This is a genomic window from Enterococcus sp. 3H8_DIV0648, assembly GCF_002140655.1.
Classification (GTDB): domain Bacteria; phylum Bacillota; class Bacilli; order Lactobacillales; family Enterococcaceae; genus Enterococcus_A; species Enterococcus_A hulanensis.
Window position 1 is genome coordinate 729863 of record NZ_NGLG01000001.1, and the last position, 46295, is coordinate 776157.

Annotated in this window: 52 protein-coding genes and 4 riboswitches; of the genes, 44 read left to right on the forward strand and 8 right to left on the reverse strand. The window is 40.8% G+C overall.

Annotation, left to right across the window (positions count from 1 at the left end):
- On the reverse strand, positions 1-686 hold a 686-nt coding region (locus tag A5875_RS03350), incomplete at its 3' end, for a DUF1003 domain-containing protein (RefSeq protein WP_088932289.1).
- Positions 687-1081: 395 nt separating this feature from the next.
- Between A5875_RS03350 and A5875_RS03355 the strand changes: the two genes are divergently transcribed.
- The 9 genes from A5875_RS03355 (at position 1082) to grdD (ending at position 9672) form a co-directional block, all read left to right on the forward strand.
- On the forward strand, positions 1082-1465 hold the full coding sequence (locus A5875_RS03355) for a hypothetical protein (RefSeq protein ID WP_088932290.1): 384 nt from the start codon (positions 1082-1084) through the stop codon (positions 1463-1465).
- Between the two features lie 329 nt (positions 1466-1794).
- Positions 1795-1900, forward strand: a riboswitch (glycine riboswitch).
- Positions 1901-1903: 3 nt separating this feature from the next.
- Positions 1904-1973, forward strand: a riboswitch (glycine riboswitch).
- 110 nt (positions 1974-2083) lie between these two features.
- Entirely contained in the window at positions 2084-2461 is a 378-nt protein-coding gene (locus A5875_RS03360) for a GrdX family protein (protein WP_088932291.1), read from the forward strand.
- 40 nt (positions 2462-2501) lie between these two features.
- Entirely contained in the window at positions 2502-3788 is a 1287-nt protein-coding gene (locus A5875_RS03365) for a glycine/sarcosine/betaine reductase component B subunit (protein ID WP_088932292.1), read from the forward strand.
- A 23-nt stretch (positions 3789-3811) separates the two neighbouring features.
- A complete protein-coding gene (grdA, locus tag A5875_RS03370) occupies positions 3812-4285 on the forward strand; it encodes a glycine/sarcosine/betaine reductase complex selenoprotein A (protein WP_088932293.1) in 474 nt (157 codons plus the stop codon).
- Between the two features lie 18 nt (positions 4286-4303).
- On the forward strand, positions 4304-5605 hold the full coding sequence (gene grdB / locus A5875_RS03375) for a glycine reductase complex selenoprotein B (RefSeq protein ID WP_088932294.1): 1302 nt from the start codon (positions 4304-4306) through the stop codon (positions 5603-5605).
- Positions 5606-5666: 61 nt separating this feature from the next.
- The gene (locus A5875_RS03380) at positions 5667-6635 is read left to right on the forward strand and encodes an NAD(P)/FAD-dependent oxidoreductase (protein ID WP_088932295.1); all 969 of its coding nucleotides are present in this window, start codon (positions 5667-5669) and stop codon (positions 6633-6635) included.
- Positions 6632-6955 carry a thioredoxin TrxA gene (gene trxA / locus A5875_RS03385; RefSeq protein WP_088932296.1) on the forward strand — a complete coding sequence of 108 codons (324 nt, stop codon included), beginning with the start codon at positions 6632-6634 and terminating at the stop codon, positions 6953-6955. The genes A5875_RS03380 and trxA overlap by 4 nt, the downstream gene beginning before the upstream one ends.
- A gap of 12 nt (positions 6956-6967) precedes the next feature.
- Entirely contained in the window at positions 6968-8503 is a 1536-nt protein-coding gene (gene grdC / locus A5875_RS03390; protein ID WP_088932297.1) for a glycine/sarcosine/betaine reductase complex component C subunit beta, read from the forward strand.
- A gap of 11 nt (positions 8504-8514) precedes the next feature.
- Positions 8515-9672, forward strand: coding sequence for a glycine/sarcosine/betaine reductase complex component C subunit alpha (gene grdD, locus A5875_RS03395; RefSeq protein WP_088932298.1), 1158 nt, complete (start codon positions 8515-8517; stop codon positions 9670-9672).
- Positions 9673-9717: 45 nt separating this feature from the next.
- Here the strand turns inward: grdD and A5875_RS03400 are convergent, their stop codons facing one another.
- From A5875_RS03400 to A5875_RS03410, 3 genes are all read right to left on the reverse strand, one after another.
- Positions 9718-10164, reverse strand: coding sequence for a hypothetical protein (locus A5875_RS03400; RefSeq protein ID WP_088932299.1), 447 nt, complete (start codon positions 10162-10164; stop codon positions 9718-9720).
- 117 nt (positions 10165-10281) lie between these two features.
- Positions 10282-10914, reverse strand: a complete 633-nt coding sequence (locus tag A5875_RS03405) for an HAD family hydrolase (protein WP_088932300.1) — start codon at positions 10912-10914, stop codon at positions 10282-10284.
- A gap of 1 nt (position 10915) precedes the next feature.
- On the reverse strand, positions 10916-11683 hold the full coding sequence (locus A5875_RS03410; protein ID WP_088932301.1) for a DeoR/GlpR family DNA-binding transcription regulator: 768 nt from the start codon (positions 11681-11683) through the stop codon (positions 10916-10918).
- A gap of 161 nt (positions 11684-11844) precedes the next feature.
- Between A5875_RS03410 and A5875_RS03415 the strand changes: the two genes are divergently transcribed.
- The 4 genes from A5875_RS03415 (at position 11845) to A5875_RS03430 (ending at position 15780) form a co-directional block, all read left to right on the forward strand.
- A complete protein-coding gene (locus A5875_RS03415; protein WP_088932302.1) occupies positions 11845-14115 on the forward strand; it encodes an ATP-binding cassette domain-containing protein in 2271 nt (756 codons plus the stop codon).
- 224 nt (positions 14116-14339) lie between these two features.
- Positions 14340-14615, forward strand: coding sequence for a hypothetical protein (locus tag A5875_RS03420; protein WP_171004912.1), 276 nt, complete (start codon positions 14340-14342; stop codon positions 14613-14615).
- The gene (locus tag A5875_RS03425) at positions 14596-14814 is read left to right on the forward strand and encodes a hypothetical protein (RefSeq protein WP_088932304.1); all 219 of its coding nucleotides are present in this window, start codon (positions 14596-14598) and stop codon (positions 14812-14814) included. The genes A5875_RS03420 and A5875_RS03425 overlap by 20 nt, the downstream gene beginning before the upstream one ends.
- 99 nt (positions 14815-14913) lie before the next feature.
- On the forward strand, positions 14914-15780 hold the full coding sequence (locus tag A5875_RS03430; RefSeq protein WP_088932305.1) for an arginase family protein: 867 nt from the start codon (positions 14914-14916) through the stop codon (positions 15778-15780).
- A gap of 30 nt (positions 15781-15810) precedes the next feature.
- Here A5875_RS03430 and A5875_RS03435 read toward each other — a convergent pair whose 3' ends face one another.
- Together A5875_RS03435 and A5875_RS03440 are read right to left on the reverse strand one after the other, a co-directional pair.
- Positions 15811-16251: a VOC family protein gene (locus tag A5875_RS03435; RefSeq protein ID WP_088932306.1), complete on the reverse strand. Its 441-nt coding sequence runs from the start codon at positions 16249-16251 to the stop codon at positions 15811-15813.
- Positions 16252-16273: 22 nt separating this feature from the next.
- On the reverse strand, positions 16274-17002 hold the full coding sequence (locus A5875_RS03440; RefSeq protein WP_088932307.1) for a DUF2087 domain-containing protein: 729 nt from the start codon (positions 17000-17002) through the stop codon (positions 16274-16276).
- Between the two features lie 144 nt (positions 17003-17146).
- On the opposite strand from A5875_RS03440, the gene A5875_RS03445 reads away from it, so the two are divergent.
- From A5875_RS03445 to A5875_RS03465, 5 genes are all read left to right on the forward strand, one after another.
- The gene (locus tag A5875_RS03445) at positions 17147-18055 is read left to right on the forward strand and encodes a DUF2268 domain-containing protein (RefSeq protein WP_088932308.1); all 909 of its coding nucleotides are present in this window, start codon (positions 17147-17149) and stop codon (positions 18053-18055) included.
- Positions 18056-18117: 62 nt separating this feature from the next.
- A riboswitch (TPP riboswitch) is annotated at positions 18118-18209 on the forward strand.
- 176 nt (positions 18210-18385) lie between these two features.
- A complete protein-coding gene (gene tenA / locus A5875_RS03450) occupies positions 18386-19042 on the forward strand; it encodes a thiaminase II (RefSeq protein ID WP_088932309.1) in 657 nt (218 codons plus the stop codon).
- 116 nt (positions 19043-19158) lie between these two features.
- A complete protein-coding gene (gene ilvB / locus A5875_RS03455; protein ID WP_088932310.1) occupies positions 19159-20838 on the forward strand; it encodes a biosynthetic-type acetolactate synthase large subunit in 1680 nt (559 codons plus the stop codon).
- Complete coding sequence (gene ilvN, locus A5875_RS03460) at positions 20831-21328, forward strand: acetolactate synthase small subunit (protein WP_088932311.1); 498 nt, start codon at positions 20831-20833, stop codon at positions 21326-21328. The genes ilvB and ilvN overlap by 8 nt, the downstream gene beginning before the upstream one ends.
- A gap of 11 nt (positions 21329-21339) precedes the next feature.
- Positions 21340-21912, forward strand: a complete 573-nt coding sequence (locus A5875_RS03465; protein WP_088932312.1) for a TetR/AcrR family transcriptional regulator — start codon at positions 21340-21342, stop codon at positions 21910-21912.
- 54 nt (positions 21913-21966) lie between these two features.
- On the opposite strand, the gene A5875_RS03470 is transcribed toward A5875_RS03465, so the two are convergent.
- Positions 21967-22419 (reverse strand): precorrin-2 dehydrogenase/sirohydrochlorin ferrochelatase family protein, encoded by a 453-nt coding sequence (locus A5875_RS03470; protein ID WP_088932313.1) that lies wholly within the window; start codon positions 22417-22419, stop codon positions 21967-21969.
- Between the two features lie 30 nt (positions 22420-22449).
- Entirely contained in the window at positions 22450-23961 is a 1512-nt protein-coding gene (locus tag A5875_RS03475) for an amino acid permease (RefSeq protein WP_088932314.1), read from the reverse strand.
- 481 nt (positions 23962-24442) lie between these two features.
- A riboswitch (cobalamin riboswitch) is annotated at positions 24443-24612 on the forward strand.
- 115 nt (positions 24613-24727) lie between these two features.
- On the opposite strand from A5875_RS03475, the gene A5875_RS03480 reads away from it, so the two are divergent.
- From A5875_RS03480 to cobU, 26 genes are read left to right on the forward strand one after another with little or no spacing between them, the layout of a single operon-like run.
- Positions 24728-25228, forward strand: a complete 501-nt coding sequence (locus A5875_RS03480; RefSeq protein WP_088932315.1) for an ECF transporter S component — start codon at positions 24728-24730, stop codon at positions 25226-25228.
- 21 nt (positions 25229-25249) lie between these two features.
- Complete coding sequence (gene cobD, locus A5875_RS03485) at positions 25250-26320, forward strand: threonine-phosphate decarboxylase CobD (protein ID WP_088932316.1); 1071 nt, start codon at positions 25250-25252, stop codon at positions 26318-26320.
- Positions 26311-27300, forward strand: coding sequence for a GHMP family kinase ATP-binding protein (locus tag A5875_RS03490; protein WP_088932317.1), 990 nt, complete (start codon positions 26311-26313; stop codon positions 27298-27300). The genes cobD and A5875_RS03490 overlap by 10 nt, the downstream gene beginning before the upstream one ends.
- Complete coding sequence (locus tag A5875_RS03495) at positions 27191-28546, forward strand: cobyrinate a,c-diamide synthase (protein ID WP_088932318.1); 1356 nt, start codon at positions 27191-27193, stop codon at positions 28544-28546. The genes A5875_RS03490 and A5875_RS03495 overlap by 110 nt, the downstream gene beginning before the upstream one ends.
- On the forward strand, positions 28543-29499 hold the full coding sequence (cbiB, locus tag A5875_RS03500; RefSeq protein ID WP_088932319.1) for an adenosylcobinamide-phosphate synthase CbiB: 957 nt from the start codon (positions 28543-28545) through the stop codon (positions 29497-29499). The genes A5875_RS03495 and cbiB overlap by 4 nt, the downstream gene beginning before the upstream one ends.
- A 14-nt stretch (positions 29500-29513) precedes the next feature.
- Positions 29514-30164 carry a cobalt-precorrin-8 methylmutase gene (locus A5875_RS03505; RefSeq protein WP_088932320.1) on the forward strand — a complete coding sequence of 217 codons (651 nt, stop codon included), beginning with the start codon at positions 29514-29516 and terminating at the stop codon, positions 30162-30164.
- Positions 30164-31285 (forward strand): cobalt-precorrin-5B (C(1))-methyltransferase CbiD, encoded by a 1122-nt coding sequence (cbiD, locus tag A5875_RS03510; RefSeq protein ID WP_088932321.1) that lies wholly within the window; start codon positions 30164-30166, stop codon positions 31283-31285. Before A5875_RS03505 ends, cbiD begins: the two co-directional genes overlap by 1 nt.
- Entirely contained in the window at positions 31282-31893 is a 612-nt protein-coding gene (gene cbiE / locus A5875_RS03515; RefSeq protein WP_088932322.1) for a precorrin-6y C5,15-methyltransferase (decarboxylating) subunit CbiE, read from the forward strand. Before cbiD ends, cbiE begins: the two co-directional genes overlap by 4 nt.
- 25 nt (positions 31894-31918) lie before the next feature.
- Positions 31919-32437 (forward strand): decarboxylating cobalt-precorrin-6B (C(15))-methyltransferase, encoded by a 519-nt coding sequence (locus A5875_RS03520; protein WP_422851535.1) that lies wholly within the window; start codon positions 31919-31921, stop codon positions 32435-32437.
- Between the two features lie 4 nt (positions 32438-32441).
- Positions 32442-33209 (forward strand): cobalt-precorrin-4 methyltransferase, encoded by a 768-nt coding sequence (locus A5875_RS03525; RefSeq protein WP_088932324.1) that lies wholly within the window; start codon positions 32442-32444, stop codon positions 33207-33209.
- A complete protein-coding gene (locus tag A5875_RS03530; protein WP_088932325.1) occupies positions 33202-34260 on the forward strand; it encodes a cobalt-precorrin 5A hydrolase in 1059 nt (352 codons plus the stop codon). Before A5875_RS03525 ends, A5875_RS03530 begins: the two co-directional genes overlap by 8 nt.
- Positions 34239-34964 (forward strand): precorrin-3B C(17)-methyltransferase, encoded by a 726-nt coding sequence (cobJ, locus tag A5875_RS03535; protein ID WP_088932326.1) that lies wholly within the window; start codon positions 34239-34241, stop codon positions 34962-34964. Before A5875_RS03530 ends, cobJ begins: the two co-directional genes overlap by 22 nt.
- On the forward strand, positions 34961-35704 hold the full coding sequence (gene cobK / locus A5875_RS03540) for a precorrin-6A reductase (protein ID WP_088932327.1): 744 nt from the start codon (positions 34961-34963) through the stop codon (positions 35702-35704). The genes cobJ and cobK overlap by 4 nt, the downstream gene beginning before the upstream one ends.
- Position 35705: 1 nt before the next feature.
- Positions 35706-37136: a uroporphyrinogen-III C-methyltransferase gene (cobA, locus tag A5875_RS03545; protein ID WP_088932328.1), complete on the forward strand. Its 1431-nt coding sequence runs from the start codon at positions 35706-35708 to the stop codon at positions 37134-37136.
- Positions 37133-37915, forward strand: coding sequence for a sirohydrochlorin cobaltochelatase (locus A5875_RS03550; RefSeq protein ID WP_088932329.1), 783 nt, complete (start codon positions 37133-37135; stop codon positions 37913-37915). Before cobA ends, A5875_RS03550 begins: the two co-directional genes overlap by 4 nt.
- A complete protein-coding gene (locus A5875_RS03555) occupies positions 37908-38636 on the forward strand; it encodes a cobalt-factor II C(20)-methyltransferase (RefSeq protein WP_088932330.1) in 729 nt (242 codons plus the stop codon). Before A5875_RS03550 ends, A5875_RS03555 begins: the two co-directional genes overlap by 8 nt.
- Positions 38626-39375, forward strand: a complete 750-nt coding sequence (locus A5875_RS03560) for an energy-coupling factor ABC transporter permease (protein WP_088932331.1) — start codon at positions 38626-38628, stop codon at positions 39373-39375. The genes A5875_RS03555 and A5875_RS03560 overlap by 11 nt, the downstream gene beginning before the upstream one ends.
- Positions 39362-39661: an energy-coupling factor ABC transporter substrate-binding protein gene (locus A5875_RS03565; protein ID WP_088932332.1), complete on the forward strand. Its 300-nt coding sequence runs from the start codon at positions 39362-39364 to the stop codon at positions 39659-39661. The genes A5875_RS03560 and A5875_RS03565 overlap by 14 nt, the downstream gene beginning before the upstream one ends.
- Positions 39648-40325, forward strand: coding sequence for a cobalt ECF transporter T component CbiQ (gene cbiQ, locus A5875_RS03570; RefSeq protein ID WP_088932333.1), 678 nt, complete (start codon positions 39648-39650; stop codon positions 40323-40325). Before A5875_RS03565 ends, cbiQ begins: the two co-directional genes overlap by 14 nt.
- A 25-nt stretch (positions 40326-40350) precedes the next feature.
- Complete coding sequence (locus A5875_RS03575; protein WP_088932334.1) at positions 40351-41154, forward strand: ATP-binding cassette domain-containing protein; 804 nt, start codon at positions 40351-40353, stop codon at positions 41152-41154.
- A gap of 20 nt (positions 41155-41174) precedes the next feature.
- Positions 41175-42662 (forward strand): cobyric acid synthase, encoded by a 1488-nt coding sequence (locus A5875_RS03580; RefSeq protein ID WP_396080959.1) that lies wholly within the window; start codon positions 41175-41177, stop codon positions 42660-42662.
- Complete coding sequence (locus A5875_RS03585) at positions 42659-43228, forward strand: cob(I)yrinic acid a,c-diamide adenosyltransferase (RefSeq protein ID WP_088932336.1); 570 nt, start codon at positions 42659-42661, stop codon at positions 43226-43228. The genes A5875_RS03580 and A5875_RS03585 overlap by 4 nt, the downstream gene beginning before the upstream one ends.
- Positions 43229-43261: 33 nt before the next feature.
- Entirely contained in the window at positions 43262-44206 is a 945-nt protein-coding gene (hemC, locus tag A5875_RS03590) for a hydroxymethylbilane synthase (RefSeq protein ID WP_088932337.1), read from the forward strand.
- 10 nt (positions 44207-44216) lie between these two features.
- Entirely contained in the window at positions 44217-44909 is a 693-nt protein-coding gene (locus tag A5875_RS03595) for a uroporphyrinogen-III synthase (protein WP_088932338.1), read from the forward strand.
- A gap of 13 nt (positions 44910-44922) precedes the next feature.
- Positions 44923-45654 (forward strand): hypothetical protein, encoded by a 732-nt coding sequence (locus tag A5875_RS03600; protein ID WP_242551170.1) that lies wholly within the window; start codon positions 44923-44925, stop codon positions 45652-45654.
- 6 nt (positions 45655-45660) lie between these two features.
- A complete protein-coding gene (cobU, locus tag A5875_RS03605; RefSeq protein WP_088932340.1) occupies positions 45661-46248 on the forward strand; it encodes a bifunctional adenosylcobinamide kinase/adenosylcobinamide-phosphate guanylyltransferase in 588 nt (195 codons plus the stop codon).
- Positions 46249-46295: the final 47 nt, after the last annotated feature.

Genomic DNA, 46295 nt, shown 5'->3' on the forward strand with positions numbered 1-46295 from the left:
TTCTTTTCATTTTCTAAAAAATTTTGATTCTGTTTTATCAGTTCTTGTAAAAGTTCGATCTGCAATTGCTGTAATTCAGTTAGATGCTGCCATTTTGATTCCATCAAATAATCAATTTTTTCATGAAGTAAATGGATTTCGACCTCCGATTTAACGTTCACTTCGTAGTCGTTATCCGCCTCAACTCGGTCACGTTCAGTTTGGCGATTTTGACTCATTAAGATGATGGGTGCTTGGATCGCGGCCAAACATGACAAGGCTAGATTCAATAGAATATAAGGGAATTTATCGAATGGTTCAAAAAATAACGGTAAAGTGTTCAAGGTTATCCAAGCAACTAAGATAAAAATAAAAGCAATAATAAAAGTCCAGCTCCCGCCAAATTTAGCGATGCCGTCTGCAATCCTTTGACCAAATGTTTCCTTGGTCTTTAAAGCATCATTAACATTTTTAATGTGAACCTGCTGCGTACGAATTTTATGCTTTAATTCATGATCAAACTGCTTAGAAGTAGAAACTTCATTTTTTAATAGTTGATTGATGTATTGAAAGCGAAAATTCAAAAGGCTTATATGGGAAATAGTAGATGCTGCTGTTAAGTCTGTGTCCACTTTCAAGATAAACATTTGAAGCTCTTTATCTAGCTCAGAGATTTTGAAAACTTGATTTGATTGCTCATTTGTCATGAGAATCACCTGCTTTTTTTACAAATAATAGCACGTTGCCAGAACAATCGTTTAAAAAATGCTTATGAAAATAGCAGCTTAAAGTTGAGCATGCAGAAGTGGAAGTTTAAATGCTCTTTCCGCTTGATAAAAACAACGGTTGAGACTGGGTTAATTCCATATAAATCAATATTTCGAGAGCATTAAAATAGCTTATTATTGGCAAATTTTTTTATTTTTTAATCATCAACATCGAAAAATAAAAATAAATTTTTATTTCGTTCAATTATTGTTGAGTTTTCAGGATTGTTCATTTGTGAATTCCACATTTTGTAAAAAATCGTGTTTGACAACCATTATTCTTTGGGATTATAGTCATGGCGTGATCACCGGACAAAATCAAAGGAGGGAAATTCATGACGAATTCACCATTTACTGCAAATCAGATATTCACCTTAAAAAGAAAGACACTAGAAAAAAGAATGATGACGTATTACGAAGAAACTGGGGATGAAGAATCGATTATTAAATATTTGATAGCGCTTCAAGTGCGTGATGAATTAGGAATTGCCGATTTTTCCTTTTTCCATCAAGATCTTGTTCGCCATATCTTCTTTAATACTAAATCAACTCGGGCTTTGCGCCGCTACTATAAATATTTTGAGGAGTATTTTACCGAAAAAGAATGGCGGTCGCTAACAAGCCGTTTATTTTCAGCGCTTACTTTTGTCTCAAAGAAAATAAAAACATTATACACTCAGTTTATCAAAGAACCTTTGGCACTATTAGGCGGATCATGATGAAAGGATCAGCTAATGATCACTGCGTTGTTTGAACATTCGAAGGGATTATTTATGGTGTAATCCTCTGAAAAATGAGAAGACAATAAGTTTTGTAATTCCCTTGCTTTTAACTATTGTTATTCAAAAAAAATCTTTTTTTTGACGAATTTATTTATTTAGTCGTCGAGTGCTATCAAACTAGGAATGGCAAGAAATTTAAATAGTGACTCTTTTTCTTTATGTGATAGAAGACTGTGATTTATTTTTTTATCGCTAAAAAAAATTTCTTGTAATTCATTCGTGAAATTGTTAACATCTAATTGTAGAAAGCGTTTACATAAATATTCAAGAAGATTGCGGGAGAGTGCAGAAGCTACTGCCACCGAAGGTATAAGTTGTAAAATTTGCTGATTTTGCAGTGAACATCTCAGGTAAATGGACCGCAATTGGATGAAACTCTGGAGAGCAGAAATGCGCCGAAGGAGCAACCCCTGAAAGGGGGGAATCTCTCAGGCTAGGAACAGGGGACAACGGCACAGTGTGTCGTTGTCCCCTTTTTTATGGCTGCTAATGCTTTCTAGGAGTAAAGTGAAAAATCATCATGTGAAAACAAGCACAATGAAGGCTGGTGAATAGATGTTTATTATAACGAATAATCCAATGGTAAAAGAAAAGTTAGGCGAGGTTAGTTATGTGGAAGGTTCATACGGAGACGTATTGGCTGAAGTGAAGCGACAGATAATCGAAAAACACGTCTGCTTACTGTCGCATCCACTAAGCGGCAGTATCAAACCAAACGAAACCTATTATAAAACGATTTTTGCAGCAGAGACCACTTCTCAATACATTGATATTGAGAGTTTAGAATATATCGAATCAGCGATAGCCGTCTATGAAAAGTTTATCAAAAATAAGCAGCGCCCTAATTGGTCCTTAGCGGTACTCAAAGATTTTGCTTTTGTAGACTTTTATATCGCGCAAAGTACGTTGGACAGAATGGGGGTGGCACGATAAAGTTCAGCGTCTTGCAACTAATCAGAACTGAGGTGAATAAATGAAACTCGAAATTGGAAACATCGAAATCAAAGAAGTTGTTTTAGGTGAAGAAGAGAAAATCGATAATGGAACGCTGTATCTCGATTCGGCAAAAATCAAAGAGTTGGTTTTAACAGATGATCGTTTAGCTGACTGCAAGATCGAAATCGCTAAACCAGGTGACAGTGTTCGCATCACACCAGTTAAAGATGTGATCGAACCAAGATGCAAGGTTGATTCAACAACAGGTATTTTCCCAGGTGTTATCAACAAAGTAGATGTTGTGGGAAGCGGACGTACTCATGTATTAAAAGGCTGCGGTGTGATGACCGTGGGGAAAATCGTTGGCTTTCAAGAAGGTATTGTGGACATGCAAGGACCTGGCTCTGAACTGACGCCGTTCTCACAATTAATCGAAATTTGTTTAGTCTTGAAACCGCAAGAAGAGTTAGATCCTCATTTATATGAAGAAGCGGCTCGTTTTGCAGGACTGAAAACAGCTGATTATATCGGCAAGCTGGGTGAAATGATCGAACCAGATACCATTGAAACATTTGAGACTTTGCCGCTGCTAGAACAGATTCAGCAATATCCAGATCTGCCGAAAATTGGGTATGTTTATATGCTGCAAACACAAGGATTGCTTCATGATACTTATGTTTACGGCACAGATGCGAAGCACATCGTACCAACCATCCTCTATCCAACAGAAGTAATGGATGGCGCGATCATCAGCGGAAACTGTGTTTCTGCTTGTGACAAGAACACGACGTATCATCACTTAAATAATCCGGTGATAGCTGATTTGTACAAGCAGCATGGTAAAGAGATTAACTTTTTAGGTGTAATCGTAACAAATGAAACAGTCTATCTAAAGGATAAACATCGTTCCAGCGATTTTGTCGCGAAATTGAGCGAATATCTCGGGTTAGACGGGGTGATTATTTCTCAAGAAGGCTTTGGGAATCCTGATACGGACTTGATTATGAACTGTAAAAAAGTCGAAGAAAAAGGAATCAAAACAGTAATTGTTACAGATGAATATGCTGGAAGAGATGGTGCTAGCCAGTCATTAGCAGATGCAGATAAATTAGCAACTGCAGTTGTCACTGGCGGAAACGCAAATGAAACGATTCAATTACCAAAAATGGATCGCTTGATTGGGCAATTAGATTATGTCGATGTGATCGCAGGCGGCTTTGACGGCAGTCTGAAAGACGATGGCACGATTGAAGTTGAAATCCAGGCAATTACCGGGGCAACAAATGAACTAGGTTTTAACAAAATGTCTGCAAAAGGCGTTTAAAACATAATAGGGAGGAAATACTAATGACTTTAGATTTAAAAAATAAAAAAGTCTTAGTGATCGGCGACCGTGACGGTATCCCAGGACAAGCTATCGAAGCTTGTATTGAAGGTACCGGCGCTGACGTAATATTCTCATCAACAGAATGTTTCGTCTGAACGGCCGCTGGGGCAATGGACTTAGAGAATCAACGTAGAGTAAAAGAAGCAGCAGAAAACTTCGGAGCAGAGAACGTCGTCGTTCTAATCGGTGCTGCCGAAGGAGAAGCAGCTGGTTTAGCTGCTGAAACTGTAACTAACGGAGACCCTACGTATGCCGGTCCATTGACCAATGAACAGCTAGGTTTAGCTGTATATCACGCTGTAGAGCCAGAATTTAAAGAAGTTGTCGACTCAGATGTTTTTGAAGAGCAGATCGGCATGATGGAAATGGTTTTAGATGTTGATGACATCATTGAAGAAGTGTCCGAAATGAGGAATCAATACGCCAAATACTAACCAGTAAAGGAGCGTCTTATGACTAAGTTTAAAGTTGTTCACTACATTAACCAGTTTTACGCTGGTATAGGTGGTGAAGAAAAGGCGGATATCCAACCATTCTCGAAAGCCGAAGTAGTAGGACCAGGTCTTGCTTTTATGAATTCATTTGGTGATGAAGCAGAAATCGTCGGTACCGTTGTGTGCGGCGACAGTTTCTTTAACGAGAATTTGGATAGTGCCAAAAAAGATGTATTAGATCGAATCAAACAATTTGAACCAGATATTGTTGTTGCGGGTCCGGCTTTTAACGCCGGCAGATACGGCATTGCTTGCGGCGAAGTTGCTCAAGCGGTCATGACTGAACTGGGCATCCCTGCTGTGACGGGGATGTATGAAGAAAACCCTGGAGTTGAAATGTACAAAAAGGGTGCTTATATCGTACCGACTAGAAATAGTGCGGCGGGTATGAGAAAAGCAGTACCTGTACTTGCAAGTCTTGCGTTGAAATTGTTGAAGAAGGAACAAGTTTCACCGGAAACGGATAATTACTTTGTTCGTTATCGAAAGAATTTTCAGGATGAAAAACGCGGCTCTGCTAGAGCGGTGGATATGCTGGTACGTAAGTTGAATGAACAAGAATTTACGACCGAATATCCGATGCCTGAATTTGATAACGTCGCGCCAGCCACCGCGATAAGTGATTTATCGAAAGCGAAGATCGCGCTTGTAACTTCCGGTGGGATTGTTCCTAAAGGCAACCCAGATCGAATCGAATCGAGTAGTGCTTCGAAGTATGGAACATATTCTATTGAAAACGTTGATACTTTGACCGCTGACTCATACGAAACGGCTCATGGTGGGTATGACCCTGTGTATGCAAACCAAGATCCTAACCGAGTATTGCCATTAGATATAGTTAGAAAAATGGAAAAAGAAGGCGTGATCGGCAGCCTGCATAATTACTTCTACACGACAGTAGGGAACGGGACTGCCGTTGCCAATGCCAAGAAATATGCGGCTGAGATCGCACAAAAATTATTAGCAGATGGTGTCGATGCTGTTATTTTGACATCCACCTGAGGAACCTGTACTCGTTGCGGTGCAACGATGGTAAAAGAAATTGAAAAAACAGGTCTGCCTGTGGTTCATATTTGTACAGTGGTTCCAATCTCACAAACAGTAGGTGCAAACCGAATCGTTCCAGCTGTCGCGATTCCTCATCCATTAGGAAATCCAAGCCTAAGCTTGAAGGAAGAGCAAAAGCTTCGTCGCGGGATCGTTGAAAAAGCGTTAGTGGCATTAACAACACCTGTAGATGAACAAACGGTATTTGAATAATTGTTGACTGCCTGAGTGATATTCACTCAGGCGGTTAATTGAGATGAAAGGAGCTAACTAAATGTACGATGTAATCATTATCGGCGGCGGACCAGCCGGATTAACAGCAGCTTTGTATAATGCAAGAGCGCGCTTAAATGTTCTGCTTTTAGAAAAAACAAAATTAGGCGGTCAAATTGTTTCGACTCATGAAATTGCGAATTTCCCTGGATCAATCAAATCAACGGATGAAGAAACTTCAGGCCCAGAGTTGATCAGGCGAATGGCAGACCAGGCGAAGCAATTTGGTGCCGAGATTCAACTGCGCAAAGAAGTGACTGACTTGGATCTTGAAGGCAGTATCAAGAAAATTACTTGTAACGACGGCAGTGTGTACGAAGCACATGCAGTCATTTGTGCTAATGGCGCTTTTCCCAGAGAAATCGGTTGTACGGGCGAGCGTGAATTAGCCGGAAAAGGTGTTTCTTATTGTGCAACTTGCGATGGGGCCTTTTTCGAAGATATGGAAGTATTTGTGATCGGCGGCGGGAATTCAGCGGTGGAAGAAGCGATGTTCATTACGACATTTGCTCGTAAAGTGACGATCGTTCAAAATTTAAGTGATCTGACTGCGGACGCGATCGCTGTTGAGCAAGCCAAAGCCAATGAAAAGATAGAATATATTTTTGACTCAGTTGTGGAAAATATCGAAGGCGATGGTATGGTGGAAGCCATGACGATCCGCAATACGAAAACCGACGAGTTAACCCGATTTGAAGCAGATGAAGACGATGGACTATTCGGTATCTTTGTCTTTATCGGCAATGTGCCAAGCACGAAGCTTTATGAAGGAAAGATCCCATTAAACGAATACGGCTATATGATTACTGATGAAGCGATGTGTACGCAAATCCCAGGTGTTTTTGCCGCCGGAGATATGCGTCCGAAAGTTCTGCGCCAAGTTGTGACCGCTACTGGTGATGGTGCAACCGCGGCATTTTCAGCTCAAAAATATGTAGAAAAAATCAAAAGGGAGGCACCCGTAACATGATTGAATTAACTGTTGATAATTTTGCTGCAGAAGTATTGGAACAAGACACGCCAGTATTAGTAGACTGGTGGGGCGAGACTTGTGAAAACTGCTTGGCTTTGATGCCTGATGTAGAAGAGTTGCACGCCAAATACGGGGAAAAACTCCGTTTCACAAAATTTAATACCTCACAGAAAAAAGTTCGTCGTTTTTGTATCCAGCATAAAATCCTAGGTCTTCCGGTCATTTCAATTTACCAAAATGGTGAAAAAATTGACGAAGTAGCTAAAGATGATTGTACCAAAGAGGCGATCGAAGAAATGATCCAGAAATATATTTAAGGCGGGATGTTTATGAAATATTCAACTTTACGAGGGGCAAGTTATGTCTTGGTCCATACGCCTGATATGATCGAACATAATGGAACAACTCAAACAATGGAAAAGATTACGACACCAGATAGTCCTTACTTAGCGAATCTTTATGACAATATTCGCAGTTACGATGAAGTGGTCAACTATGCACCGAATCAAACGTTTATCGGGAACTTAAGTTATCAAGAGCTGAAGGAAATTCCTCAACCATGGGTCAATCAAACATTTGAGGGCAAACGTGAAGGCAAGTTCGGCGAAATTATGCCGGAGCTAGAGTTTTATGGTTTGCTGCAGATCGCTGATGTGTTCGAATTGGTTCACTTGGAAGAAGGCTTTGCAGCAACTGTGCGTGAAGCATTAAGCAATCATCCTTTGTTTAAAGACGACGTGGAGAAAATCAAAGAGGGCAAACCGCTTGATTGGATCGAAAAGGATATTGCGGAAAATCATGCAGAGGCTTTGTATTATGAGCACCAATTGGTTGGTTGTGTAAGTCCGGCTCATCAAATTGATGTGAATTTGAATGCTCATGTGATGCTGGAAAATTTGGTGGTGAAAGCTAGCGGTGTATTGGCTCTGCGCCAATTGATCGACAAGCATCAGCTTGATCCCAAAGAAATTGACTATGTAATCGAATGCAGTGAAGAAGCCTGCGGCGACATGAATCAGCGTGGCGGCGGGAACTTCGCCAAATCGATCGCTGAATTATGCGGATGTGAGCATGCGACAGGGTCGGATATTCGGAGTTTCTGTGCCGGACCGACACATGCCTTGATCACAGCAGCCTCTTTAGTAGCAGCAGGGACCCATAAAAATGTCGTCCTTGTGGCTGGCGGTGCGACGGCTAAATTAGGAATGAACGGCAAGTCACACGTAGGCAAGGGCTTCCCGATTTTAGAAGATGTTTTAGGTGGTTTTGCGGCCTTAATCAGTGAAAATGACGGGGTTCACCCAGTGTTACGTCATGATCTTACTGGTAAACATGAGGTTGGCAGCGGTTCGAGTCCTCAGGCGGTTACTTCGGCTTTGATTGCTAGTATTTTAGAAAAAGCTCAATTAACGATTAAGGATGTCGACGTGTATTCGGTTGAAATGCAAAATCCGGATATTACGAAGCCGGCAGGAGCGGGCGACGTGCCATTAGCTAATCTGAAAATGATTGGAGCTATTGGCGTGCTGCGTAAAGATATTGAAAAGAAAGATATGAAATCCTTTGTCGATGAAAAGGCTCTAGTAGGCTGGGCACCAACACAGGGCCACATTCCAAGCGGAATTCCTTATTTAGGTTTCGCGGCAGAAGATTTAGTTACAGGTGATAAAAAGCGTGCCATGATCGTTGGGAAAGGTTCCTTATTCTTGGGACGGATGACCAATTTGTTTGATGGTGTGTCAATTTTGATTGAGCGAAACAGTGGAAAAGTGTCTGAAGAAAATCAGCAAGATCTAGAAGAAATGGTGAAACGTGAAGTTACGCAAGCCTTGAGAAGCTTTGCTGCCAATCTTTCAGTAGAATAGAGGTGAGTGCAATGTCTGATCAAGTGAAACAAACAGTCAAAAAAGTTTTCGAGGATTTAGCAACTAGTTTGGAAACTGGACGAATGGAAGCGAAAATCAAGATCGGGTTGACCATTGATGGCAGCGAGTTAGGTCTTGATGTAATGAAACAGGCGGCGTTTGCTATTAAGCAAAAGAATCTTTTTGATTTAGTTTTGATCGGCAGCGACGTTGAGTGGGCAGCAGAATTTGAACATTATTCGACCACCGATTGTCAAAAAGAAGCGGCTGAATTAATGGAAGAACTGTTGGACAGCGGTGAAATCCAAGGCTGTGTGACGCTGCATTATAATTTTCCAATCGGCGTTTCTACTGTCGGTAAGGTCATCACTCCCGCATTGGGACGTGAACTTTATATCGCGACCACGACTGGGACGACTAGCGGAGCTCGCAATGAAGCGATGATATTGAATGCAATCAATGGACTCGTAGCAGCGAAAGCTTGCGGGATCAAACAGCCGACAATCGGTATTCTAAATGTCGAGGGTGCTAAAACAGTCGAGCGTTCATTAATTGCACTGCAAGAAAACGGCTATGAGCTTGCTTTTGGTGAAAGTCAACGTGAAGATGGCGGGAAAGTTCTGCGCGGTAATGATTTATTGCTAGGCAGTGTTGACGTCGTAGTCTGTGATAGTCTGACCGGCAACATTTTAATGAAGTTATTTTCTGCTTATTCAAGCGGCGGAAATTACGAGACCTTGGGTGCAGGCTATGGTCCGGGGATCGGTCGTCATTATGATCGCAATATCTGTATCATTTCGCGGGCCAGCGGTGCACCGGTAATCGCGAATGCGCTGGAATACGCGTATGAATTAGCAAAAGGCAAGCTGGGAAAAGTCAGTCAGACCGAATACCAAAAAGCCGATCAAGCAGGTTTGAAACAAATTTGCAGTGAGCTGACAGCGGCACCCGCAGCACAAACGAAGGAAATCGAACCGCCAGCCAAGGAGATCGTGACCAGTGAGATTGCTGGGATCGAGATCATGGAATTAGAAGATGCGGTGAAGGTTTTATGGGAAGCCGATATTTACGCGGAAAGCGGAATGGGCTGTACTGGACCGATCGTTCTCGTCAATGAGAAGAATTTGCCAGCGGCTCAGGATGAATTAAAAAAAGCGAATTATTTATAAAAGTAAAACCAGCTCACTTATTAAAAGGGCTGGTTTTTTTGTGTATCAAAATAGAAAATTACTAGTTGTAATCGAAATATGCGTGAGGGCAAACAGCAAGGTGAATGATAAAGCCAATGTATTCCGTAATTTCCAAGCAATTAGCAGGAAAAAGAGCGATGGAAAGACGGCCATCCCGGTCAGCATTACTCCGTTAGCGATGCCATTAAAATAATATCCCCAGAGGACAAAATAACTAAGCAGTGAAATCACAGAACTGATCGCCAACATTTGATTTTTACGCATAGGTATTTTATTTACAATGATGCAAAGCGAAGCCATCATGCCGAAACGGCCAATGTTTTCAAACAGGTTCCAGAGCCAGAAGGACGCTTCGTTGTGGTTCAGTGCATCAATCGGCGGTGTAACAAATAGAAATAATAGATTTGGAACCATCACTAGACAAACGGCTAATAATCCAAGGGGCGAAAAACCAATTCGATAATTCTTCATAGCTTACCTTTCAATCGAAATATGACGTACTTTTAGTATAAAAGTAAGCAGCCAAAAGGTCATCCAGCTAAAGTACTAGTTTTTTGTTGGAAACTTTGTGCGTTACGAAGCGCTGAATCAACGCTCGATATATTTCAAGAGGTCGTTTGGTTCGGCCAAAGTAATATCGGCTTGGGCAAACTCCGTATTTTCCTTCGCCCCCCATTTAGCTAGGGCGAAGTCGATCCCTGCTGCATGAGCGCTTTGCATGTCATAGATCGAGTCGCCGATGTAAATCGCTTGAGCTTTTTTCGCGCCGGATAGTTCTAAAGCTAAATTGATAGGATCAGGATTGGGTTTGTGTTTTTCGGTATGCGATGCAGTTACGACGGTCGTAAAATAATCACTTAACCCATATGGCTCAAACTCTGTTTTCATTGATTGATTTGTTTTGGAGGTGACCACACCTAAGGGAATCGCCATTTTCTTAAGTTCCGAAAGCAGTTCGCGAATGCCGGGAAATATTTCTGCGTAATCTAAAAAGCGCTCGACGTTCTTAACCCAGCATTCATGAAGAAAAGCAATCTCAGATTCAGAGGAACTAAATTTTTCAAGCGCCTTTTTACCAGGAATGCCGAGAATAAAATCCAAATCATGGGTGGGTACCGTCAGATTTTTTTGTTCCTTCAAGGTTGCCTGCAGGGATTTCACCATGACCTCCTCGGTGTCCATCAAGGTACCATCGATATCAAATAAGAGCGTAGTAGTCATTTTATTTCTCCTTCGTATTTATAATCGTCACACTTGCTTCTTTTAATATTTCTTCCAACTGTGCAGGGAGCTTTTGGTTGCAAATCAATGTGTCGATCTCCTCAAAAGGAAGTACACGATAATTGTGGGGTAAATTGATTTTCGTTTCATCAACCAACAGGATCAACTGTTTTGTTTGTCCGCGCAGTTTCTTCTTAAATTCGATCTCTTCTTCAAAGGCATAATAGACCCCCGCGGAATCGATTCCCGCCGCACTGATAAAGGCCAGATCAAAAAGGTAATGATCCAATTCAGCTAACGGCTTTGTTCCAGTCACATTACGACTTTCTCGATCAATATTGCCACCTAATATTCGTACTTTGCTGCGGGAATTTCTCAAGAGCTGATCGGCGATGTCTAATGAATTAGTTACAGCAAGCAGGTGATCATTAGAATCAAGATGTCTTGGGATAAAACTCACTGTCGTCGAAACATCCAGATAGATTAACTGGGCGTTTTTGAGTAAATGACTGGCCGCTTTCGCAAGTCGATTTTTTTCATCGTTCAAGTCAGCTGCACGATCTAAGTAATCATCTAAACGATTAAACGAATGGGGCAGACTAATCCCGCCATACGTACGATCAACTGCATTTTTCTCAGTCAGTTTTACAATATCTCTTCGGGCGGTATCTCGTGATGCACCGGTAATCGTCATAATATCCTTTAAACTCAAAGATTGCTTTGTTTCCAGCTCAGCTAAAATACGGTTCATTCGTTCCTGCTGATTCACATGATCACTCCTAACTGAATAAGTGTTTATAAGCTGTTTATAATTATAGCTTAAATTAACTTAACTGACGAGTGGAGCTTCAAAAGACTTGGAATTTTTAAAACCTACTTGACTCTCCAGTTGCGGCAGACTTTAGACTGGATGGGTAAGGGGGGAATCAGATGAAACCATTAAGATTAATCGGTCTCACACAAAACAATTTGCAGGATCTTTCATTGGTGATTCAAAAGAACCAGCTGATTGTATTTACAGGCGTGTCAGGTTCAGGAAAGTCCAGTTTGGTCTTTGACACGATCGCTGCAGAAGCGCAGCGGCAAATGAATGCGAATTATTCCGCATTCGTACGGAATCGGATGCCCAAGTTCCTCAAACCGAAAGCGGAGCGGATCGAAAATTTGAATCCAGCGATCGTGATTGACCAAACTCCGCTAGGCGGAAATCAACGCTCCACGGTCGGAACGATTACCGAAACCTATTCATTATTGCGATTATTGTATTCGCGAGTGGGGCGGCCGCAAATTGGCTCGGCCAGTCAATTCTCATTCAATCACCCGCAAGGAATGTGTCAGACGTGTTCTGGCTTGGGGCGGGTCAATCAAATCAATCTGGCTAAATTGATCGATCGGGAAAAATCTTGGAATCAAGGAGCGGTCATGGACACCAGATATGCAGTTGGAAATTGGTATTGGAAACAGTATGCAGCCGCTGACTTTTTTGACAACGATCAACCATTAAAGGAGCTTACGACTGCTCAATGGAATCAATTGATTTATGGCCATCCTGAAAAAGAACCGAAACCGCTCAATCCAAAGCTGGAAGGAATTTGTCGAAATTATGAACGGATCATTTTGAAGCGTGACCTATCGGAGCGCAGCAAAATGTATGAGGAAAAGTTAAAGGAATTATTAGTTGAAGCCCCTTGTCCTGATTGTGAAGGACGCCGCTTAAATAAGGAAACCTTGTCAGTGAAAATTAACGGATGCTCGATCGCGGATTGCGTGGCGATGGATATGCACGAACTTCTCACATTCTTAAAGGAGCTGCATTACCCAGAAGTGAACGAGGTGATCGCTGAAATCATGCGTCAAGTCCAACGGCTGATCGATATCGGGTTGGACTATTTACAATTGGATCGGAAGACGCCGACCTTATCGGGAGGAGAAGCGCAGCGAGTAAAACTGGTGAAACATATGGGGAGTGCCTTGAACGGGATGTTTTATATTTTTGATGAACCGAGTACCGGTATGCATGCCCGGGATGTTTCGCGGATCAATCGATTATTGCAGGACCTGCGGGACAAAGAAAATACCGTTTTTGTTGTGGAGCATGATCCTGATGTGATCGCGATCGCTGATGAAGTGATTGATATTGGACCATCAGCCGGTAAAAAGGGCGGCGAGATCATTTTCCGGGGAGATTATCCCGCACTGCTTCGGTCAGATAGTCTGACAGGAAAAGAAATTTGCCAGACGCTGCCGATCAATACAGCTCCTCGCAGCTGGCATGAAAAAATGACGATCAAAGATGCCACGCTGCATAATCTGAAAAATGTGACAGTGGATATTCCTAAACATGTTTTAACGGTAGTCACTGGTGTAGCCGGTTCAGGAAAATCGACATTGATCACTAAAGTTCTGCCGGAACAGTTTCCTAATGAAATCTCGATCATCAATCAGGCACCGATCAAGGCAACAAACCGCGCGACGCCTGCGACTTATCTAGGGATCTATGATGAAATTCGGCGCAGCTTTGCCAAAGCAAATAAGGTTCCCGTCGGTATGTTCAGCTTCAATTCAACAGGAGCGTGTCCGGTCTGCAATGGGAAAGGGGAAACAACGGTCGAACTTGTCTTTATGGACCCAGTCGTCAATGAGTGCGAAGCATGCGGAGGGCAGCGCTTTTCAGATGAAGCTTTGAGTTATCGCTTGATGGGCTGTACGATTTTAGATGTTCTAGCAATGACACCAAAAGAGCTGCTGGACTTCTATCAAGGGATCAGCAGTAAGAAAATGAACGAGAAGCTGCAGGCGATGATTGATACCGGCTTGACCTATTTACCTCTTGGTCGAAATCTGACGACTCTTTCGGGTGGTGAACGTCAGCGTCTGAAGCTGACCAAAGCAATCACGCAAAAGGAATCTGTTTTTGTACTCGATGAACCGACCACCGGACTGCATCTCTCAGATATCAAGAAGCTGAATGGATTGTTCCAGCGGATGGTGGATAAGGGAAATACTTTGATCATCATCGAGCACCACAGCGAGATCATCAAGCAGGCCGACTGGGTCATTGATATTGGACCGGACGGCGGAGTGAAGGGCGGCAATGTCGTTTTCACCGGTGTGCCGGAAGATTTATTAGCAAGCGGCACGATCACTGGAGAGTATCTAAAGAAAAGTAGTCAACTAATCGAAAACACGATCTCCTGCTGATTCAGCAGGAGATTTTTTCGGTCGTTTCGCTAGCACAGAAGATTGATTTGAATGCAGCAAAAAATATAAATAAAAAGAATCGTTTAGAGGGATTATTATTTAAAAGCTAAAAGCTCAACGGAGAGTAAGCCCGCTGAATTTTCTTTTATTTTTTAAAAGTAGTTGGAGCGAATCTTCCAATTTAAGTCAACTAATTTTGTTATACTTAAAGGGGGATGATTGTGATGGATCGATTGAGAAATATCTGTTGCTATGCACCCATGATGGTGTATGCAACACCAGAAGCAGAAGCAAAAGTAGATAAATTATGTTTGGCAATGGTTACACTGGCTGCGCAGGGCTGGAGTGTGGATCAGTTATATTATTATGCGCTGAAACACGGTAGTGAGATCAAGGACATCAATATGGTATTGACGGCAGATTCTAAAGGGTTAGTCATCATCTTTCGGTCGGAGCAGGAAAGACAGGAGGTGGAGGAATATGTCAGTGAATACTTTTAATTTAAACATCATTCATCAAAAGATGTGTGATGAATTTATCGCCGATATTTGGATTTACGCGATTCAAAAATGTATGGACCTGCAAGAAGCCTTCGTTGCAGCCAGAAAAGATGAGCAGCTTAACTATTTTTATAACCTGATCGATGAAAATGACGAAATGTTTCTATATGTACACGAAGAATTGGGACTAGATTGCTAGTCTCTTTTTTTATGCCGCGATTGCTTCTGACGGTTAGAGGCTAGTATACTGAGGATAAGAAGTACTGGAAAAAGAAAAGCAATGAAGGAGGAAGTTTCGATGAGCAAAACCCTCAGATTGGTCTTTCCTCAATGGCAAGGGGGAAATGATCCAAATTATGTTTTCGGTTCTGAATTACTGAGTCACATCGTACCGCCAAGTACCAAGGCTGAAACGATCCGCGTTACAGTGGATGAGGCCCTTTCCCAAGAACTGCCGCTTGAAAATGGCGTCCTAGGTGAAAGCGGCCTGTTAAAGCAATTAGCAGAAGCTGCAAAGGTTTTAGAAGAAAAGTTGCCAGATAAGGTCATCACTTTGGGGGGAGATTGTTCGATATCCCAAGCGCCTTTTGACTATTTGCATGGACGGTATCCGGATTCGCTAGGGATACTTTGGCTAGATGCCCACTCCGATATGTCGACGATCAATGATAGTACGCGGGGACATATGATGATGCTGGGAAATCTGCTGGGGCAGGGCGCACCGAGCTTCGCAGAAAAAGTTCAGCATCCCTTCAAAGTAGAACAAGTGCTGCTGGCTGGATTAAAGTATCAAGAGCTGCGGCCGTGCGATCATCAAGTCGATGAGTTGAACATGAATTATCTGACGCCTGAAGAATTGGCCAATGATAGCCAGCCGCTGATCGACTGGATTTGTCAAAATCAGTTCAAACAGCTGGCCATCCATTTTGATTTAGATGTATTGTCGCCGCAAGATTTTCGTTCGACGAAACCGGCGAAGCCTTACTTAGCGGTCGAGCAGTTTCCCGCTCCTGTTGGAACTATGACCTTGGAGCAAATTGCCCGAATAATCGGCGATGTTGCCAAGAATACGGAGATCGTCGGCTTTAGTATCGGTGAACATATTCCGTGGGACGCGGTCAATTTGCGAAAGGCGTTGGAAGATGTCGAGATATTTAGAGAATAAAAAGCCAGCCGGATAGCAACGGCTGGCTTTTTACGAACAGTGATCGTCATTATTCACGATCTCATACTTGATTCCGTCTGGATCGTTAAAGAAAAGGGCATAGTAATTAGGGCCATGCTGGGGAAAAATTTGCGGCGCATCCAAAATTTCAGCGCCCAGCGACAAGACCTTTTGATAAATTCGATCGACTTCATCTCTGGATGCGGCTCTAAAGGCGATGTGGTGGACCGCACCGGGCTTTCTTCTATGAATCGTTTCGCTTTCGTATTGTTGTAACGCAGAACAGATTCCAAAATCATAAGTGCGGTCGAGATATTCGATGACATGCATATCCAATTCTTCCAAGTAAACCTTGATTTTCTTGCTTAAATCAAACCCTAAAGCATCCATTAAGCCATCATAAAAAGCTTCCACTTCATTGACGTCTTTCACCGTAACCTGCAGGTGATCGACTCTCATCGGTGATACCATTTCACTTGCTCCTTTCAACGCGCTAGATCTTCCAATAAGTCGTTCCATCCACCGTTCGACCCAGTATCCCGTATTCAATGAGATAGCGTCTGATCGTCACAAAATCCTCGAACATTTCTGAGATAATCTCATTCACTTGTTTTTCGGTATATTGCTTTTCAGGAGCAAAGCTTTCAGCCAGCCTTTGCAGCAAAATGATCCGCTTTTTTTCCTTTTTGGGAATCTGAACGGCTTTTCCATTTTCATCAAGAAAAGTATCAAAGACTTTTTCTCTTTCTTTCTTACTTGAAATGAATCGTTCGTCTGAATCAATCAATGAGTTTGCAGTAAATTCATCCTGTTCTTTTTCCTCGATCGACTCTAACAATGCCAAGAGGATTTTGGCTTGGCGTTTCTTTTCCCTAAATTTGAAGCGGTGATTTCTCACAGCAGAAGTCGTGATATTTAGCTGATCCGCTATTTCCTGATCGTCGATTCCTTTGGAAAACAACGCTAAAAAGTTTTTCTGGGTATCGCTTAAGCCGCTTTGATTTTTATCTAAATTCAATAAAGTTTCAAACGGTCCGTCATGCTGGTGTTTTAGATGATAGATCATCGCGCCTTCAGCTCGGGCTAACTGGCTGTTTGACTCGCTGATGGGATAGACGAAACGATCATCAAATGTTTGATCACAATACAAACATTGAAAAAGAAATTCGCCCTTTTTTGCATAGCCCTTTTTTATTTCCTCGATCGTCAATTCGGTTTCCATTAGATCACCTCTTTAGATGGATGCTAACATAATTATAAAATGTTTGCAAATATGATTGCGAATTCTGATATAGATAATTGCTATCTTTTCCTTGACCTTCACGCAACGTCAACCATTATGATAAAAAGCAAGGAGGGGATCAAAGTGAATGAGTTGAAAGTTACAATCGTGGATTCACTGTCTTTTTATAGAAAGTGTCTGCAGGAAACAGTGGATGAGCAGGCTTTTCGTTATGAGCTGATGCGGCCGCTTGAAGGGATGTGGCGCTATTTGAATGCACCGCTTACGCCTAAAACACCTGGAGGCTATGACGTGGTGATGGCTTCGGAAATGCTGGGCATCTGGACACCGCGAAAGAGCATCGAGTTAATTGAGTCAAAAGTAGAACCGTTAAGCAAAACCAATATTTTCAATCAGTGCACTGAAGTTATTGCCGAAAGCGCGCAGCTTTTCAGTGAAATCGGTTATCAAATTCCAGTAAATGAATTTATTGTAGATATTTTACTGGGCGATCCAGAAAATAAGGTACTGATGGCGAGTGAAGGGTATAGCGGATTTGGCGGGATACCCGGATACATGCTATTGATTGTTGTGCCGAACGATTTTAATCGTACGCGCTTGAAGTCCGCCTTAGCACATGAATTCAATCATAATGTTCGTTTTACTTATGAACCATTTAATCATGGAGATGTGAGTGTCGAGGATTATTTAGTGATCGAAGGCTTGGCAGAAGTTTTCGCTGAGGAGCTTTACGGTATCGAGCACCGTGGTCCGTGGGTGCAGGAGTACGATCAGGAGGAGCTGGAATACACGATCGAAGTAATGAAGGATGGCCGTGAGGCACGCGGGTTTGATCAAGTTTCAGCTTATATGTATGGTGATGAAGTAGCAAGAGAGCAGGGATACCAGCCAGTCGGACTTTCGAGAAATGCCGGCTATACCATTGGCTATCAGCTAGTGAAGGCGTACTTAAAAAATACCGGAAAGTCGATCGCGGAAGCTACGTTGACTCCCAGTGCAGTGCTTGTAAAAGAATCGAAAATCTTCGACTAGTTGTTGAAATACCTTAAATGGAATCGTTTTTTCTAAAAAGGTATGTTATACTTTTAGTAATTGAATGACACTAGGGGTGCTTTTAGAGCTGAGATTATACCCATTGAACCTGAAACAGTTAGAACTGACGCAGGGAATGTGTGATGTTTTAGAAATTTGCACCCGATCGCTTATTTGCGGTCGGGTTTTCTTATGTATGCTTTTTCCAACATAGGAGCCTCCTTTTCATTCGTAAAAAGGGGGTTTTTTATGTTGCGTTAGGGAAGGTTGTTGGCCGCAGTTGTTTTTATGGAAGGAAGCTCAAATTTTTAACAGAGAAGGAGAACATGCATGACATTTACAGACTTGGCACGAAAAGAAGCAGCGGTATTTTGGGAAGGCAGCTTTGAACATCCTTTTGTCCAATCGTTGGCCGCCGGAGATTTGTCGCCAGAGATTTTTCGTTACTACTTGCTGCAAGACCGCTATTATCTTGAGCATTTCAGCAAGCTTTACAGCTATATCGCCGAGCAAACGGATGACAAAGAAGTACAAGCACAGCTACAAGAGAATGCCGAAAACCTTAAGCTGGGTGAATTGGCGATTCGCGAGGAATTCTTTACTGAACTAAACATCACGGAAGAAGAAATCCTAGCAACTCCAGTCGCACCAACCGCCTACAATTATGTTTCTCATATGTATCGTCAGCTGATCGACGGCACATTCAAGACGGCTTATGCCGGAATGCTCCCTTGCGCTTGGCTTTATCAAGAAATCGGAGTTCGTTTGATCGAGACAGGCTCACCTCATCCGTTATACCAGCGATGGATCGAGACTTATGCAGGGGAAGCCGCAGCTGAGGGAATCAAAAAAGAGCGCGCGCTGTTAGATCGACTCTACCAAGAAGCGACAGCAAAAGAACAGCAGCAAATGATTGAATCCTTCGTAATCAGCAGTAAAATGGAATACGCATTTTGGGAAATGGCGACGAATTTAGAAAAATGGTAATCCGAAAGAAGATCGTTTCGAGTGAACGGTCTTTTTATTTTGAAAACGCTTGACAATTCATCTGGTCCTTCTGTAAAATGCAAGTCAATACTTGCATAATTAGGAGGCGGAAAAAAATGATTTCGGGAGCTGAATTGGTTGTTAAGGCACTAGTAAAAGAGCAGGTTGAAGTCTGTTTTGCTTATCCAGGAGGACAGGCGATTGATTTGTTTGATGCACTTTATCAAAGAGAGGAGTTTCGAGTAGTATTGCCGCGACACGAGCAGGGACTGATCCACGCGGCGGACGGTTATGCTCGTTCTACAGGAAAAGTTGGCGTCTGTATGGTGACAAGCGGACCGGGAGCCACCAACTTGATTACGGGAATTGCTACGGCAGGATATGATTCTTCTCCATTAGTTTGCATTACAGGACAGGTGTCGACCCATTTGATTGGAAAGGACGCTTTTCAAGAGGTCGATATGGTAGGAATTAGCCGCTCGATTGCCAAATATGCGGTGACGGTCAAGAAGAGAGCAGATTTAGGAATGATTTTAAAAAAGGCTTTTGTAATCGCACAGTCAGGAAAACCCGGTGTCGTGGTGGTGGACATCCCTAAAAATATTCAGCAAGAACTTGGTTCAGAAAGCTATCCAGAAACAGTTGAAATTCGCGGCGGACAAAAAAAGCAGCACATTCCAACTGAAAAAATAAAAGAAGCGGCCGATATTTTGAATCATGCAGAAAAACCAATTGTATTAATTGGCGGCGGAGTTCATCGTGGAAAGGCTTATGAAGAGTTACTGGAGTTTGTTGAAAAGACGAAAATTATAGTTGTGTCTACGATTATGGGAAAAGGTGCCTTGCCCAGCGACCATGCTAATTATGTGGGCAATGTCGGGATTCACGGCAGCTATGCAGCAAATCAAGCACTTACCAAAAGTGATGTGATCTTAGCATTGGGAACTCGTTTAAATGATCGAGTGACAGGAAATGCGGCAACTTTCTATCCTTCTGCCAAAATAATTCATCTAGATATTGATCCTGCTACAATCAACAAAAATATCGATGCCTGTGTGGAGCTTGTTGGCGATATTAAAGAGGTGCTGCCTAGGATTACGACTTTATCAAATACGAAGTGTCAAGATAACTGGCTGCAGGAGATTAAAAAACTGGCTACAGCTTTTCCGCTTCATATGGAAGAGGCTGGCTTGACCCCAGAGAAAATCATAAAGAAAATCAATGAACATTTTTATGATGCAATCGTAGTCACTGACGTAGGACAAAATCAGCTTTGGACCACGCAATTTTTAGAAGTGACGAAAGATAGACAACTGCTGACTTCAGGAGGTTTAGGGACAATGGGCTTCGGATTTCCCGCCGCGATCGGCGCAAAGCTGGGAAATCCCAAAAAAGCTGTCTTAACGATTACCGGAGATGGCGGCTTTCAAATGAATCTGCAGGAGCTAGCCACCGTAATGATAGAAAAAATCCCAATCATCATCTGTATTTTTAATAATAGCTGCTTAGGAAATGTCCGACAGTGGCAGGAGATGTTTTATGAAAAGCGTTATTCTTACACCATGCTAAAGGAAGATGATGAACAATATATTCCTGACTTCTTAGCGTTGGCTCACAGTTACGGTGCGGATGGGCTGAGAATCACGAGTGAAGAACAAATCGATGAGGCCTTTCTTCGAGCCAAGCAAATGAAGGATAGAACCTTTGTATTGGAATTTATGTTAGCAACTGAACAAAAAGTCATGCCGATCGTTGCACCAGGTCAAAGCTTAAAGGAAATGATTGTTTATGAATAAAATCGAACAGAAATGGTTGAGTGTCTATGTCGAAAATGAAATAGGAGTTTTGGCAAGAGTGGCTGGTTTATTCTCGGGAAAATTGTATAATTTAAATAGTTTGACAGTTGGTGAAACGGAATCTGCAGATACTTCTCGCATGACAATTAGTCTTTACAGCGATAATCGAACGTTTGAACAAGTCAAACATCAATTGAGCAACATGATCGAAGTGATTCAAGTGATCGATTACAGCAACATTGCGATTCATGCAAAAGAAGTGATGTATGTAAAACTCAAGTACTATGAAGCGCTCGATTCTAAACTAGTAAATCTACAAAAGCATGTGCCCTTTGAGATTACTGATCGCACGGCAAATGAACTGCTGATCGAGAGCATCAACACTGAAGGGCTGAATAATAAATTGCTCGACGAACTTCAGTCCATTTCAAAGGAATTTGAGGTGATTCGCGGAGGGAGCGTGGCGATTGCCAGCCTTACAAAGGAGTAAAGAAAAGTAAAATGAAAAACACCCGAACCAATATCATGGCAGCGACCAAAAGCTTGATCGTAGAAAAAGGTTACAGAGACATGACCACGAAGGATATAGCAAGAAAAGCGCAGGTGAATGAGGCGACAGTGTTCCGTCAATTTGGCACCAAAAAGGAATTATTACTGACGACGTTAAAAGAAGCTGATTGGACTCCCACTGTAAGCAAGGATATTTTTGATCGATTTCAATGGGAACTTGCAAAAGATCTGTCCATGATCATGGAGGAATATTTTGAACAGGTGACACCAGAAATCGTTCGTTTTTCCATTGGACTGCGGGCACAAGAAATTTATCAAGAAACACTGCCGTATATCCAAAAAATCCCTACCTCCTTTATACAGGTAATCCAAGACTACTTAATTAAGATGGAGGAAAAGAAGGTCATCGAGATCAGCGATCCGAAAGAAACCGCGGAATTAATCTTTTCAAGTATGATCGGCTTTGCGTTCTTAAATGCTTATGCCAGCCATGAGCAGTACCAAAAGGAGAAAGAAGTTTTTGTGTCTCATGCGGTTGCCCGCTTTGTTAATGGGCTGAATTAAAAAACGCCTGGATGCGACTTTTCCTAAATCGGAATCGTGAATCCAAGCGTTTTTTTAATCTAAAGAAATACCTTTTAACAAGCTGCGAAGTTTCTGCTTTAGAAGTTTGGTTTTCGCAGGATTTTTCCCCTTTGTCGTTAAAGCAACGCCAAAGTCCTTTTCTTTGATCAAGGCCATGTTGAAGAAGTTGCTGTTGTGCTGATTTGTCGTATCGTTTACGAGTTGACGAGGAGTAGTCTCGTTTAAGATTGCCTGATTAACAGCTTTGTTATTCGTGCAGATAAAAATGATTTGAAAGCTCTTGGTATCGCCATATTGAAAGGAGCGCTCACGTAATACGACAGTCCCATTTTTTTTGGCATTCAGCAAAGTGTCGGAAAAATTTGGCGAAATAACAGTAGGCTTCGCACCTGCTTCAATTAATCCGCAGACCTTTCTAGTGGCGATCTTTCCACCACCGACCACTAGAATCGAAAACTGCTTGATATCAATTAGAATTGGATACATCGGCTTAGCTCCTTTATTTCCTAATTTACCCTAACGCTGTTCATTATTTTGTTCAGAAAGACTTAGTACCGCCTTCTTTTGTTCCAAATGAAAATAGATGAAGTGTGAGAGGACACCAAAGAATACCGGCCCTAAAAGCAGTGTAGAAAAGTTCAAGTAATTGCCTAATTTCAACGGCTCGTAAATTTGAAAAGCGATCGCCACAAAAATACACAGGCACACACTAATAGAGAATAGATAATTCAGAGAGTTATTCTTAATAATCAACGATTCCTTTTGAATAACCTTCTTCCTCAAGGAGAATGGAAAGCTCGCCGCAACGATGAAGTAAGGGATCGCCCGCGAAACATTTGTCATATAAGTCAGCTGGTTGAACAATTCCGCTAAGAAGGTGTTGCTAAAAGAGAGCAAACCAATAAATAACGAAATAAGGATCGCTTGAATCCAGAGTGCATTCTCTGGCATTTGGTTTTTATTAAGCGCTGAAAACTTCGGCCAAAAGATTTTAGGCGTACTTTTGAGCAAACTTTTCAAAGGACCATAACTGATCGAACTTAGCAGACTTAAGTATGCCAGTCCCATCGTCAAGGCCGTATAGCGAATAAAAAGCTGCGTCAATAAATAACTATGACTGGCGGAAAGCTGGAAGCTCGCCGCTAAAGTTTTAGCCAGCTGCTCCATTATCCCATACATGAGATTACCTAGATGAAGGGAAGTCGTATTTCGCAAACCTTCGATATTGTTCGCACAGCTCCAAAGAATAATTCCGCTGACATACAGCAGCAAGACAACAAAAGAACTGATAATCACCGCGCGGGGAAACCTCGTGCGGCTTTTTTTGGTCTTATCGGCCAGACTGGCTATAGTATCTAAACCACCAAATGCCGTGATTGAGAAAATGAAGAATGGCAGCTGCGACAGCAGACGGCTCGATGATTCTTGGAAAAAACTGGATACTGAAATGCTGTGGCTGATATTTTCTGCCACTTGTTCAGGATTCCTAATGATCAGCAGCAGGTTGCCGATGATCGAAAGGATTAATAACCCCACCATAGCATAACCGCTGATATGCAAAAATCTAAAAATAACTTGAAAACCGCGCTTATTCATCCAGGTGATAAACAATACCGCCAAAATTGATAAAAGAGCCAACCAAATCTGGGGAGAGATTCCCAGCCAATTAATCGAAGCTGTGATGTCTTTTCCGAAAATAAGAATCGATATCGGAATCAAGAGTTTCATAAATAGACTGATCATCCAAATAAAATAACTGCTATACCAAAGAAAAACCGTCGTGAAAGCCGCTTTAGGCGACAGCGATTCTTTTAACCAATCATAGATCGCTCCAGAGCGATGGGCATATTTTTTAGTATATTGCGCGACGATCAACGCATAGGGAATAAAGTAGAAAAAAGCACTAATGAAAAACCAAATAAGCGATTGACTTCCCAGCATGAAGAAAGCGGAAATCATACTGGAAAATGAATACACCGTGGTAGTGATGATCAAGATCAAATTTTGAGAAGATTTCTTTTTATCCATCGTCTGCTCCTAATGGTCTTTTCTTCTATCTTATTTTCTTTCAAAAAAAAAGACAAGATGGCTAGTGAAGGAAAAAGAATGATTGTGAATGAAATATTTTACTGTAAGCGAATCAGATGGTTGATAAATCAACACTTCTAAGCACACCAGCAGATACAATAACAATATCTTGCTTTGTTTTTGCAAGAAATAACAAATTTTGGCTGAGCTGATTGGATTGAATAGTTTTTTAGCGATCGGTCACTTAGTATTTAAGAAAACGCATTCAACAAAAGGGAATGAGGTGAGAATCCTCAACAGCCCCTTTCTACTGTATAAGCAGACGAAATCTAGATTGCCACTTAACAAGAAGGCAGGAGAGTAGGATGAAGGCAACTAAAACTGAAGCGTCATCATAGTAATATTTTGTCCTCTCGCAATAAAAGATAACACAATGTGGCTGTGTTGCTTGTAAAGGCGAAGCCGCACTGTAAACGTTTGCTATAATAATGAAAACCGAATAATTAATAACTGGACAAGGGAATGAGGTGAGAATCCTCAGCAGCCCCTTTCTACTGTATAAGCAGACGAAATCTAGATTGCCACTTAACGGGAAGGTAGGAGAGTAGGATGAAGCGAAGTCAGGATACCTTGTTTAGGGATTAAAAAATAATTGGATTGGGAAGATTATTTTGCTGACGGTCTATTAAGAAACTTAGACAAATTAAAAACGCGGCGAGCCCATCTTTTTTTGGACTCGTCGTGTTTATTTTTTAGGAGGGAATTTATGATGAAGTATTCAACAAAGAAGTTGGCAACACTGGCAATTCTACTGGCTCTCTGTGTAATTGGCGCAAATATCAAAATTTTAGGTTCAATCGCATTAGATTCATTTCCGGCATTTATCGGTGCGATTATCCTAGGACCAGCAGCAGGTGCTTTTTTAGGCTTTTTCGGTCACATGATCTCTGCATTATTATCCGGCTTTCCTAATACCTTGCCGATCCACTTAATTATTGCGGTATTGATGGCAGCCTGTATGTTTTTTTACAGCTGGACACGCAGAAAACTCTCAAAGAATAAAGTTGTCGCTTCAGTCGTCTCAATGTTAGTTGGCTACACAATTAATGTACCGCTTGATTTATTGTTGCTGTATCCAATCATGGGACCGGTTGTTTTCATGTTGTTTGTTCCATTAACTTTGGCAACTGTCGTTAATTTATGTTTGTCTGAGGTCGTGATTCTCGGCATTCCCTCAAAATATAAAGAAGCAATTTTTTTAAAATAATTAAAAATCGGAGTCGTTGATATGGCAGCTAAGCATGGAGGCAATATTCAAGAAATTAGTGAAATTTATCAAAAGGACAAACAGCAGTTGATTGATTTTAGTGCAAACATCAATCCACTAGGCATTCCAGGGAAAGTTAAGCAAGTTTTAACTAGCAGCATTGAGGATTTAATTCATTATCCAGATATTCGTTATCGCTCGTTGATTCAAACGATCGCAACGTTTCATGAAATTCCAGAGACGTATGTTTATCCAGCAAACGGGGCAGCTGAAGCGATTTTTATGCTGGGACGCACCTTGAAATTAGAGAAAATGCTGCTGCTTGCACCAACTTTCATGGAATATGAGGAGGCCTTTAGTCAACAAAATACAGAATTTTGCTATTTCAATTTGGAGCAGCGGAATTTTCAATGGTCGATTTCAGAATTCATTCAAGTAGCGAGTCAGCAGAAAGTTACGGGAATTTGCCTCTGCAATCCCAATAATCCAACAGGACAATTATTGAAGCAATCCGAATTGGATGAGCTGTTAACCTTTTGCCGAGAAAACGAAATGAGTTTAATCGTTGACGAAGCGTTTGTAGATTTTACGAAAGAGGAACATTCACTTGTTTCAGCAATCAAAGATTATCAGAAATTATTCATTTTCCGCTCACTGACCAAAATGTTTGCGATTCCAGGATTACGATTAGGTTATTTGCTGACGAGCAACTCGACGGTTTTAGCAGAAATCAACAAAAAGACGATTCCGTGGCATATCAATACCTTTGCTAATTTAGCCGGTCAGCAGGCATTGAAGGAAACACAATTTATAGAAGAGAGTCAACACTACATTGTAAAGGAACGTCTCTTTTTAGAAAAAGGTTTATCCACGTTTAAAGAGCTGGAACTATTTCCCAGTCAAACGAATTTTCTTTTCTTTCGTTATTTAGGCAACGGGTGTCTGCAAGAAAAAATGATTCAGAAGAATATTTTGATTCGAAATTGCAGCAGCTTTAAAGGATTGACCCAAAAATATTATCGAATCGCGGTTAAGTCTAGAGCAGAAAACCAATTATTACTAGAAGCATTGGGGGCGATTTTATGCGAGTGACAGCTTCTTGTCCTGGCTCATGCGGCGAACTAATTCAAGGTTGGCTTGGTGATTCGCAAAAATTAGTCAGTTACGGCATTGACCGCTTTTCCAACGTGACTATTTCTCCGGGAAGTTCTTTTGAACATGATCGCTCAAAAGCTAAAGAGGCCTTACAAAGAACCTTGGTTCACTTTGATCTTTCCGATACAGAAAGTAAGAACATTTCACTATCGATTGATTCAGAATTGCCGGTAGCTAAGGGGATGGCGAGTAGTACAGCAGACATCGCAGCTACCTGTCAGGCTGTTGCAGCTTTTCTTGGAAAAACGATATCAATGGAAGAGATCATAGAAATTTGTCTGGCAATCGAACGAACTGACAGCATACTTTTCCCGACTCTCACCCTATTTGAACAAAAGGATGGTCTGGTTAGAGAGGAAAGTGGTTGGGCACCGCATTTTTATGTAGTTGTTTTGGAACCGAAAAAAACCGTTACAACAGAAGCCTTTCATTCAAAAGAAACTGATCGTTTATTTTATCAGCAACGTGCACAATTTAAAAAAGTTTATCTTCATTATGCGAAAGCTGTAAAGGAACGATCTGTAAAACTGCTTGGGGAAGCAGCGGTTCAAAGTGCTATATTGAATCAAAAAATTTTACCTAAGCCTTATTTTTCAGAATTACTTAAGCTTCAACGTCAACATCAGTGGTTGGGTGTCAACGTTGCGCATAGCGGTTCTGTAATCGGGATAATGGTTAAAACTCAAGAAGAAATCGACACAGTTTTGACAGCCATTCAGCGATCCGAACTTAATCGCTGCTATTCAAAAGTGAGTGTCCATCAAAGCTGTTATCAAGGCGTACAGCTGAAAGAAGCGAGGGGAAACGATGAAGAAGCTGATGGTCGCCGCAGTTTCCAGCGGCTCAGGAAAAACGACGATAACACTTGGTTTGATGAAGCTTTTACAGAATCAAGGGTATCAAATTCAGCCTTATAAAGTCGGACCAGATTATGTCGATACACAATACCATACTCGTATAACAGGAAAGTCTTCGCGAAATCTAGATATGTTTTTAGTTCAGGATCAGACACGGCTGCGGACCTTATTTGAAAAGGAAGCCCAACATGCAGATATTTGTGTGATTGAAGGAGTAATGGGGCTTTTTGATGGATTAGGTGTAGATAAAGATTTTTGTTCTAGCGCAGGGGTAGCAAAACAATTGAACTGTCCAGTGTTGTTAGTGGTCAATGGACAGTCGGCTTCAACCTCAGTCGCCGCTGTAGTAAAGGGATTTGCTGATTTTGATCCCGATCTCATGATTTGCGGAGTGATTATTAACAAAGTTGCCTCCGAAACTCACTATCAATTAATTAAAAAAGCAGTCGAGACGTATACGAATATTCCAGTTTTCGGCTATTTGAAGCGTGAAGCAGGAATAGAACTTCCTTCTAGACAGCTAGGATTAGTACCTGATAGAGAAATCGATGATGTCACTGAAAAAATACAGCAAGTTGCAGAATCTTTGGAAAAGACATTTGATTCTAAGAGTTTAATAGAAAAATTACCAGAGGAAGAAGTGTCATATAAGCAGTCAAAATATCCGCAGTTTTCTGAACTTAAGGTGGCCTATGCACTAGATGAAGCATTTCACTTTTATTATCAAGATAATCTTGAGCTGTTGGCTGCGCATGGAGTGGAGCTCATTTCCTTTAGTCCAATGAGGGATCATCAACTTCCCGAAGCTGATTTATATTATTTTGGTGGTGGTTATCCTGAAGAATTTGCACTACAGCTTGCTGAAAATCATCTGATACGAAAAAGTATTAAAGAAAAGCATGAGCAGGGCGCATTCATATTAGCGGAGTGCGGAGGGTTGATGTATCTAGGCTCTTCATTCAAAAAAGACGAGCAGCTTTATCCAATGGTAGGAATTTTTGATGGGATCAGTGAAATGACCGCGGGATTGAGAAAATTTGGCTACTGTTATGGCGAGATTAAAGAAGATACGCTCATCGGTAAAAAAGGCACGACTGTGGTGGGTCATGAATTTCATCATTCGATCTTTAACACTAAAGAAACGACAATGTTAAAAATGACCAAAAAACGTGATGGAGAAGTGGTAAAAAACTGGACTGGCGGTTATCAAAAGAAAAATACATTTGGCAGTTATCTGCATCTTCATTTCTATCAAAGCGAATATTTTTTACAGAATCTATTGCAGCAAGTGAGGGAGGGCTCATGATTGGTTTGATTGTTATCGCATTTTTATTAGATCTGCTGATTGGTGATCCTTACAACTGGCCGCATCCGATTAAAGTCATTGGCAATTTTATTGCCTGGTTTCAGCAAAAATTCATTCAAACTAAAAATGAAAAAGAGAAATTTCGCTGGGGCATCCTTTTGTGGCTGGTCACCGTTTTAGGATCTGGACTCATTACTTACTCAATTTTACGGTTAGGCTGCTTGGTCCATCCTTTCTTGGGGAGGTTCTGTTATATCTATTTGGCTTACACAACGTTGGCAACTAAAAGTCTATCAATAGAAGGAAAAAAAGTTTATCAAAAATTGGTGCATGACAGTTTAGATAATGCTCGTAAGCAGGTGGCGATGATTGTTGGCAGAGATACGAATGAGTTAACGAAAGAAGAAATTACTAAAGCAACGATTGAAACAGTTGCCGAAAACACTAGTGATGGGGTGATCGCCCCGTTGCTTTGCCTATTCATCGGAGGACCAACTTTGGCGATGATGTACAAAGCTGTGAACACACTTGATTCAATGGTGGGCTATGTAACTCCAAAGTATCGAGCAATCGGCTGGTTTTCAGCAAAAATGGATGATCTATGGAATTTTATTCCTGCTCGTTTGACTTGGTTGTATTTGCTGGGCGCCGCCAAAATGTTGCAACTCAATACTACTAATGCGTGGAGGGTCGGAAAAAAAGATTGTCGAAATCATAAAAGTCCCAACAGCGGTTATCCTGAAGCTGTCGTGGCAGGAGCCCTAGGGATTCAACTAGGAGGAACACACCTTTATCACGGCATAGAGATTTATAAACCAACTATCGGTATACCGTTACGTTCAGCAGAACCCAAAGATATTTTAACCGCAAATGCTTTATTATATACGGCCGCTGTTTTGAGCCTTATTGCATTCAGCGTGATAGCATTTTTCATCAACTACTATTTTTTGTGAAAAGAGGGAATCGTGTGGACTATATTAAAAATCCGCAAATGATTGAAGAAGAAAGTTTCAATATTATTCAAGAAATTATCGACAAGGAGTTTCCTAATTTCGTTTTTTTTAATACTACAGAAGAAAAAATCATCAAACGTGTGATTCACACGAGTGCGGATTTTGATTATTTGAAAAATCTTGTATTTTCCAATGATGTTATCACAGAATTAGAAACTTTTTTCTTAGCAGGTAATGGCACTATTTTTACAGATACGACGATGGCTCTTAGCGGGATCAATAAACGAATTTTAGATAAATTGGGTATTCGATATGAATGCTATATAGCTGATCCTGAAGTTGCTGAACAAGCAAAGGCTAAAGGGATGACCCGTTCAATGGCAGGAATCGAACGAGCAGCAAACGTTGAAGGGCCAAAACTCTTTGTCATCGGTAATGCGCCGACTGCGATTTTTAAACTATTGGAGTTAATTGACAAAAAGGAATTAGCAGCCTCAGCAGTTATTGGAGCTCCTGTCGGTTTTGTTGGAGCAGCCGAATCAAAGGAAGCTCTATTTGAAAGCGATGTTCCATCTATTGTCGCCAGGGGACGAAAAGGCGGCAGTAATGTAGCGGCCGCGATCATCAATGCAATGCTTTATCAGTTAGTAGAAAGGGAAAGCTGATGGAGGAATTTGTTTTCTATAATGGAAAAAAATTACGCAAGGGGTACACCACGGGTTCTTGTGCGACGGCAGCCGCAACCGCAGCGGCATGTTTGCTATTCAAGGATGAGGCTCATGAGAATGTTCAAATCGAATTGCCGAATAAAGAAAAATTAACGATTCCGATCGCTTCGATGGAAATGAAGAAAGAAGGATGCCAAGCTTTTGTCGTAAAAGACGGTGGTGACGATGTTGATGCAACGGACGGGATGCTGATTGGAGCAAGGGTCGCAAAAGCAACAACAAATCAAATTGTTATTGATGGCGGCATCGGTATCGGCCGAGTAACGGAAGTTGGCTTGCAGCTTCCCGTGGGTGAGGCTGCGATCAATCCGGTTCCAAGAAAAATGATTGAAGCATCTGTTCGAGAAATCATTGGACCAGACCAAGGGGCAGATATCATGATTTTTGCTCCAGAAGGGGCAACTATTGCAAATCAAACGATGAACCGTCGTTTGGGAATTATCGGCGGTATTTCAATTTTAGGAACTACGGGTATTGTCACGCCCATGTCTGAAGAGGGCTGGAAACAGTCTATTTCCCTAGAACTAGAGATGAAGAAAAGCCAAGGTCAGCGCTCAGTAATCTTATGTCCAGGAAATTATGGAGAAGATTTCGTTCTTCAAACACTGCAGCTTAGTAAAGATAAAATTGTTTCTATGAGCAATTTTGTCGGATACGTTCTGAAAGAGGCGCAGCGTTTGGAATTTGAAAAAATATTGATGGTAGGACATTTAGGAAAGTTGATCAAAGTTTCTGCTGGTATTTTTTCCACCCATAGCAAGGATGCGGATGCGCGAACTGAAATTTTGATTGCCAATCTAGCTTTGTTAGGTATGCCTGTCGCGCAACTAAAACAAATCCAAAAATGCTTAACGACAGAAGCAGCAGGAGAGATTATTGCAAATACAGGCTATGAAGAAGTTTATGAAGTCATAGCCGAAAAAGTAAAACAACGTTCTGAAGGTCTACTAAAATATCGAAAGCATGAACCAACTATCGAGGTCGTTTTATTTTCTTCTCAAAGAGGGTACTTAGCCTCAACTAAATCACTTGAGTCGTTGAAGGAGGAATGGAAATGATCACTGTTGTTGGAATTGGCCCGGGAGGAACACAGGATTATTTGTTTGATAGGGCCAAAGATGCAATTGCTGCAGCAGAATTAATTATCGGAAGCGAAAGGCAGTTGAAGATTGTCCCAACAGATAAAATAAATAAATGCCGCCAGCTCCCGCGTAATTTAGATGATTTGGCTGTATTTTTAACAGATCATCAAAACGAGGAGATTGTACTTTTAGCTTCTGGCGATCCATTGACTTATGGTATTGGGAAATGGTTAACCAAACGATTTTCATCAGAAAAATTGACGATTTTGCCAGGAATCAGTTCGCTTCATTATTTATTCAATCGTTTAAATATTCCGATGGAAGACTGCTTTATAACCAGCAGTCATGGCCGAATCCCTGACTTTTCATTGCTCTTTAAATTACCTAAAGTTGGAATTGTCACGGATAAAGTTAATGGACCCTATCAGCTAGCTCAAGAAGCGGTAAGGCGAGGCAGCAAGACAACTTTTTATATTGGAGAAAATCTTAGCTACTCTGATGAAAAGATTAGCTGTTACAAGGCCTGTGAAGTTCCTGATGAAAACTATCAAATGAATGCAGTGGTGATGATAAATGAAGGATGATTGTTTTATTCGCGGAGAAGTTCCGATGACGAAAGAAGAAGTTCGAACGGTTAGCTTGGCAAAGCTGCAGCTGCAAAAAGCAGAGAAATTTTTGGACATTGGTACTGGAACGGGCAGTATGGCAATCGAAGCAGCCTATATGTATCCAAAACTAATGGTCACAACGATTGACTCGAAACAGGCTGCACTCGATGTCTTAAAGCTGAATCAAAACAAGTTTCAGTTAACCAATATAAAAAGCATTTTGGCAAAGGCACCAGTTGAGTTGAACGATACTTTTGACGCTATTTTTATTGGTGGAACAGGCGGAAGTCTTTCAGAAATATTAGCTTGGAGCTTTCAAAGCTTAAAACCAGACGGACGCTTAGTACTGAATTTTATTCTAATAGAAAATGCGCTTGAAGCTATCAGATGGCTGGAGGATAAACGTTATCCTTTTCAAGTGATTCAGTTGCAAGTTGGTCAGTATACAAAATTAGGTCAAGGTCATTATTTTAAGCCGCAAAACCCAGTAATCATTATTGAAACGAGAAAAGAGGAATAGTTGTATGGCAAAGGTACATTTTGTTGGTGCAGGTCCGGGCGATCCCGAGCTTATCACGTATAAAGGATATCAGCTTCTAAGTTCGGCCGATATCGTTATTTATGCAGGATCACTCGTAAATCCTGAGCTTCTGAAATATTGTTCGAAGGACTGTAAGATTTTCAACAGTGCCTCAATGAATCTAACGGAGATCATTGATGAAATGGAGCGCGGTGTTCGCTCAAACAGTGAGGTCGTCAGATTGCAAACAGGTGATTTCTCGATCTACGGTTCCATTCGCGAACAAATTGAAGAATTAAAAAAACGTGGAATTGAATTTACTTGTACACCAGGTGTCAGCTCCTTTTTGGGTGCGGCCTCTAGTTTAGGAGTGGAATATACAGTTCCTGAGATATCTCAAAGTGTGATTATCACGCGGATGGCAGGAAGAACACCGGTACCAGAAAAAGAAAGTTTACGCTCTTTTGCTCAGCATCAAACTTCAATGGTGATTTTTCTTTCGATTCAGGGAATAGCTCAAGTGGTTGAGGAGTTGATCGCTGGCGGTTATCAACCGACTACCCCCGCAGCAGTCATCTATAAGGCGACTTGGCCAGAGGAAAAGAAAATTGTTAGTACACTAGAAAGGATTGCAGAACAAATTGAAGAAGCAGATATCACTAAAACAGCGCTGATTATGGTCGGTGAATTTTTGGGTGATGAATTTTATTATTCCAAGCTTTATGATGCCTCCTTTAAACATGAATATCGAGATGTGAAGAGCAATGAATAAGGTTGCGATTTTAGCTTTGACCTCGGCAGGAATAAAACTTGCTAAAGAGCTCCGGAAAAATTGGAATAATAATATCCCAATTTTTGTATCTGAAGACAAACTAGAAAATGGTTTAGCAGTATTTCCCACCGGAAGATTTACAACAGGCATTCAGCTGCTTTTTAAACAATACGATGGATTGGTTTGTATTATGGCAACTGGAATCGTCGTTCGCAGCATTGCAGAAGTATTAGAAGATAAGCAAAATGATCCAGCGGTTATTGTACTTGATGAAAAGGGAAGACATACAATCAGTCTTTTATCTGGACACATCGGCGGAGCAAATCAGTTAACACTAGAGATTGCGGCAAAATTGAACAGCTGTCCAGTGATTACCACTGCCACGGATGTTCAGGAAGTAACGGCGCTCGATGTACTAAGTAAGGAAATTAATGCTTGGTATGCTGATTTTAAAGAAACGACTAAGAATGTTAATCGCCTGTTAGCCAATCATCAAAAGGTCGGACTGATTCAACGTGAAGAGTGGGTAAAAGATATTAGAGGATTAACAGTAATTAAAGAAAATGATCCCATTGATTCCTTTGCTGCTGTTTTACTTATCTCAGATAAAAACGAGGAAAATCTAACTGAAAAAATCATACAAGTCGTCCCAAGAAGATATGTATTGGGGATTGGAGCTAAAAAAGGCTGCGATTTTTCTGTTGTTAAGAAAGAATATTTAAATTTTTGCCAATCAGTGAATGTCCATTATCGGAGTATAAAAAAAATCGTCAGTATAGAGTTAAAAAAGGAAGAACCTGGGATTATCCAATTGTCGAAATGGCTTGATGTTCCTTTTGAAACATTTTCAGCAGAACAATTGACTGCCGCCTCGGAGAAATATCCACAGTCCTCCTTTGTAAAGCAGGTAACTGGTGTGGGCAGTGTAAGTTTGGCTGCAGCTGATTTAGCAAGTAATGGACAAGTGGTGACAGAACGTTACGCAAATCATGGAGTCACATTTGCGTTGGGAAAGGATGAAGACGATACATGTTGTATGTTGTGGGATTAGGACCGGGCGAAAAGAGAAAGATGTCGCTTGAAGCCATTGAAGTCATTAAAAAAGTTGATGTGATTGTCGGTTATACGACTTATATTCGTTTGATTAAAGAATTGATCGGTGAAAAAGAGTTGGTCAGTACAGGAATGAAACAAGAAATTGACCGGTGCAAAAAGGCAATTGAAATAGCAAAAGAAGGGAAGGATGTAGCGGTTATATCCAGCGGGGATGCTGGAGTATACGGTATGGCAGGACTGATTTTAGAGCTCACGAGTCAAATGGATGAGGAGATTGCAGTCAAAGTTGTCCCAGGTATCACCGCCAGCATCGCAGGAGCGGCTTTATTGGGAGCCCCTCTAATGAACGACTTTTGCCATATCAGCTTGAGCGACCTGATGACTCCGTGGGAAATGATTGAAAAGCGTCTCCATGCAGCTGCTAGTGCAGACTTTGTAATCTGCCTCTACAATCCAAGAAGTAAAGGCAGACCTAATCACTTAGCTAAAGCATTAGAAATTATTCAACAATACAAATCAAAAGATACCATCATTGGATTAGCGAAAGATGTTGGCAGAAAAGAGGAAGAGGCAATCCTCACTTCGATAGCGGAATTAGATGAAACAAAAGTAGACATGACTACAGTTGTTTTAGTTGGCAACAAAGAAACCTATATTTCAGATAATCGGATGATTACACCACGAGGTTATCAACTATGATTTTACTACTGGGAGGGACCTCTGAAAGCTTGAAAATCGCTGAAGCATTTAATGAATGCAATCAAAGTTTTTATTTGTCAGTAGTTTCAGACTACGGAGAGAATCTAGCAAGCGCTGCAGCGGAGCATATCATTAAGGGACGATTGACTGAATCTGAGATGATCGCATTTATTCAGAAACATCAAATTACTAAAGTAGTTGATGCAACACACCCTTATGCAATCGAGGTATCAAAAAATGCCATTTCCGCTTGTAACGGAACAGGCGTCAACTATTTTCGTTTTGAAAGGACTTCATATCTTACCGATGAGATGATTTCAGCTGCTTCGATAAAAACAGCTTGTCAAAAGGCACTCGAATATTCAGGGACGATCTATCTGACTACAGGCAGCAAGACATTAGGAGAGTTTCTAAAATACTTACCCAAGGAACGAATCATCGTCAGAGTATTACCGACAATTGAAGTACTGATGTCAATTGAAAAACTCGGGCTTTCAACTGGCCAAATTGAAGCAATAAAAGGACCGTTTTCTAAATCATTAAACCGAGAACTATTAATCCATAATCAGGTCGGAGTAATGATTACAAAGGAAAGTGGGCAAGCAGGAGGATTTCCAGAAAAAGTTCAAGCCTGTAATGAGTTGAATATTCCTTGTATTGTACTGAAACGTGAACAAATAGAATATCCGAATAAGTTTTCTTCTATTGAAGAGCTTATTGATCGAGTAAAGGGAGGATAAAATGATTGGACAAATCGCTTTAGTTGGTGCCGGACTGGGAGATCCAGAATTATTAACTGTTAAAGGATTACGAAAAATTGAACAGGCGGATGTAATTGTTTATGACCGACTGATTAACCCAGCGATTTTAAACGCGTGTAAAGCAGACTGCGAGAAGATTTATGTAGGAAAGAAACCTAATTATCATCCGGTTCCCCAAGATAAAATCGAAGAAATCATGATAGAAAAGGCGCGACAAGGCTTCAATATTGTTCGTCTTAAAAGTGGAGACCCGTATGTTTTTGGTCGAGGCGGAGAGGAAGGCGCGGCTCTAAAAAAGGAAGGAATTAATTTTGAAGTCATACCTGGAATTACTTCCTCAATCGGCGGATTAGCTTATGCAGGGATTCCAATTACGCACAGGGACCTGGCCGCAAGTTTTCATGTTTACACTGGTCATTTGAACAATTCGGAACAGGCTGTTGATTGGTCAACTGCAGCTAAAGCAGAAGGTACTTTAGTTTTTTTGATGGGGATGTCAGGATTACAGGAAATTACGAGACAACTGATAAATCATGGTAAGGATAAAAATACTCCTGCTGCGGTCATCCAATGGGCAAGCCGCAAACAGCAAAAAACAGTCGTAGGAACACTGGAAACCATTTTCGAACAAGCTAAATCGGCTGAACTGAAACCACCTAGTTTGATTGTGATTGGGCAAGTTGTCGAGCGCAGAAAAAAACTAAACTTTTTTGAAGAGCGTCCGCTGTTTTCAATGAGTATCGCGATCCCATTTACAAAAAAGAAAAAAATGGCTAGTCGCCTAACGGATCTAGGCGCGGAAATCATAGAACTACCACCGAGTACCACACAAATTTTTAATGAAGCAATTCCTTTTATTAACTCGAAACAGGTTGTTTTTACGGATCAGCATAGCATTGAGATGTTTATTCGAGCAATGAAACAAAGTAAAATTGATTGGCGAAATTTAGCTGGCTGGCAATTTATTACTGTAGGACACCATACTGGTGCAGCGTTAGAAAAAAATGGTATTCAACCAGATCAAAACTATTTAGACTTGAGTATTTGTTTACAGGAGTTGAAGGTTACTCCAGAGACCTTGTTCTTAGGTGATGCATTAACAGTTGACTGCTTGAATGATCAAAAAATTCTAGGAGATAAACTGATTAGTCATGAAGAGAAAATAACTGTAGAGATTCCGGAATTATGGCAGAAGACAGATTTGATGTATTTCCCAAATTCAAAATCTGCCCGATTATTTTTAAGAGCTCTAACTAATCAAGAGTTGGCATTTGCCAGACAGAAAAAAATTGTCGTCATGGGTCAAAAAACAAAAGAGGTCTTCGAGGCTTATCAAATTCCTGTGATTCAAACAAACGAACCAAGTTATCAAAGCGTTATAGAAAAACTAAAAGAGGAGATGGAGCGATGAAACCAGCTTTAATAGCCGTCAGTTTTGGTACAAGTTATCCAGAAACAAGGAAAAAAACGATTGAAGCTGTAGAGAGAAAACTAGTTGAAGCATACCCAGAGTTTGATGTATTTCGTGCTTTTACTTCCAATAAAGTGATAAAAAAAATTAAAGAGCAGGAGAACACGACAATTTTAACGGTTGATCAGCAAATGAAAAATCTGATTGCTGACGGTTATGATGAAATTTATGTTCAGCCGTTACACATTATTCCCGGTAGTGAGTACTCCAAAGCGCTCCATCAAGCGATGAGCTATAAAAATCAATTAAAAATGATAAAAGTTGGTAAGCCATTATTAAGCAGTATAGCGGATTATCAAAAAATTGTGGCTTGGCTAGAAGTGTCAGCACAGGATCTAGACGATGATGAATGTCTAGTGCTAATGGGACACGGTAGCCAGCATTCAGCCTTTACGGTTTATGCTTGCTTAGACCATATGTTAATGGACAAGGCGATTTTTGTTTGTGCAGTTGAAAGCTATCCGGAAATTTCTTTACTGATTAAACGCCTTCAATACAGTCATTATAAAAAAATCAAATTGTATCCCTTAATGTTGGTAGCAGGTGATCATGCCACAAATGATATGGCATCTGATGAAGAAGACTCTTGGAAATCTCAGCTGGAGCAGGCTGGTTTTTCTGTTGAAGCATTTCTTAAAGGTATGGGTGAAGTGCCGGAAATACAACAGATGTTTGTCGAGCATGCCGGTGCGATGATGGAAGGAAAGACAAATGGCTAAATTTTATGGAGTTGGTACTGGCCCGGGTGCATCAGATTTATTAACGGTTCGTGGAAAAGAAATCATAGAAATGGTGGATTGTCTTTATACACCTGAATCTAAAAAAGGTGGGAAAAGTCTAGCTTTACAAATTGTTGATCCTTATTTAAGTGAAGGCCTGACAATCAAACAGCGTCATTTTCCGATGGTGAATAATTGGGATGAGAAAAGAAGTGCTTGGAACGAGATCGCTGAGGAAATTATTGCTGATGTTAAAAAAGGCTTGAACGTGGCTTTTATCACATTGGGAGATCCGATGGTTTATAGCACATACAGTTACTTGTTGGAGCGAATGACCGATAAGATCGAAACAGAGACAGTCCCGGGCATATCCTCTTTCTGTCAGATTTCCAACAATTTACAAATTCCATTGGTGATTGATGAAGAAAGCTATGCTGTTCTGCCAGCTACTGCTGATGAAAAAATAATACGCACAGCTTTAGAACAAATTTCAACAGTAATATTAATGAAAGTTTCAATCGCATTGCCCAAGATTCTTAAAATTTTAACAGACTTAGATTTATTGGAACAAACGATACTAGTCAGCGATTCTTCAATGGAATCAGAAAAAATAATGATTGGTTTAAGTGACTTAAGTGAACAAGATCAGCTATCGTATTTCAGTACCATGATCGTCTACAAAAATAGAAAGTTGAAAGGGAGTAAAAAAGATGAATCCTAAAGTGAAAACGATTCGAAAAATTCTTCTTGCACTGTTGCTTTTGATTCTAATTACACCGCAAAAGGCTCATGCTATGCATATTATGGAAGGCTTTTTACCGTTAGGCTGGTGTTTGTTTTGGTATGCAGCGTTTATCCCCTTCTTTATTTATGGTTTGATCAGCATCAAAAAGGCAGTTGCTGATAATCCGCAGAATAAGGTTTTGTTAGCTTTCAGCGGTGCATTCATCTTCATTTTGTCAGCTTTGAAAATTCCATCAGTTACTGGTTCCACGTCTCATCCAACAGGTGTCGGAATCGGAACTGCATTATTCGGGCCAGGTGTTATCAGTGTTTTAGGAACGATTTGTTTGCTATTTCAGGCTTTGCTGCTTGCACACGGAGGGATAACAACTTTAGGAGCTAATGCCTTTTCAATGGCGGTAGTTGGTCCCTTTGTCGGCTATGGAGTGTATCTTCTTTTGAAAAAGTTGAATGCTTCAAATTCCGTATGCTTATTCCTATGTGCTTTTATTGCGGATCTCGCAACATATTTTATGACCTCGCTTCAACTGGGAGTGGTTTTTCCAGATCCTTCAACTGGCGTTTTTGGTGCGATCATGAAATTTGTCGGAGTTTTCATGTTAACGCAGATTCCGATTGCTATTGCGGAAGGCTTGCTGACAGTTGTTGCTTATAATCTGATTTCTGCGAATTTTCCTTTTCAAGAAGGAGGCGTTTTGAACGATGGAAAAAAATAAATCAAAAACTAGTTTGAACATTATTCTCTTGTTGGCAGTAGTAGTGCTAATGGTTGGAGCGTTGCTAATTAATCAAACTGGCGAATTTGGCGGATCTGATGGTGAAGCGGAGACAGTTATTACTGAAATTAACCCGAACTATAAACCTTGGTTCGATTCATTGTTGGAACCTAAAAGTGGAGAAATTGAAAGCTTGCTGTTTACTCTTCAAGGAAGTCTAGGAGTTGGGATCATTACTTATATCTTAGGCTATTACAAAGGAAAGAAGAAAAATGCTGTTAATTGATAAGATAGCCTATGAGAACCGATTAATCGAGCTTTCACCTGGACTTAAAAGTATTCTGTATCTCGTTTTATTGATGATTTGCTTTTTAACGCCTCCCGTAATCCAGGGCTCGATCAGTTTAATTGTCGGGATTACGACAATTTATGTCACTCGAGTAAAGGTTAAGCGATATTTTAAATGGCTATTAGTTCCCGCACCTTTTCTAGTGATAAGCATTTTAACTATCCTATTTTCAATCAGTCCGCGTTCAGGAGGGTTCATTTTCGAGCTTTCCTTATTCAATCATTTTTTAGGGATAACAAGAGCTTCATTAACTACAGGAACTAGGCTGTTTTTCCGTTCCTTTAGCTGTTTAATCTGCACGTATTTCTTTATCCTGACTGTACCGTTCAATCAAATACTGTTGGTGATGAAGCGAGCACATTTCCCCACACTACTAATAGAACTGACAATGCTGATGTATCGTTTTATTTTCATTTTTGCTGATGAGTTTCTGATCATCAAGCGAGCGCAAGACATGCGTTTTGGGTATCGGGGACTAAAGAATAGTTATCAATCATTAGGAGCATTGATCAAGATTTTATTTTTTCAAACATTTGATCGCTTCAATAAAATGATTCTTTCTCTTGAAATGAAATTTTTTGACGGAGATTTTCCGCTGTAATAATCGAATGAAAGAAGGAGGCAAAATGTTTAAAGTAACAGATTTATGCATCAGTTACGAGAATCAAGCAGATGTACTGCATCATCTTTCTTTGGATTTTAGTAATCATAAGGCGGTAGGCATTTTAGGAGCGAATGGTTCAGGAAAGTCCACCTTGTTTGCGGCAATAGTTGGATTGTTGCGCCCTACTCAAGGTGAGATTGTCTACGAAGACCGACCATTAGATTATAAAAAGTCAGCACTTTATCAGTATCGACAAGAAGTGGGAATCGTTTTTCAGGAACCGGATCATCAGATTTTTTATTCGATCGTTGAAGATGATGTCGCGTTTGCTTTAAAAAATTTAGGTATTACCTCTGCACAGATTCAAATTAGGATGGATGAAGTATTTTCTTTACTTAAAATCGAACATTTAAAAAAGAAACCGGTACAGTACCTGAGCTATGGACAAAAAAAGAAAGTCGCTATCGCAAGTGTTTTGATGCTTAAAACAAAGTGGCTGCTGCTAGATGAACCAACATCTGGCTTAGACCCCGCTGGAAAGCAACAGATGATAGAGATCATTTCTCAACTCTTACAACAAGGAACTAAAATCATTTTATCGAGTCATGATATGGATTTGATGTATGAGATTTGTGATTATCTGTATGTAATTGATAAGGGGACAATCATTAAAGAAGGCAAGTCAGATCAAGTTTTTTTGGATGAAGAAGTACTGAAGACTGCTGGCTTAGAACAGCCTTGGTTAGTCAAGGTGCATCAGCAATTAGGTTTTCCGCTTGTTAAAAACCAACAGGAATTTATGCGAACAAAGATGAAGGCGAGGTGAGTATATTGGGTAAAAGTTTGATGATTCAAGGGACTGCCTCGGATTCAGGCAAAAGTATTCTGGTTGCTGGATTATGTAGAATTTTTCAGCAAGATGGTTTGAAAGTGATGCCCTTTAAGTCACAAAATATGGCGCTCAACTCTTATATCACTATGGATGGAAAAGAAATGGGCCGTGCTCAAGTTTTTCAAGCGGAAGCAGCTGGGATCGAGCCGGATGCACGTATGAATCCTGTTTTATTAAAGCCGACTTCTGATAGAAAATCACAAGTAATATTTAATGGAAAAGTCCTTTGTGACATGGATGCAGTAGAATACCATGAATTCAAACCGCAACTGATCGAGAAGATATCTACCTTATATCAAGAACTGCTTCAAGAAAATGATGTGATTGTACTTGAAGGAGCGGGCAGCCCAGCCGAGATCAATCTAAACAGTCGAGATATCGCCAATATGGGAATGGCTAAAATCGCTGATGCCCCAGTGATTTTAGTAGCTGATATTGATAAAGGCGGTGTGTTTGCCTCAATTTACGGAACTGTTCATTTGTTGGAGCCAGAGGAAAGAGCACGAATCAAAGGAATCATCATCAATAAATTTCGTGGAGATATCGCATTATTGGACCCAGGGTTGAAAATGATTGAGGATTTAACAGATGTCCCAGTAGTAGGAGTAATACCCTATGCTCAATTAAATATTGAAGATGAAGATAGTGTGGCACTATCGAAGGTTAACCGTTTGTATAATACACAAAAAGATTTGGATATTGCAGTGATCGGGTTATCTAAAATGTCGAATTTTACTGATTTTAAAAGTTTGGAAAGTGAACCGGATGTTTCTGTTCGATATGTTTTTCCAAATGATCAGTTAGGCAGTCCGGATATTCTTATCTTGCCTGGAAGCAAAAATACTTTAGAGGATTGTCTATATTTGAAAAAATCAGGCTTGGCAAAAGAAATCCAGCGTGTTCGTGATGAAGGAAAAATGATTTTTGGAATTTGCGGCGGCTTTCAATTATTAGGCAAAATGCTGCACGATCCAAATCAGGTCGAATCTGTCCACGGCAGCCTAGAGGGATTAGGGCTATTGGAAACAGAAACATATTTCGAAGCAGAGAAAACAACCACTAGAGTGGAAGCAGAAATTGGAAAAGAAATAATCAGCGGCTATGAAATTCATATGGGAAGAACAGAAAATCATGAGCGGCAACATTTTGCCCATCTTATTTCTGCTAACGGTAAAACGATCTCAAGAAATGATGGCGCTGTCAGTTCTGATAAATTGGTTATCGGAACCTATCTTCATGGCGTTTTTGATAATAGTATTTGGAGACGAAAATTATTAAATCAGGTACGAGAAGCAAAAGGCCTGTCTCCAATTAACGAAGCTGCCATGCCATATAACGAATATAAAAATCAACAGTATAATAAGTTGGCGGATTTGATTCGTGAAAATATTGACTTAGATAAAATTTATCAAATCATGAATCAAGAGGAGGTAAACGCATGAGCATCTATACGCGTTATGGAGACCGCGGTTACACTAAATTAGTTGGCGGAGGAAGAGCCAAAAAGAACGCTCCCCGTGTTGAGGCGTACGGCTCTATCGATACATTAAACGCCCAAGTAGGATTAACCGTGGCTTCATTAGATGCACAAGAGAACTCTTTATATACTGAATTAGTCCAAGTTCAGCAATGGATCTTTGATTGTGGGAGCGACTTCGCTACTCCAGAAGAGAAACGACCATATAAAATCGAGCCGCAAATGATTGAGTGGCTTGAAGAAAAAATTGACTTTTATTGGACTGCATCACCAAAAATCGATCGTTTCATTATACCGGGCGGAACGGTCAGTGCTGCAAATCTGCATTTGTGTCGATGCTTTACCCGCGAAGCTGAACGAAATGCTGTGAGTCTATTGGAACAACAAGAAGCTATCAATAAAGAAGCCTTGAAATTTTTAAATCGCTTATCAGATTATTTTTTTGTTTTGGCTCGTTGGGTCAATGGACAAGCCGGACAATCTGAGGTTTTTTATGAAAATAGTGTTTCAGTTTTTAATAGGAAGAAATAAAAATGGAGCTATCCGAACGAAAGAAGGAAGAAAATGAAAAAACTGAAGGTAGGGACACGCGGCAGTAAACTAGCCACGACACAAACAAAGCAAGCTTTAGCAGTTTTTCAAAGCCATTTTCCAGATGTGGAAGTTGAACTCGTTAAGATCAAAACGAAAGGCGACCATTTGGCAACTCATAATTTGCAGGCGATTGGTGGTCAAGGCTGTTTTGTAAGGGAATTAGAATATCAGCTTCGTGCAGGCAATATTGATTTTGCCATACACAGCTTGAAGGACATCCCCACTACTATTCATGAAGACTTGACGCTTGCGTGTGTCATGAAGCGGCATTCGCCAACGGATGCTCTGATTATTAGAGATGCTGGGGTAAGTTTGGAAACCTTGCCGAAAAATGCTGTCGTGGGTACCAGCAGTCTTCGCAGAAAAGCACAGCTCTTGCATGTCCGTCCGGATTTCGATATTCAGCCGATCCGAGGGAATATCGATACTAGAATTAGAAAAATGAGTGAAGGTCAATATGATGCGATTGTTTTGGCTTTAGCAGGATTAGAGCGATTAGGTCTGGATCAAACGGTGTATCACCAAGAGCTTTCTCCAGAAATCATGCTGCCAGCTATAGGACAAGGTGCTCTAGCTTTGGAATGTCGGAAAGATAATAAAGAAGTACTGCAAATGCTTAAAAAAATGGAGCATCCGGAAACAGCAATTGCTGTTTCCGCCGAACGGGCCTTTTTAAATAGTATGGATGGCAGTTGTACTTTTCCGGTGGGGGCGTATAGCTTTCCCAAAGGTGATACTTATGAATTAACAGGAATGATTGGCAGTGAAAATGGAAAAATCATTTTGAAAGAAACAATGCAGGGTGATGATCCGGTAATTTTAGGAAAAGCTGTGGCCGCTAAAATGGTGCAGCAAGGTGCGATTACGTTGATTGAGGAGTGTAAAAACGATCAAAAAGAAACTTTTATACACTAGAGAAGCTGTTATGCCTGATAGCATTCATCAAGCCTTTGCGAAAAAAGAGGTTGAAGTCATTACAATCCCTTTAAATCGAACAGTACTTCAACCGTATGAATACTTGGAACGCGATTATGACTGGATTTTTTTTACCAGCAGCAACGCGGTAAGATATTTTGATTTTACTCAATTGAACAGCCATGCTCAGATACTCGCTATCGGCAATCAAACGGTTAAAACATTGCAAGACTTAGGTTACGATGTTGATTTTCAACCTAAAGAAGCTTTTTCTGAAGGTTTAGTGAAGGAGTGGCTGAGTTTTGTAAATGGAAAACAACGAGTTTTTTGGCCGCATTCATTTCAAGCCCGACGTGTAATATATAATGTGTTGACCAGCCGAGGGCATGTGGTCTTAGAAAAGGTGATTTATAGAAATGAGTTCTATCCTGAAGATCAAGATCGCTTGCGAAGACTATTGCTTAATGAAGCTTTGGATTATGTACTTTTCGCCAGTCCTTCTGCATGGACATCTTTTTCCAAAGTAACGGAAACAATGTTGCAGTTACCTGCTGATTTTTGGTCACACTTGAAAATAGCCGCCATTGGTCCTGTCACAGCAAAGGTGATCGAAAAAGAGCATCCAGTTGCAGTTCAGCCAAAGATTTATGATATGCCGCATCTTTATGAATGTCTGCTGCAAGAAATCGAACATGAGGAGTGAGAACGCTGTGTCTATGACAACCGAGTATCGTGATCTTTCTATTTTGCCTATTTCGAACGACAAACGGCTGGTGATTGCCTGTGACTCTAGTGCCGGAATCGGCGAAAAGGAACAAGATGTTGTTTCGATTGATCCGGCAGTGACCGCCGCATTTTGTTTACGTGTTCCCTTAATGGAACTGTTTTGTTATGGAGCAGAGCCAATCGCTGTTATTGATCTGGTCGGAAATGAATACCTCCCAACTGGGAAACGGATGTTAGAGGGAATAAAAACTGAGTTAGCTAAGGCGGATCTATCTCATTTGCCATTAAATGGCAGTACAGAAGAAAACATGCTCACAAAAACAACTAGTCTTGGAGTAACGGTGATTGCCGAGACTTCAGCAGAAAAAGAAAATTTTGAAATGAAGGAAGCTTGCAGTCTTTTGCAATTAGGCCAACCTTATGTCGGGGAAACAGTCGTGAGAAATCAACATAAAATTTTTTCCTACTCTATAGTAAAGACCTTAAAAATGGAGTCGGGAGTATTAGATATGCTTCCTGTGGGGTCAAAAGGAATTCGTTACGAAGCACAGGTGATGGCTGAAGACTCTGAATATCAAGTGGAATTTCTTGAAGAGAAAGAAATCGATTGCTCCGCCGGCCCTGCGTCCGTCATTTTATTAGCAGTAAAAAAGGCCCAAGAAGAAGATATTTTAACTCGCTATCCTGAACTAAAAAAAATTGGCGAGTTCAAGAAGGAGTGATTGACTTTGGGAGAAATCACATTGATTACTGGCGGTGCGCGTAGTGGAAAATCTGCATTTGCAGAGAGTTTGCTTGATACAGAAGCAAAAATCAATTATATTGCTACGAATTGTACAGCACAGGACGAGGAAATGGAAAATCGTGTGCTGCTTCATCAAAAGAGACGCTCTAAAAATTGGCAAACGACTGAAACTTTTTTGGATATCGCTGATTTATTCCAGCAAAAGCAAGTATCCGCGCATTTACTAGATTGTGCCACCATGTTAACGACAAATTTTTTCTTCCATTTAACGAAAGAACGATTCGGTGAAGATTTTAAAGTAATCGATGAGGAGATTGCAAAATTATCTGAAAGCGCAAAAGCAGATATCGAAGCTGAGATTCTGACCGAATGGCATAAAATTCTAATGGCAGCGAGAAAAAGTTCTTCACAACTGATAGTGGTATCGAATGAAGTTGGATTAGGGATCGTTCCGGAAAACTCTTTTTCTCGCTGGTTTCGAGATGTATTGGGACACGTAAATCAATCTTTAGGAAAGGAAGCGGATGCCGCATTTTTAGTGATAGCTGGTATTCCTATGAAAATAAAATGATTGATAGTATAATTTTGTATTTTCAATTTTTTACACGAATACCGATT

Bases quoted from the DNA above. Each gene is read 5' to 3' on its own strand.
- cbiD (WP_088932321.1), top strand. From the start codon at position 30,164: ATGGAGGAATTTGTTTTCTATAATGGAAAAAAATTACGCAAGGGGTAC.
- A5875_RS03365 (WP_088932292.1), top strand. From the start codon at position 2,502: ATGAAACTCGAAATTGGAAACATCGAAATCAAAGAAGTTGTTTTAGGT.
- A5875_RS03465 (WP_088932312.1), top strand. From the start codon at position 21,340: ATGAAAAACACCCGAACCAATATCATGGCAGCGACCAAAAGCTTGATC.
- A5875_RS03520 (WP_422851535.1), top strand. From the start codon at position 31,919: ATGACGAAAGAAGAAGTTCGAACGGTTAGCTTGGCAAAGCTGCAGCTG.
- A5875_RS03530 (WP_088932325.1), top strand. From the start codon at position 33,202: ATGAATAAGGTTGCGATTTTAGCTTTGACCTCGGCAGGAATAAAACTT.
- cobJ (WP_088932326.1), top strand. From the start codon at position 34,239: ATGTTGTATGTTGTGGGATTAGGACCGGGCGAAAAGAGAAAGATGTCG.
- cbiE (WP_088932322.1), top strand. From the start codon at position 31,282: ATGATCACTGTTGTTGGAATTGGCCCGGGAGGAACACAGGATTATTTG.
- A5875_RS03425 (WP_088932304.1), top strand. From the start codon at position 14,596: ATGTCAGTGAATACTTTTAATTTAAACATCATTCATCAAAAGATGTGT.
- cobA (WP_088932328.1), top strand. From the start codon at position 35,706: ATGATTGGACAAATCGCTTTAGTTGGTGCCGGACTGGGAGATCCAGAA.
- cbiQ (WP_088932333.1), top strand. From the start codon at position 39,648: ATGCTGTTAATTGATAAGATAGCCTATGAGAACCGATTAATCGAGCTT.
- ilvN (WP_088932311.1), top strand. From the start codon at position 20,831: ATGAATAAAATCGAACAGAAATGGTTGAGTGTCTATGTCGAAAATGAA.
- ilvB (WP_088932310.1), top strand. From the start codon at position 19,159: ATGATTTCGGGAGCTGAATTGGTTGTTAAGGCACTAGTAAAAGAGCAG.
- A5875_RS03470 (WP_088932313.1), bottom strand. From the start codon at position 22,419: ATGTATCCAATTCTAATTGATATCAAGCAGTTTTCGATTCTAGTGGTC.
- A5875_RS03490 (WP_088932317.1), top strand. From the start codon at position 26,311: ATGCGAGTGACAGCTTCTTGTCCTGGCTCATGCGGCGAACTAATTCAA.
- cbiB (WP_088932319.1), top strand. From the start codon at position 28,543: ATGATTGGTTTGATTGTTATCGCATTTTTATTAGATCTGCTGATTGGT.
- cobD (WP_088932316.1), top strand. From the start codon at position 25,250: ATGGCAGCTAAGCATGGAGGCAATATTCAAGAAATTAGTGAAATTTAT.
- A5875_RS03560 (WP_088932331.1), top strand. From the start codon at position 38,626: ATGAATCCTAAAGTGAAAACGATTCGAAAAATTCTTCTTGCACTGTTG.
- A5875_RS03525 (WP_088932324.1), top strand. From the start codon at position 32,442: ATGGCAAAGGTACATTTTGTTGGTGCAGGTCCGGGCGATCCCGAGCTT.
- A5875_RS03495 (WP_088932318.1), top strand. From the start codon at position 27,191: ATGAAGAAGCTGATGGTCGCCGCAGTTTCCAGCGGCTCAGGAAAAACG.
- trxA (WP_088932296.1), top strand. From the start codon at position 6,632: ATGATTGAATTAACTGTTGATAATTTTGCTGCAGAAGTATTGGAACAA.
- A5875_RS03480 (WP_088932315.1), top strand. From the start codon at position 24,728: ATGATGAAGTATTCAACAAAGAAGTTGGCAACACTGGCAATTCTACTG.
- A5875_RS03415 (WP_088932302.1), top strand. From the start codon at position 11,845: ATGAAACCATTAAGATTAATCGGTCTCACACAAAACAATTTGCAGGAT.
- A5875_RS03435 (WP_088932306.1), bottom strand. From the start codon at position 16,251: ATGGTATCACCGATGAGAGTCGATCACCTGCAGGTTACGGTGAAAGAC.
- A5875_RS03600 (WP_242551170.1), top strand. From the start codon at position 44,923: ATGACAACCGAGTATCGTGATCTTTCTATTTTGCCTATTTCGAACGAC.
- A5875_RS03565 (WP_088932332.1), top strand. From the start codon at position 39,362: ATGGAAAAAAATAAATCAAAAACTAGTTTGAACATTATTCTCTTGTTG.
- hemC (WP_088932337.1), top strand. From the start codon at position 43,262: ATGAAAAAACTGAAGGTAGGGACACGCGGCAGTAAACTAGCCACGACA.
- A5875_RS03400 (WP_088932299.1), bottom strand. From the start codon at position 10,164: ATGAAGAATTATCGAATTGGTTTTTCGCCCCTTGGATTATTAGCCGTT.
- A5875_RS03575 (WP_088932334.1), top strand. From the start codon at position 40,351: ATGTTTAAAGTAACAGATTTATGCATCAGTTACGAGAATCAAGCAGAT.
- A5875_RS03440 (WP_088932307.1), bottom strand. From the start codon at position 17,002: ATGGAAACCGAATTGACGATCGAGGAAATAAAAAAGGGCTATGCAAAA.
- grdD (WP_088932298.1), top strand. From the start codon at position 8,515: ATGTCTGATCAAGTGAAACAAACAGTCAAAAAAGTTTTCGAGGATTTA.
- A5875_RS03420 (WP_171004912.1), top strand. From the start codon at position 14,340: ATGGATCGATTGAGAAATATCTGTTGCTATGCACCCATGATGGTGTAT.
- A5875_RS03595 (WP_088932338.1), top strand. From the start codon at position 44,217: ATGCCTGATAGCATTCATCAAGCCTTTGCGAAAAAAGAGGTTGAAGTC.
- A5875_RS03380 (WP_088932295.1), top strand. From the start codon at position 5,667: ATGTACGATGTAATCATTATCGGCGGCGGACCAGCCGGATTAACAGCA.
- A5875_RS03550 (WP_088932329.1), top strand. From the start codon at position 37,133: ATGAAACCAGCTTTAATAGCCGTCAGTTTTGGTACAAGTTATCCAGAA.
- A5875_RS03585 (WP_088932336.1), top strand. From the start codon at position 42,659: ATGAGCATCTATACGCGTTATGGAGACCGCGGTTACACTAAATTAGTT.
- A5875_RS03405 (WP_088932300.1), bottom strand. From the start codon at position 10,914: ATGACTACTACGCTCTTATTTGATATCGATGGTACCTTGATGGACACC.
- A5875_RS03475 (WP_088932314.1), bottom strand. From the start codon at position 23,961: ATGGATAAAAAGAAATCTTCTCAAAATTTGATCTTGATCATCACTACC.
- A5875_RS03580 (WP_396080959.1), top strand. From the start codon at position 41,175: ATGATTCAAGGGACTGCCTCGGATTCAGGCAAAAGTATTCTGGTTGCT.
- tenA (WP_088932309.1), top strand. From the start codon at position 18,386: ATGACATTTACAGACTTGGCACGAAAAGAAGCAGCGGTATTTTGGGAA.
- A5875_RS03555 (WP_088932330.1), top strand. From the start codon at position 37,908: ATGGCTAAATTTTATGGAGTTGGTACTGGCCCGGGTGCATCAGATTTA.
- A5875_RS03430 (WP_088932305.1), top strand. From the start codon at position 14,914: ATGAGCAAAACCCTCAGATTGGTCTTTCCTCAATGGCAAGGGGGAAAT.
- A5875_RS03360 (WP_088932291.1), top strand. From the start codon at position 2,084: ATGTTTATTATAACGAATAATCCAATGGTAAAAGAAAAGTTAGGCGAG.
- A5875_RS03355 (WP_088932290.1), top strand. From the start codon at position 1,082: ATGACGAATTCACCATTTACTGCAAATCAGATATTCACCTTAAAAAGA.
- grdC (WP_088932297.1), top strand. From the start codon at position 6,968: ATGAAATATTCAACTTTACGAGGGGCAAGTTATGTCTTGGTCCATACG.
- cobK (WP_088932327.1), top strand. From the start codon at position 34,961: ATGATTTTACTACTGGGAGGGACCTCTGAAAGCTTGAAAATCGCTGAA.